General features: G+C 58.4%; 60 protein-coding genes and 1 pseudogene (2 of these 61 only partly in view). 24 read left to right on the top strand and 37 right to left on the bottom strand.

The window, feature by feature from the left end; all coding sequences use genetic code 11:
• A protein-coding gene (locus BLU28_RS03690; protein ID WP_035206615.1) for a TRAP transporter substrate-binding protein crosses the window boundary here: on the bottom strand, window positions 1-457 show its beginning. It extends 647 nt beyond the left edge of the window; only the first 457 of its 1104 coding nucleotides appear in the window; the start codon lies at window positions 455-457; its stop codon lies off the left edge, out of view.
• A gap of 185 nt (window positions 458-642) precedes the next feature.
• Window positions 643-1116, bottom strand: a complete 474-nt coding sequence (locus tag BLU28_RS03685) for a group III truncated hemoglobin (protein ID WP_037089611.1) — start codon at window positions 1114-1116, stop codon at window positions 643-645.
• Window positions 1117-1257: 141 nt separating this feature from the next.
• On the opposite strand from BLU28_RS03685, the gene mbfA reads away from it, so the two are divergent.
• Window positions 1258-2241, top strand: coding sequence for an iron exporter MbfA (gene mbfA / locus BLU28_RS03680; protein WP_077986555.1), 984 nt, complete (start codon window positions 1258-1260; stop codon window positions 2239-2241).
• Between the two features lie 57 nt (window positions 2242-2298).
• Here the strand turns inward: mbfA and BLU28_RS03675 are convergent, their stop codons facing one another.
• On the bottom strand, window positions 2299-2913 hold the full coding sequence (locus BLU28_RS03675) for a transglutaminase-like cysteine peptidase (protein ID WP_004439350.1): 615 nt from the start codon (window positions 2911-2913) through the stop codon (window positions 2299-2301).
• Between the two features lie 118 nt (window positions 2914-3031).
• Window positions 3032-3820 carry an alpha/beta hydrolase gene (locus tag BLU28_RS03670; RefSeq protein WP_077986556.1) on the bottom strand — a complete coding sequence of 263 codons (789 nt, stop codon included), beginning with the start codon at window positions 3818-3820 and terminating at the stop codon, window positions 3032-3034.
• Window positions 3821-4007: 187 nt separating this feature from the next.
• Between BLU28_RS03670 and infC the strand changes: the two genes are divergently transcribed.
• The 6 genes from infC to pheT all read left to right on the top strand — a co-directional run bounded on the left by infC (window position 4008) and on the right by pheT (window position 9941).
• Window positions 4008-4544 (top strand): translation initiation factor IF-3, encoded by a 537-nt coding sequence (gene infC, locus BLU28_RS03665; RefSeq protein WP_004439353.1) that lies wholly within the window; start codon window positions 4008-4010, stop codon window positions 4542-4544.
• A gap of 184 nt (window positions 4545-4728) precedes the next feature.
• On the top strand, window positions 4729-4932 hold the full coding sequence (gene rpmI, locus BLU28_RS03660; RefSeq protein WP_003493355.1) for a 50S ribosomal protein L35: 204 nt from the start codon (window positions 4729-4731) through the stop codon (window positions 4930-4932).
• Window positions 4933-4972: 40 nt separating this feature from the next.
• Window positions 4973-5377, top strand: a complete 405-nt coding sequence (gene rplT, locus BLU28_RS03655) for a 50S ribosomal protein L20 (protein WP_035206623.1) — start codon at window positions 4973-4975, stop codon at window positions 5375-5377.
• Window positions 5378-5539: 162 nt separating this feature from the next.
• Entirely contained in the window at window positions 5540-6418 is an 879-nt protein-coding gene (locus BLU28_RS03650) for a lipopolysaccharide kinase InaA family protein (RefSeq protein ID WP_035206809.1), read from the top strand.
• Window positions 6411-7493 (top strand): phenylalanine--tRNA ligase subunit alpha, encoded by a 1083-nt coding sequence (gene pheS, locus BLU28_RS03645; protein ID WP_004439367.1) that lies wholly within the window; start codon window positions 6411-6413, stop codon window positions 7491-7493. Before BLU28_RS03650 ends, pheS begins: the two co-directional genes overlap by 8 nt.
• Window positions 7494-7517: 24 nt before the next feature.
• Entirely contained in the window at window positions 7518-9941 is a 2424-nt protein-coding gene (gene pheT, locus BLU28_RS03640; protein ID WP_004439370.1) for a phenylalanine--tRNA ligase subunit beta, read from the top strand.
• A 53-nt stretch (window positions 9942-9994) separates the two neighbouring features.
• Here the strand turns inward: pheT and BLU28_RS03635 are convergent, their stop codons facing one another.
• The gene (locus BLU28_RS03635; protein ID WP_045533043.1) at window positions 9995-10996 is read right to left on the bottom strand and encodes an aldo/keto reductase; all 1002 of its coding nucleotides are present in this window, start codon (window positions 10994-10996) and stop codon (window positions 9995-9997) included.
• Between the two features lie 116 nt (window positions 10997-11112).
• On the opposite strand from BLU28_RS03635, the gene BLU28_RS03630 reads away from it, so the two are divergent.
• Entirely contained in the window at window positions 11113-12003 is an 891-nt protein-coding gene (locus BLU28_RS03630) for a LysR family transcriptional regulator (RefSeq protein WP_004439376.1), read from the top strand.
• Here the strand turns inward: BLU28_RS03630 and BLU28_RS03625 are convergent, their stop codons facing one another.
• The 4 genes from BLU28_RS03625 to BLU28_RS03610 form a co-directional block, all read right to left on the bottom strand.
• A complete protein-coding gene (locus tag BLU28_RS03625; protein WP_004439379.1) occupies window positions 12004-12447 on the bottom strand; it encodes a GNAT family N-acetyltransferase in 444 nt (147 codons plus the stop codon).
• Window positions 12448-13398, bottom strand: a complete 951-nt coding sequence (locus BLU28_RS03620; RefSeq protein WP_077986557.1) for an aldo/keto reductase — start codon at window positions 13396-13398, stop codon at window positions 12448-12450. It lies immediately after the preceding gene.
• 107 nt (window positions 13399-13505) lie between these two features.
• On the bottom strand, window positions 13506-14489 hold the full coding sequence (locus tag BLU28_RS03615; RefSeq protein WP_006699725.1) for a GlxA family transcriptional regulator: 984 nt from the start codon (window positions 14487-14489) through the stop codon (window positions 13506-13508).
• Window positions 14489-15049, bottom strand: coding sequence for an isochorismatase family protein (locus BLU28_RS03610; RefSeq protein WP_045533036.1), 561 nt, complete (start codon window positions 15047-15049; stop codon window positions 14489-14491). Before BLU28_RS03610 ends, BLU28_RS03615 begins: the two co-directional genes overlap by 1 nt.
• A 178-nt stretch (window positions 15050-15227) precedes the next feature.
• Between BLU28_RS03610 and BLU28_RS03605 the strand changes: the two genes are divergently transcribed.
• Window positions 15228-16211, top strand: a complete 984-nt coding sequence (locus tag BLU28_RS03605) for a Gfo/Idh/MocA family protein (protein WP_077986558.1) — start codon at window positions 15228-15230, stop codon at window positions 16209-16211.
• On the opposite strand, the gene BLU28_RS03600 is transcribed toward BLU28_RS03605, so the two are convergent.
• Window positions 16208-16552, bottom strand: coding sequence for a hypothetical protein (locus tag BLU28_RS03600; RefSeq protein ID WP_077986559.1), 345 nt, complete (start codon window positions 16550-16552; stop codon window positions 16208-16210). The genes BLU28_RS03605 and BLU28_RS03600 overlap by 4 nt on opposite strands.
• 13 nt (window positions 16553-16565) lie before the next feature.
• Entirely contained in the window at window positions 16566-16808 is a 243-nt protein-coding gene (locus tag BLU28_RS03595; RefSeq protein ID WP_004439396.1) for a hypothetical protein, read from the bottom strand.
• Between the two features lie 188 nt (window positions 16809-16996).
• Here BLU28_RS03595 and xseA point away from each other — a divergent pair, with 188 nt between their 5' ends.
• On the top strand, window positions 16997-18595 hold the full coding sequence (gene xseA / locus BLU28_RS03590; RefSeq protein WP_077986560.1) for an exodeoxyribonuclease VII large subunit: 1599 nt from the start codon (window positions 16997-16999) through the stop codon (window positions 18593-18595).
• Here xseA and BLU28_RS03585 read toward each other — a convergent pair whose 3' ends face one another.
• From BLU28_RS03585 to BLU28_RS03575, 3 genes are all read right to left on the bottom strand, one after another.
• Window positions 18596-19798 carry a mandelate racemase/muconate lactonizing enzyme family protein gene (locus BLU28_RS03585; RefSeq protein WP_077986561.1) on the bottom strand — a complete coding sequence of 401 codons (1203 nt, stop codon included), beginning with the start codon at window positions 19796-19798 and terminating at the stop codon, window positions 18596-18598. It lies immediately after the preceding gene.
• Window positions 19799-19852: 54 nt separating this feature from the next.
• On the bottom strand, window positions 19853-20560 hold the full coding sequence (locus BLU28_RS03580) for a FadR/GntR family transcriptional regulator (protein WP_004439405.1): 708 nt from the start codon (window positions 20558-20560) through the stop codon (window positions 19853-19855).
• 104 nt (window positions 20561-20664) lie between these two features.
• Complete coding sequence (locus BLU28_RS03575) at window positions 20665-21165, bottom strand: MarR family winged helix-turn-helix transcriptional regulator (protein WP_077986816.1); 501 nt, start codon at window positions 21163-21165, stop codon at window positions 20665-20667.
• An 81-nt stretch (window positions 21166-21246) separates the two neighbouring features.
• On the opposite strand from BLU28_RS03575, the gene pecM reads away from it, so the two are divergent.
• Complete coding sequence (gene pecM, locus BLU28_RS03570; protein WP_060942485.1) at window positions 21247-22110, top strand: 4-hydroxybenzaldehyde efflux transporter PecM; 864 nt, start codon at window positions 21247-21249, stop codon at window positions 22108-22110.
• Window positions 22111-22116: 6 nt separating this feature from the next.
• Here the strand turns inward: pecM and BLU28_RS03565 are convergent, their stop codons facing one another.
• From BLU28_RS03565 to BLU28_RS03555, 3 genes are all read right to left on the bottom strand, one after another.
• Complete coding sequence (locus BLU28_RS03565) at window positions 22117-23355, bottom strand: aminopeptidase (protein WP_077986562.1); 1239 nt, start codon at window positions 23353-23355, stop codon at window positions 22117-22119.
• 87 nt (window positions 23356-23442) lie between these two features.
• Window positions 23443-23919: a Cys-tRNA(Pro) deacylase gene (ybaK, locus tag BLU28_RS03560; RefSeq protein ID WP_077986563.1), complete on the bottom strand. Its 477-nt coding sequence runs from the start codon at window positions 23917-23919 to the stop codon at window positions 23443-23445.
• A 12-nt stretch (window positions 23920-23931) separates the two neighbouring features.
• Entirely contained in the window at window positions 23932-24279 is a 348-nt protein-coding gene (locus tag BLU28_RS03555; protein ID WP_077986564.1) for an ArsC family reductase, read from the bottom strand.
• Window positions 24280-24513: 234 nt separating this feature from the next.
• Here BLU28_RS03555 and BLU28_RS26250 point away from each other — a divergent pair, with 234 nt between their 5' ends.
• Window positions 24514-24681, top strand: coding sequence for a hypothetical protein (locus tag BLU28_RS26250; protein ID WP_003503889.1), 168 nt, complete (start codon window positions 24514-24516; stop codon window positions 24679-24681).
• Window positions 24682-24849: 168 nt separating this feature from the next.
• Here the strand turns inward: BLU28_RS26250 and BLU28_RS03545 are convergent, their stop codons facing one another.
• Entirely contained in the window at window positions 24850-25566 is a 717-nt protein-coding gene (locus BLU28_RS03545; protein ID WP_077986565.1) for a 2'-5' RNA ligase family protein, read from the bottom strand.
• Window positions 25567-25982: 416 nt separating this feature from the next.
• On the opposite strand from BLU28_RS03545, the gene BLU28_RS03540 reads away from it, so the two are divergent.
• Both BLU28_RS03540 and BLU28_RS03535 read left to right on the top strand, forming a co-directional pair.
• Complete coding sequence (locus BLU28_RS03540) at window positions 25983-26561, top strand: TetR/AcrR family transcriptional regulator (RefSeq protein ID WP_077986566.1); 579 nt, start codon at window positions 25983-25985, stop codon at window positions 26559-26561.
• Window positions 26562-26700: 139 nt separating this feature from the next.
• Window positions 26701-27189 carry a hypothetical protein gene (locus BLU28_RS03535; RefSeq protein ID WP_006699713.1) on the top strand — a complete coding sequence of 163 codons (489 nt, stop codon included), beginning with the start codon at window positions 26701-26703 and terminating at the stop codon, window positions 27187-27189.
• A gap of 70 nt (window positions 27190-27259) precedes the next feature.
• On the opposite strand, the gene guaA is transcribed toward BLU28_RS03535, so the two are convergent.
• The 13 genes from guaA to BLU28_RS03470 all read right to left on the bottom strand — a co-directional run bounded on the left by guaA (window position 27260) and on the right by BLU28_RS03470 (window position 40822).
• Window positions 27260-28837 carry a glutamine-hydrolyzing GMP synthase gene (gene guaA, locus BLU28_RS03530; RefSeq protein WP_006699712.1) on the bottom strand — a complete coding sequence of 526 codons (1578 nt, stop codon included), beginning with the start codon at window positions 28835-28837 and terminating at the stop codon, window positions 27260-27262.
• A gap of 82 nt (window positions 28838-28919) precedes the next feature.
• Complete coding sequence (locus BLU28_RS03525; protein ID WP_077986567.1) at window positions 28920-29558, bottom strand: 5'-methylthioadenosine/S-adenosylhomocysteine nucleosidase; 639 nt, start codon at window positions 29556-29558, stop codon at window positions 28920-28922.
• Window positions 29555-30004 (bottom strand): PaaI family thioesterase, encoded by a 450-nt coding sequence (locus tag BLU28_RS03520; protein WP_003520131.1) that lies wholly within the window; start codon window positions 30002-30004, stop codon window positions 29555-29557. The genes BLU28_RS03525 and BLU28_RS03520 overlap by 4 nt, the downstream gene beginning before the upstream one ends.
• 133 nt (window positions 30005-30137) lie before the next feature.
• Window positions 30138-30590, bottom strand: coding sequence for a TspO/MBR family protein (locus BLU28_RS03515; RefSeq protein WP_006699711.1), 453 nt, complete (start codon window positions 30588-30590; stop codon window positions 30138-30140).
• 51 nt (window positions 30591-30641) lie between these two features.
• On the bottom strand, window positions 30642-31736 hold the full coding sequence (locus BLU28_RS03510; RefSeq protein ID WP_077986817.1) for a DUF1513 domain-containing protein: 1095 nt from the start codon (window positions 31734-31736) through the stop codon (window positions 30642-30644).
• Window positions 31737-31740: 4 nt separating this feature from the next.
• On the bottom strand, window positions 31741-32862 hold the full coding sequence (locus BLU28_RS03505) for an imelysin family protein (RefSeq protein WP_077986568.1): 1122 nt from the start codon (window positions 32860-32862) through the stop codon (window positions 31741-31743).
• Window positions 32862-34379, bottom strand: coding sequence for a di-heme oxidoreductase family protein (locus tag BLU28_RS03500; RefSeq protein WP_376779240.1), 1518 nt, complete (start codon window positions 34377-34379; stop codon window positions 32862-32864). Before BLU28_RS03500 ends, BLU28_RS03505 begins: the two co-directional genes overlap by 1 nt.
• A gap of 67 nt (window positions 34380-34446) precedes the next feature.
• Window positions 34447-35724, bottom strand: a complete 1278-nt coding sequence (locus BLU28_RS03495; protein WP_077986570.1) for an imelysin family protein — start codon at window positions 35722-35724, stop codon at window positions 34447-34449.
• 154 nt (window positions 35725-35878) lie between these two features.
• A complete protein-coding gene (locus BLU28_RS03490) occupies window positions 35879-37168 on the bottom strand; it encodes an RsmB/NOP family class I SAM-dependent RNA methyltransferase (RefSeq protein WP_077986571.1) in 1290 nt (429 codons plus the stop codon).
• 61 nt (window positions 37169-37229) lie between these two features.
• The gene (locus BLU28_RS03485) at window positions 37230-37595 is read right to left on the bottom strand and encodes a septal ring lytic transglycosylase RlpA family protein (protein WP_004439454.1); all 366 of its coding nucleotides are present in this window, start codon (window positions 37593-37595) and stop codon (window positions 37230-37232) included.
• Window positions 37596-38023: 428 nt separating this feature from the next.
• Complete coding sequence (locus BLU28_RS03480; protein WP_077986572.1) at window positions 38024-38896, bottom strand: SDR family oxidoreductase; 873 nt, start codon at window positions 38894-38896, stop codon at window positions 38024-38026.
• A gap of 3 nt (window positions 38897-38899) precedes the next feature.
• Entirely contained in the window at window positions 38900-40051 is a 1152-nt protein-coding gene (gene queG, locus BLU28_RS03475) for a tRNA epoxyqueuosine(34) reductase QueG (protein ID WP_035206811.1), read from the bottom strand.
• A 78-nt stretch (window positions 40052-40129) separates the two neighbouring features.
• The gene (locus tag BLU28_RS03470) at window positions 40130-40822 is read right to left on the bottom strand and encodes a glutathione S-transferase family protein (RefSeq protein ID WP_006699702.1); all 693 of its coding nucleotides are present in this window, start codon (window positions 40820-40822) and stop codon (window positions 40130-40132) included.
• A gap of 158 nt (window positions 40823-40980) precedes the next feature.
• On the opposite strand from BLU28_RS03470, the gene BLU28_RS03465 reads away from it, so the two are divergent.
• The gene (locus tag BLU28_RS03465; protein WP_077986573.1) at window positions 40981-41787 is read left to right on the top strand and encodes an undecaprenyl-diphosphate phosphatase; all 807 of its coding nucleotides are present in this window, start codon (window positions 40981-40983) and stop codon (window positions 41785-41787) included.
• Window positions 41788-42367: 580 nt separating this feature from the next.
• Here BLU28_RS03465 and BLU28_RS03450 read toward each other — a convergent pair.
• From BLU28_RS03450 to dnaN, 6 genes and pseudogenes are all read right to left on the bottom strand, one after another.
• Window positions 42368-43348 (bottom strand): complex I NDUFA9 subunit family protein, encoded by a 981-nt coding sequence (locus BLU28_RS03450; RefSeq protein WP_035206671.1) that lies wholly within the window; start codon window positions 43346-43348, stop codon window positions 42368-42370.
• Window positions 43349-43468: 120 nt separating this feature from the next.
• The gene (locus BLU28_RS03445) at window positions 43469-43756 is read right to left on the bottom strand and encodes a DUF1330 domain-containing protein (RefSeq protein WP_004439466.1); all 288 of its coding nucleotides are present in this window, start codon (window positions 43754-43756) and stop codon (window positions 43469-43471) included.
• A 20-nt stretch (window positions 43757-43776) separates the two neighbouring features.
• A complete protein-coding gene (gene pyrF, locus BLU28_RS03440; protein WP_004439469.1) occupies window positions 43777-44484 on the bottom strand; it encodes an orotidine-5'-phosphate decarboxylase in 708 nt (235 codons plus the stop codon).
• 4 nt (window positions 44485-44488) lie between these two features.
• Window positions 44489-45084, bottom strand: a pseudogene (locus BLU28_RS03435) (histidine phosphatase family protein).
• A gap of 94 nt (window positions 45085-45178) precedes the next feature.
• A complete protein-coding gene (gene pmtA, locus BLU28_RS03430) occupies window positions 45179-45772 on the bottom strand; it encodes a phospholipid N-methyltransferase PmtA (protein ID WP_006699699.1) in 594 nt (197 codons plus the stop codon).
• Window positions 45773-45965: 193 nt separating this feature from the next.
• Entirely contained in the window at window positions 45966-47084 is a 1119-nt protein-coding gene (gene dnaN / locus BLU28_RS03425; RefSeq protein WP_006699698.1) for a DNA polymerase III subunit beta, read from the bottom strand.
• Window positions 47085-47349: 265 nt separating this feature from the next.
• Here dnaN and rsmI point away from each other — a divergent pair, with 265 nt between their 5' ends.
• The 9 genes from rsmI to gshB form a co-directional block, all read left to right on the top strand.
• The gene (gene rsmI, locus BLU28_RS03420; RefSeq protein ID WP_077986575.1) at window positions 47350-48291 is read left to right on the top strand and encodes a 16S rRNA (cytidine(1402)-2'-O)-methyltransferase; all 942 of its coding nucleotides are present in this window, start codon (window positions 47350-47352) and stop codon (window positions 48289-48291) included.
• Window positions 48281-48649 carry a YraN family protein gene (locus BLU28_RS03415; RefSeq protein WP_004439484.1) on the top strand — a complete coding sequence of 123 codons (369 nt, stop codon included), beginning with the start codon at window positions 48281-48283 and terminating at the stop codon, window positions 48647-48649. The genes rsmI and BLU28_RS03415 overlap by 11 nt, the downstream gene beginning before the upstream one ends.
• 10 nt (window positions 48650-48659) lie before the next feature.
• Window positions 48660-49220: a sugar O-acetyltransferase gene (locus tag BLU28_RS03410; RefSeq protein WP_072493861.1), complete on the top strand. Its 561-nt coding sequence runs from the start codon at window positions 48660-48662 to the stop codon at window positions 49218-49220.
• Window positions 49221-49327: 107 nt separating this feature from the next.
• Window positions 49328-50626: an extracellular solute-binding protein gene (locus BLU28_RS03405; protein ID WP_022555483.1), complete on the top strand. Its 1299-nt coding sequence runs from the start codon at window positions 49328-49330 to the stop codon at window positions 50624-50626.
• An 82-nt stretch (window positions 50627-50708) separates the two neighbouring features.
• A complete protein-coding gene (locus BLU28_RS03400; protein WP_175477657.1) occupies window positions 50709-51677 on the top strand; it encodes an ABC transporter permease in 969 nt (322 codons plus the stop codon).
• An 11-nt stretch (window positions 51678-51688) separates the two neighbouring features.
• Window positions 51689-52531, top strand: coding sequence for a sn-glycerol-3-phosphate ABC transporter permease UgpE (gene ugpE / locus BLU28_RS03395; RefSeq protein ID WP_077986577.1), 843 nt, complete (start codon window positions 51689-51691; stop codon window positions 52529-52531).
• 10 nt (window positions 52532-52541) lie between these two features.
• Complete coding sequence (locus tag BLU28_RS03390) at window positions 52542-53642, top strand: sn-glycerol-3-phosphate import ATP-binding protein UgpC (protein ID WP_060942488.1); 1101 nt, start codon at window positions 52542-52544, stop codon at window positions 53640-53642.
• 110 nt (window positions 53643-53752) lie between these two features.
• The gene (locus tag BLU28_RS03385) at window positions 53753-54265 is read left to right on the top strand and encodes a cupin domain-containing protein (RefSeq protein ID WP_004439501.1); all 513 of its coding nucleotides are present in this window, start codon (window positions 53753-53755) and stop codon (window positions 54263-54265) included.
• A 237-nt stretch (window positions 54266-54502) separates the two neighbouring features.
• A protein-coding gene (gene gshB / locus BLU28_RS03380) for a glutathione synthase (protein WP_022555488.1) crosses the window boundary here: on the top strand, window positions 54503-55229 show its 5' portion. It continues 233 nt past the right edge of the window; 727 of the gene's 960 nt are visible here — the first part of the coding sequence; the start codon lies at window positions 54503-54505; the stop codon falls past the right edge of the window.

Here is a 55229-nt window from a genome sequence, read left to right as displayed (position 1 = left end):
CGAGCAGGATCGAGTAGATATTGTGCTGGGCAAGGAACTCATTGAGCAGCTCGTTGCCGCCGGCCTGGTTGAACCACGCATTCGTCTGGCGCGCATTGAGGCCGAAGGGAACCGAGGTCCCGAGCGCGAAAGTCGGGTCCTTGCCAACGTAATAATAGGCGCATGTATGCGCCATTTCGACGGTTCCGGCCGTCACCGCGTCCGCAGCCTGCAGGGCCGGCACGATCTCTCCGCCCGCGAAATGCTGAATGACGAAATTGCCGCCGGAAGCTTCCTTGACGTGATCGGCGACGATCTGGCCCGCGCCGAACAGAATGTCGAGGCCCTTGGTGAAGGACGACGTCATGCGCCAGGTAATCTTGGGATTTTCTTGTGCGATGGCCGGAGCGGCCAGCGCCGTTGCGGTAACACCGGCGCCCACGGCGCCAGCCTTGCGGATAAATGATCTGCGATCCATGTCGATAAGCCCTGCTATGCCTCATATTACAGGCGAACCGCACGGTACGCCTCCCGCCGGCTACTAAACATTTATCCTTGCGGCCATCAAGAGGGAATGTTCGAAACCTGCGCGCTCCTGCGCGGCACTTCGTCATCGTTCCAACTCTGCAATCAGGTGCCGTACCCAGGCCCCGCGCCTTGCGGTTAAGACGACGATCGCGTCAACGCGGGATCATCGAGCGCCGGATTGTAAAAGAGCGAGAGCGTCAGGCTTCTGGCGATGCGTTCAGCGGTTTCCATAAACCAGTCGTGCGCCTCTCTGCCCGGTGCAATGTCATCGAGTGTGGCGGAAAACAGCGCAAGCCATTGGGGGAAAAGCTCGGCGGTCATGCCTTTTACGCCAAGATGGGCTTGGACCGGCTTGCCGCCATAGCCGCCATTCTTGAACGCGACGGCCGCCCAGAACTGCTTCATCCTGGCCATATGTTCCGCCCAGCGGCCTGCAAGCCGCGCATCGAAAACGGGCCCGAGCGCGGGGTGCTTCAGCACGCGACCGTAAAATGTTTCCACCAGCAGATCGATGAAACGGGCATCGACACCGATAGCCGCCATCGCTTTTTCTGCCCTGTCCTGAATTTCTGCGCTGTGAGCGGCTCTTGCCGCGGCTGGGTTCTGCATCATCGATCCTTTCCCGACGAATTTACGCCGCTGGGCTGCCATCGGCAATGCGGCGCTTTGACTGGTTAGAATTATTCTAAGATGGCTTGATCGCGGGGTGCAGCGGATGTATTTAGAATTATTCTAAACAAGGTTTCAGCCATGTTCCACAGTCTTTTCTCGCTTTCCAAACGTCCCTTTTCCTCCCTCAGCGAACAGGAAATCCTGGCGCTCGCCATCTCGTCGGAAGAAGATGACTCCCGCATCTACCGCTCCTATGCCGATCACCTGCGCGCGCAATATCCTCAATCGGCGAAGGTTTTTGACGACATGGCCGAGGTCGAGCAGCAGCATCGAAACGTGTTGATCGACATGCATCGCCGCCGCTTCGGAGAAATCATTCCGTTGATACGGCGCGAACATGTGCGTGGTTTCTACGAACGCACACCGGACTGGCTGGTGAAGAATCTCTCACTGGAAAAAATTCGCGCCCAGGCGGAATTGATGGAAGCGCAGGCAATCCGTTTTTATGACGAAGCCGTCAAGCGCACCACGGATGCTTCGACGCGCAAGTTGCTCGGTGATCTGGCGGAGGCAGAGCGCGGCCACGAGGATATCGCCCATATGCTCGAGGAAAAACATCTCGATGAAAACGGCAGAACGGAAGAAGAGGAGACCGCCAGGCGTCAATTCCTCCTGACCTATGTGCAGCCGGGTCTCGCCGGCCTTATGGACGGTTCCGTGTCGACGCTGGCGCCAATCTTTGCAGCGGCCTTTGCCACACAGGATACCTGGCAGACCTTCCTCATCGGTCTTTCCGCCTCCGTCGGCGCGGGCATCTCCATGGGGTTTACGGAAGCCGCTCATGATGACGGCAAGCTTTCCGGTCGAGGCTCGCCACTGAAGCGCGGCCTGGCATCGGGCATCATGACGGCCATTGGCGGCCTCGGCCACGCGCTGCCCTATCTCATCCCGCATTTCTGGACAGCCACGGCTATTGCCGCGATCGTTGTTTTCGTGGAACTCTGGGCTATCGCCTTCATTCAGAACCGCTTCATGGAAACGCCATTCCTGCGCGCCGTCTTTCAGGTGGTCCTCGGTGGCTCATTGGTGCTGGCGGCCGGCATTATCATCGGCAATGGCTAAAGGCAAAAGCCCGCGGCGCGTGCCGCGGGCTTTTCGATATAATCGATTTCATGCAGATCAGCGCAACGCGCCGACCAGAACGTCCCGACCATCCTCGATGGAAACCCAGCGGCCCGTATTAAAGGACGCCTGCCGCTTCAGATAGGTGTAGTTTGTGTCGGTCCAGAGCTTCACGTCGTCGGTGAGATTATCGAGAATATAGTCGCCATCCGTGGTGCGAAGGGTAAGCACCGCATGACCTTCACCATCAGGCTTGCGAACGACTGTTATCAGCAGGTCGGCCACGGAAAATCCGCGCTCGATCAGCTTCTTGCGCTTCAGCAGTACGAAATCTTCGCAATCACCGGCGGTTGTCGGGTATTCCCAGACCTCGTCCTTGCCATAGATTTCCTGGTCGGTCATCGCCACGATGGTCGTGTTGACGGAGGTGTTGACCTCGCGAATGACGCCCCAGCCATAGTCGGTGACGCGTGGCGGCGGCGTCGCCTTGCTGCGAATGTTGCACTCATCGGCATATTTTTGACAGAACTCGTAATGGCCGATCGGCTGGGAGGTGATCCCGCCCGTCACCATGGAAGGGCTTCCCTTGGTTTCCGCCATGGCGGAGGCAGCAGTCATTAGCCCGGCGGCAACTGCAGACAGCAGCGCACGCGCCAGCGGTGCGTTCATCATGAAACCCGTCCCTTAATTCTTAATGAAAAGTTAAGAGGGTTGGGGGGCAGGAGTCAATCTTTAGCAATCAATGGCGCGCAAGACTCGTTGAATATGGTTAAGAGCGTTGCGGAAATGCCTATGTTGCAAGGGCTCTAACCGCCGTGAGCATCCTTTCAATGTCCTGTGGCCGGGAGAGCCGGTGGTCGCCGTCGCGGATCAACGTCAGAACCACGTCGTCGGCTGGCAGGTGTTCCAGAAGTTTCAGCGCGTGTTGATAGGGCACGTCGGGATCGCGCATGCCCTGCAGGATGTGAACGGGGCAACCGGTGGTGATGATGCCCTGCAACACGCGGTTCTGCCGGCCGTCTTCCATGAGCGTGCGGGTGAAGATGTTGGGCTCGGGACTGTATTCCGAGTGCTCCTCGAAATAGCCCCTCTCCAGCAGCGATGTCTTTTCTGCCTCCGTCAGGCTGGGCTCTATCAGTTCCGCCGTGAAATCAGGCGCAGGCGCGATGAGGATCAGGCCTGCGACGGATGGGGCGCCACCTGTCTTGCGTAGTTCCTCAACCATGCGCAAGGCGATCCATCCGCCCATCGAAGAGCCGACGAGAATGACGCTCGACGGCGCCTTAGCACGCACTACGGCGAGTGCCTCTTCCAGCCATCGGGAGATCGTGCCTTTTTTGAAATCTCCGCCGGACGCGCCGTGGCCGGAATAGTCGAACCGAAGGCAGGCAAGGCCGTTTTCCGCTGCAAAGCGATCCAGTTCGACCGCCTTTGTTCCGGTCATGTCTGAACGATAGCCGCCGAGCCACACCAGCATGGGTGCGCTTTTGCCGGAAATCGCCGGACGATGGAGAATGGCAATCTCGCGGCTGTCGTTATCGGGACCTACGCGCAGGAATTCGGCGGCTTGTTCGCTCATGTATATGCAATTCTCCTGATTTTAGTGCAACAACGGCGGCGTATTTGCAAAAACCGTGACAACAGGTGATCTTTTCGGGCAGATATGCTATTGACTTCGCCACGGCAATAACGACATTTCCGCCGCTTGTACCAAACAAGCTGTTTTTTGCCGACGTGATCCAGAAACAGATCAGGAGAATACGACCATTCGCAGACCTTTCAAAGCCGATGCCCCCGTCAAGGAGGGGCCGCGCTCCAACCGGGAAATTCGGGTTCCCAGAGTTCAGCTTATTGATGAAGAGGGCCAGAACCTCGGTAGCATGCCGACGGATCAGGCATTGAAACTGGCGGAGGAGGCCGGTCTCGATCTCGTTGAGATTTCGCCGAACGCTGAACCGCCGGTGTGCAAGATCCTCGATCTCGGCAAACTGAAATACGCGACCCAGAAAAAGGCCGCTGAAGCGCGCAAGAAACAGAAGATCGTCGAAGTCAAAGAAATCAAGATGCGCCCTAACATCGACACGCATGATTATGACGTGAAGATGAAGGCGATGGGCCGTTTCTTTGAAGATGGCGACAAGGTGAAGGTGACGCTGAAGTTCCGTGGCCGTGAAATGGCTCACCAGGAACTGGGCATGAAGCTTCTTCTTCAGGTGAAGGAAGACACTCAGGCGATTGCCAAGGTGGAGGCCGAGCCGAAGCTTGAAGGCCGTCAGATGATGATGGTTCTCGCGCCGAAATAACTTATACCGCCACAGAACTGGCGTAATGAGCCGCACGGGGAAGTTCGCTTTCCCCGTTGCGCTTTTAACCGACTGCGGTTATAAGCGCGCGTCCGAACGGTCCGGCAGGGCATGCCGAGGCCGTTCCTGAATAGCTTGAAATAGGCCTCGTCTGCCTGTTTCGATACAAAAACGGAGTAGCAAAATGCCCAAGATGAAGACGAAGTCCGCTGCAAAGAAGCGGTTCAAGATCACTGCAACCGGCAAGGTTGTTGCAGCCGCCGCCGGTAAGCGCCACGGCATGATCAAGCGTACCAACAAGTTCATTCGCGACGCGCGTGGAACCATGGTTCTCGCCGAAGCTGACGGCAAGAAGGTCGTCAAGAACTACCTGCCGAACGGTCTCTGAGACTTTTCCGCATTTTTGGACACTTTAAGGAGATCATGACATGGCACGCGTAAAACGTGGCGTAACTTCCCGCGCCAAGCACACCAAGACACTCAAGGCAGCCAAGGGTTTCTACGGCCGCCGCAAGAACACCATCCGCGCAGCAAAGGCTGCCGTGGATCGTTCCAAGCAGTACGCTTACCGCGACCGCAAGGTCAACAAGCGTAACTTCCGCGCTCTTTGGATCCAGCGTATCAACGCTGCTGTCCGCGAATTCGGCCTCACCTATGGCCGCTTCATCGACGGCCTGAACAAGGCTGGCATCGAAGTGGACCGCAAGGTTCTGTCCGACATGGCTATCCATGAGCCGGCAGCATTCGGCGCGCTCATCGAAGCAGCGAAGAAGGCGCTTGAGTACCTCAAGGATGCTGGTACGGCCAACGAGTTTGAAACCGCTGTAAAGTAATTACGGCGCGGACAATCTGTTGTTCATTTGAACCCGCGTCGGGCAACCGGCGCGGGTTTTTTCTTTTCAGATGCCATACATTTCTATCGGCGTTTTTTAATTTAGAAATTTAGAAGACTTGGAGTATTCACGCCGTTTGAAGCGAAACCTTTGGTGGACGAAATGCAGGTCAATAAAAGTGAGGTTGTGGAAGCGGAAGGTTTCCGCGTTCATCTCGACGACGATGACATCGCAACCGTGATGCGTGTCCTCCTGAAAAGTGACCGTCGCATTCAGAAGGTTGAACTCTCGCAGCTGACGGTGTGGATCAAACGGCAGGGCACGGAGCGTGTGACGTGGTGGATGAAAATTCAGAAGCTGCTGTCAAAACTCCTGCCCTACGCTTTTCTTCGCCCTTCCGAACCGCTTGATGGCGCGGGCCTCATGCAGCGGGAACTCGAAACCTTGCAGCAGTTCCAGCAGCGCGGCTTCCCGGTTCCGCCGCTGATCTACTCATCCCGCACGGCCGTGGTGCTGGGAGATGTAGGCCCGACGCTCATGGAGCGCATGGATGCCCTGAAGGCCTCCGATCCGATCGAGCATGACGCCCTGCTTGTTAAATCCGCAGAAGCACTTGGCGAGCTGCATGCCGCAGGCCTCTGCCACGGCCGCCCGCATGTACGAGACTTCTTCTTGAAGGATGGCCGTATCGGTTTCATGGATTTCGAGGAGCGCCCTCAGGATGTCATGCCGCTGGAAACGGCGCAGGCTCGTGATATCTGGCTGCTGTTTCTGCAGGTGGCCACGCGCGCCAATGATGCCCCCAAAACCCGCGACGCCGCCTTTTCGCGCTGGCTCGAAAATGCTCCGCCCCGCGCACTGGAAGAATTAACCCGCTTGACCCGCATTCTCGGGCGTTTTTTACCGCTTGCCCGGTTGATCGGGCGCGTGCGGATGGGTAGTGATCTGCGACGCTTTATCATGGCGACCGACTATCTGATGAATGCTGTGAACACCGACGCCGCTGTTAAAAAATCCGGCAAGGCAGGAAAAGATGACTGAACTTGATACCTTGAAATCGCAATTGATGTCGGAGATCGCCGCCGCTGCCGATGAACCGGCCATCGAAGCCGTGCGCGTCTCCGCGCTTGGCAAGAAGGGCTCGGTTTCGGAGCTTCTGAAGACGCTTGGCAGCATGAGCCCGGAGGAGCGCCAGACCCGCGGCGCCGCTATTAATCAGCTCAAGACCGAAATTACCGACCTCATCGGCGAGCGCAAGAACGCGCTGAAAGACGCCGCCATCGCCGCGCGTCTCAAGGCCGAAACGGTGGACGTCAGCCTGCCCGTCCGCCAGTCTCCGGCAGAGCGCGGTCGCATTCATCCCATCAGTCAGATCGTCGACGAAATCACTGCCATCTTCGCGGATATGGGTTTCTCCATCGCCGAAGGTCCTGACATCGAGACTGACTATTACAATTTCACGGCACTGAACTTCCCGGAAGGCCACCCGGCCCGCGAGATGCACGATACCTTCTTCTTCCAGCCGGACGAAAAAGGCGAGCGTAAGGTGCTGCGCACCCACACCTCACCGGTGCAGATCCGCACCATGGAGAGCCAGAAGCCGCCGATCCGCATCGTCATCCCCGGCAAGACCTATCGCCAGGATTCCGATGCCACCCATTCGCCGATGTTCCATCAGGTCGAAGGTCTTGTCATCGACAAGAAGGCGCATGTCGGCAATCTGCGCTGGATTCTTGAGGAGTTCTGCAAGGCCTTCTTCGAGGTCGACAGCGTCGTCATGCGCTTCCGCCCGTCCTTCTTCCCCTTCACGGAGCCAAGCTTCGAGGTGGATATCCAGTGCGACCGTTCCGGCCCCATCGTCAAGTTCGGCGAGGGCAAGGACTGGATGGAAATTCTCGGCTGCGGCATGGTGCACCCAAACGTGCTGCGCGCCGGCGGGCTGGATCCGGATGAATATCAGGGCTTTGCCTGGGGCATGGGTCTCGACCGCATCGCCATGCTTAAATACGGCATGCCCGATCTGCGCGATTTCTTCAACGCCGATGTCCGCTGGATGAACCACTACGGGTTCCGCCCGCTCGACATGCCGACGCTGTTCGGCGGTCTGAGCGTTTAATCCGGTTAGCCAAGGAGCAAAGACATGAAATTCACTCTTTCCTGGCTGAAAGAGCATCTCGATACCGATGCGACGCTGGACGAGATTTGCGAGCGGTTGACGGCGATTGGCCTTGAGGTCGAGGATGTTGACGACAAGGCGGCCTACAAGCCCTTCGTCATTGCCAAGGTGGTTTCCGCTGAAAAGCACCCGGAGGCCGACCGCCTGAAAGTGCTGATGGTCGATGCCGGTGACGGCAAGCCGGTGCAGATCGTCTGCGGTGCACCGAATGCGCGCGCTGGCCTCGTCGGTGCGCTCGCACGTCCCGGCACCTATGTCCCGGGCATCGATGTCACGCTCGCCATCGGGAAGATTCGCGGTGTGGAAAGCCATGGCATGATGTGCTCCGAAAAGGAGCTCAACATTTCCGACGATCACGACGGCATCATTGACCTGCCGGCGGATGCGCCCGTCGGTACTTCCTTCGCATCATATGCCGGCCTCGATGATCCTGTCATCGAGATCAATCTCACGCCCAATCGTCCGGACTGCACCTCGATCTACGGCATTGCGCGTGATCTCGCGGCCTCCGGTCTCGGCAAGCTGAAGACAAAGCCTGCACCCTCCTTCAAGGTGGAAGGCGCAACGCCCGTCGATGTGAAGCTGGAACTGGACGATCCCGCCCTCTGCCCTGGCTTCTCGCTACGCATCGTGCGCGGTGTGAAGAACGGCCCCAGCCCGAAATGGATGCGGCAGCGTCTTCTGGCGATCGGCCTGCGTCCGATCAATGCGCTTGTTGATATCACCAACTACATGACCTTCGATCAGGGCCGGCCGATGCACGTCTTCGACGCCGCCAAGGTCAAGGGTGATCTGACCGTTCGCCGCGCAAAGGAGGGTGAGACGATCCTCGCGCTCGATCAGCGTGAATATAAGCTCGGCCCGAACAATGTCGTCATCGCCGATGAAAAGGGCCTCGAGTCTATCGGCGGCGTGATGGGTGGCGAACATTCCGGCTGCGACGAAAACACCGTCGACGTGCTGATCGAATCCGCCCTCTGGGACCCGATCAACATTGCCAAGACCGGCCGTTCGCTCGGCATCATCACCGATGCGCGCTACCGTTTCGAGCGCGGTGTCGATCCGGAATACATGGTTCCGGGCCTGGAGCGGACCACCGAACTGGTTCTGGAGCTCTGCGGCGGCGTTGCCGGCGAAGCCAGGGTCGTTGGTTACAAGGGATATCAGCCCAAGGTCGTGGATTTCCCGCTTGCGGAAGTGAAGCGGCTGACGGGGCTCGAAGTCTCGGCTGAAGAGAGCCTGGCCATCCTCAAGGGCCTGGGTTTTGGGGTCGAGGGAACGGGCGAGCGCGTATCCGTCACTGTGCCGTCCTGGCGCCCGGATGTCGACGGCAAGGCTGATCTGGTTGAAGAGGTCATGCGCATTCATGGCGTTGACAATATCAAACCCGAGCCGCTGGAAAGCTTCGGTGCCGTCAACGGTCGCATCCTGACCACGCTGCAGGTCCGCACGCGCACCGCGCGCCGTGCGCTGGCAAGCCGCGGCATGCTGGAGGCCGTCACTTGGTCCTTCATCCCGGAAGCGCAGGCGAAGCTATTCGGCGGCGGCTCGCCGGCGCTGAAGCTCGCCAACCCGATTGCGGCCGATATGTCAGATATGCGGCCCTCGCTGCTGCCGGGCCTGCTGACCGCCGCACAGCGCAATGCCGACAAGGGCTATGGTGACGTCGCAATCTTCGAGGTCTCCGGCACCTATGAAGGCGACACGCCTGATACGCAGCGCCGTGTTGCTGGCGGTGTTCGCCGTGGCACGGCCTCGCTCGCTGGCAGCGGCCGCATGTGGTCCAATGCGTCCAAGGGCGGCGGCAAGCCCGTGGATGTCTACGACGCAAAGGCGGATGCACTGACGGTGCTGGAAGCCTGCGGCCTCCCCATGGCCAATGTCCAGATCGAGGCCGGCGGGCCTGCCTGGTATCATCCCGGCCGCTCCGGCACCATCAAGATGGGCCCGAAGGTCGTGCTTGGTTACTTCGGTGAATTCCATCCGAAAACACTGTCCGAGCTGGATGTGTCGGGTGTCTATTGCGGTTTCGAGATTTATCTCGACGCCATGCAGGAGCCGAAGAAGAAAGCCACCCGCACCAAGCCTGCGCTCGAACTCTCCCCCTTCCAGGCGGTCAAGCGCGACTTCGCCTTCGTGGTTGACAAGGCCGTAGAGGCGGGGGCGATCATCAAGGCGGCAACGAGCGCTGATCGCAAACTGATCACAGGCGTCAATGTCTTCGATATTTTCGAAGGCGCATCGCTCGGAGAAAACCGCAAGTCGGTCGCCATCGAAGTGCAGATTCAACCGGTCGACAAAACTCTGACCGATGAGGATTTCGAAGCCTTGACGGCCAAGATCGTCGGCAATGTCGAGAAATCGACAGGCGGCGTTCTGCGCGCCTGACGTCGGATAACAGATTGAAAAAAGCCGCGGCAACCACCGCGGCTTTTTGTTTTTTAACGATTGGCCATCTGTGACATGCGTTCGGGATAACGTTCGCCCGCAACCTTGGACGGAGCCAGCAACGCGCCAAGGCTTTCGACTTCTTCCGGCGTCAGGGACACATCAGCGGCCGCGACGTTTTTCTCCAGATTGGCAATCTTCGTGGTGCCCGGGATCGGTACGATGAAATCCCCCTGCGCCAACACCCAGGCCAATGCCAGTTGCCCGGCAGTCACACCCTTTTCGGCAGCCATGTCTTCCAGAAGTCTGACCAGCGCCAGGTTCGCGTCGAAGTTTTCACCCTGGAAACGCGGCAGGCCACGCCGGAAATCATCGGCCGCAAGTCCGTCCAGCGATTTCAGCGCTCCGGTCAGCGCACCGCGCCCAAGCGGGCTGAACGGTACGAAACCGATGCCAAGCTCACGGCAGGTATCCAGCACGCCATTTTCTTCCGGGTCGCGGGTCCACAGCGAGTACTCGCTCTGAATGGCGGCAATCGGGTGGGTGGCGTGGGCTTTTCGAAGCGTTTCGGCACTGGCTTCGGAAAGGCCGAGATGTTTTACCTTGCCCTGCTTCACCAGTTCCGCCATCGCCCCCACAGTTTCTTCGATTGGCACATCGGGGTCGACACGGTGCTGGTAAAAGAGGTCGATGGCGTCAACGTCGAGGCGCTTGAGGGAGGCTTCGGCGACGGCACGAACATTTTCCGGTCGACCGTCCGTTCCCACCATCATCTGGCCCGCGGGTTTGCTGCCATCAATCTTGAAGCCGAACTTGGTGGCAATCACCACCTTGTCACGATAAGGCTTCAGGCCCTTGCCGAGGAGAATTTCGTTCGTGTAGGGCCCATAAACTTCCGCCGTATCGAAAAATGTAACGCCGAGGTCAACAGCGCGATGCAGCGTCGCGATCGCACTGCTTTCATCGCCCGTCGGGCTATAGGCATGGGTCATTCCCATGCAACCGAGGCCGAGCGCCGATACGGTCAGATTGTCTCCAAGGGTTCTGCTTTTCATCTGTTCGTCCTTCCATAAGGAACCGCCCGTCATCAGGGCGTGATGGGAACATAGCGAATGAGAGCAGGAAAAATAATCGCTGCAAATCCGCGTGGGTTGTTCTATAATTTAGAACAATGAACCGTGTGCAACTCTCCCAACTGGCCGTTCTCTCCGCCGTTGCCGAAGGCCGGAGCTTTCGCAAGGCGGCTGCCGAACTCGGCATTGCCCCTTCCGCCGTCAGCCATGCGGTCTCGTCGCTGGAGGCGAGCCTGGGCCTGCGGCTACTTCACCGTACCACCCGCAGCGTTTCTCCGACAGAGGAAGGAAAGCGGCTTCTCGAAACCTTGGGTCCGGCGCTTGCCGATATCGACGCCGTCATCGATACCCTTGCCGAACAGGGCGGTCGACCCGCAGGTCCTTTGCGCATCACTCTCCCCAGACTTGCCGCTGAAGATCTTATTGTGCCCCGGCTGGGGGAATTCCTGCGGCTCTATCCCGAAATCTCCCTCGAAATTTCGACCGATGATCGCTTTGAAGATATTGTCGCAAAAGGTTTCGATGCCGGGCTTCGTCTCGGGGAACATCTCGATGCAGATATGATCGCCGTGAAAGCGAGCGGGGCCTGGCGTGGCGCGATTGTCGGCGCACCGTCCTATTTTGCGGAAAATCCGCCTCCCCGTGATCCGAGGGACCTCATCCGGCATCGCTGCATCCGCCGGCGTTTTGCGAGTGGATTGATCTATCGCTGGGAGCTGGAGAAAAATGGCAAAGCGCTTGTGGTCGACGTTCAGGGGCCGCTGATCCTGTCGGACCAAAGTCTCATTCGCCGGGCGGCGATAGACGGTGCAGGGCTTGCCTTCGTTTTTGAACAGCGTGTCGAAGACGATATAAGGGAGGGCAGGCTGATCCGCGTTCTCGAGGATTGGTGCGCGCCGTTTGATGGATTTTACATCTATTACCCCTCGCGCCGGCAGATGCGTCCGGCGCTGAGGGCCTTCGTGGATTTCTTCCGCTTCCGGGGGTGATCAGAAGGTGATGCGATAGCGGATATGGCCGTCGTTTTTCACGTAGCTGTCGTAGAGCTTCTGGGCGCGGTGATTGTCCTCGCCGGTGTTCCAGTAAAGCCTGGACCAGCCCTTTTCCTTGCAGATAGCGATAAGGTCGTCCATCAGCGCCCGGCCCGTCCCCTTACCGCGGATTTCGCCATCGACAAAAAGGTCTTCCAGATAGCAGTCAGGCGTTTTCACCCAAGTGGAATCATGGAAGTGGTGAATGGCGAAACCGGCCATGCGGTCGCCAAGCATTGCCACCCGCATCGAAACGCGGGAGGCGGGGTCGAGAATGCGCTCCCATGTATGGTCGGTTACCTCGTCGGCAAGATCGACATCGTAAAAGGCGAGATAGTCGTTCCACAGGCGCAGCCATTCCGCCCGGTCAGCCGGCTGCGCATCGCGAATTACAAGCTCCATTTATGCACCCGCCTTGTCGAGAAGCGTCATCATCTCATCCGTCAGGTTCAACTCGACGGCGCGTTTGAAGCTTTCGAGCTGGGACAGGCTGGTGGCGCTGGCGATGGGCGCGGTTATCGCCTTCTTTCTCAACAGCCAGGCCAGCGCAATATCTGCAAGCTTGGCCCCCGTTTCGACTGCCACCGCATCCATGGCCCCCAGAACGGCAAGGCCACGGGCATTGACATATTCGCCCACGCGATAGCTGCGGGCGACGCCCTCTGTATCGGCCTTGGCACGATATTTCCCGGTCAGAAAGCCGGCCGCTAGGCTGTAATAATTGATGACGCCAATCTCTTCCTTCTGGCAAAGCTCGGCAAGCGGGCCTTCGAAATCCTTGCGGTTATAGAGATTGTATTCCGGCTGCAGCACGTCGTAACGCGGAAGATTATTTTTTTCTGCCGTGTCCAGCGCATCCTGAAGCTGGCTCGCGGAATAGTTGGAGCAGCCTATGGCGCGAATTTTTCCCTGTTCCTTCAGTTTTGCGAAGGCGGCAAGTGTTTCTTCCAGCGGCACGTCGGCATCCGGCTTATGCGCGAGGTAAAGGTCGATATAATCAGTCTGAAGCCGCTTCAGCGAAGCTTCGACGGCTTCGGCGATCCACTTGGCACTGAGACCGGTCTTCTGGCCGCGATTGTCGAAACCTACCTTGGTGACGATCACCGCGTCCTCGCGCCTGACGCCGGATTGTTTCAGCCACTTGCCGATGATGGCCTCGGATTCACCGCCCACATGCCCATCCACCCAAGCGGAATAGACATCCGCCGTGTCGATGGCGTTGAACCCCGCATCAAAAAAGGCGTCAAGCAGGGCAAAGGACGTCTTTTCATCCGCTGTCCAGCCAAACACGTTGCCGCCGAAGACGATGGGGGCGATGGAGAGGCCGGTGCGGCCGAGGCTTCGTTTTTCCACGGGGAATGCTCCTGTTGCTGTCTTATCGCAAGGTTAGCAACTGCCCGCCGGCATAACCATTCAATTCCTTTGATGGCAATCATCAGGCTGCGGGAGGTCCGAGATTATCAGGCGTGAAAGCCGCGATAGTGGCTGGGCGGATACCGGTTATGCTGCTGCCAGACCCGCCGCAAATGCCGGGCGGAGGCAAAACCCGCCCGTTCGGCAATGGCCTCCATATCAAGGCGGCTGTTTGCGAGAATATCACGGGCGAGGTTGACCCGCATCAGGTTGACATAATCGATGACGCTGATGCCGGCATGCTCGCGAAACAGACGTGAGAGATGCCTTTCGCTGAGCGCGGCGATATCCGCTAGCCGCTCCAGCGACCAGTCCTGCGCCGGTTCGGCCATCACGCGGTCCTGCACCCGGTGAATGGCGGGATGGATGTGGTTGCGGCCTGTGAGCCAGGGGGAGATTTGCGGATCGTTACCGCTACGCCTGAGATAAACCACCATGGTTTTGGCGATGCGTGCCGCAACCGCAGGCGATGTCAGCCGGGAGACCACATGCAGCATCAGGTCGATGCCGGTGGAAATACCGGCGCTGGAGAAACGGTTGCCGTCCTCCACGAAAAGGCGGTTTTCGGCCACCTGTGACAATGGCGCAATGCGGCGTAGCCCCTCTATACAGTCGGCATGGGTCGTGCAGTTGCGGCCGTCGAAAAGGCCCGCTTCGCCCGCCAGAAGCGCGCCGGAGCAAATGGAAATCACCGTGGTGTCGGGACGCACCGCACGGCGCAGCCATGTCGCCAGCGCCTGCCGCTCACGCTGCGTTCCCGGATCACTGTCGAAGCGTGATGTGCTCCCGGAGATCAGTAGAAGAGCATTTTCCGGCAACGTCGCCGGCAAGCTCTCAAGCCGGGCAAGCGCAAGACCAATGGAAGTTTGTTGTTCGTCGCTCGCAGCAATGTACCGGCAGTCAAAATGAATGTCGCGCTGTTCCCCGTTGGCATAACGGATCACCTCAAGCGGGCCGGCTATATCGAGCAACAGCGCATGTGGCGGCACAAGCGTATAAAAGGGAACGACGCGGGTGCCGCCCTCATCCATCAGGCGGCCTCTTTGATGGTTGCAAGCACGTCGCTGACAGTTGCGATGCGCGCGAAGCGGCCAGCCAGCACCAGTTCGGTTCGCTTGCGGATATCTTCCGCACTGAAAACGGTGCCGGAAGCATGTGTCATCGGGAAAGTCAGCGTCGCTTCGCTGACGTAGTCGACTTTGTAACCAAGATCGGAAGCGTGCCGGGTCGTGGTTTCGCAGCATTGCTCGGTACGGATGCCGGAGACGATCAATCGGTTGATGCCCTTCTCAGTCAGCCAGATTTCAAGACCGGTGCCGGCAAAGGCCGAATGGCGGTTCTTGTGAAAGGTGACATCTGGGGTAATTCTTACGCCCTCAAGTGCACGGATGTAACCGCTGTCTTTTGAGAAGGCCTTGTCACCATCGACATGGAAGATCTGCACAACGGGAATACCAGCAGCTTTGGCGCCATCGATAAGCGCCTGCTGCTTCTCAAGATAAAGCGTGAGGCCGCTTTCATCAAAGTAGGGGGCGTGACGAAAGGATTCCTGAACGTCGATGACAAGCAGCGCGGTGTTGGAAGAGGACATTTCACGGTTCTCCGTTGGGTTCATGTCTAGCATCATTTCTCTTTTAATGTGCGTATAAAAGCAGCCAGACCGACAATGACCGGACAGATCCGGCCATTCTTTATCAGTCGCGCTGCCGCGGCTTGCCAGAGTGTGTGGCGGTGCTAAGTTTCCAGGAATGACAGAACGGGAGAACGGAATGTTGCGCTTCGGAATAATCTCAACGGCGAAAATCGCTCAGGACCACGTTATTCCGGCAATACAGGATGCACAGAACTGTGTGGTCAGCGCCATCGCCAGCCGCGATCCTGCCAAAGCGCGCGCGGTGGCCGATCGCTTTTCAGTGCCCTACGCTTTCGGCTCTTATGAAGAAATGCTGGCTTCTGATGTCATCGATGCGGTTTATATTCCGCTTCCCACCTCGCAGCATGTGGAATGGACCGTCAGGGCGGCTGATGCCGGCAAGCATGTTCTTTGCGAAAAGCCGATTTCATTAAAGGCCGAGGAGATAGACGCCCTTATCGCCGCGCGCGACCGTAACGGCGTTATCGTATCCGAGGCCTTCATGGTGGCCTACGCTCCGGTCTGGGCGAAAGTGAAAGAACTGCTGGCTTCGGGCGCAATTGGTTCGCTGAAACATGTGCAGGGCGCTTTCACCTACTTCAACCGCGATCCCGGTAATATGCGTAATATTCCCGAACTGGGCGGCGGCGCCCTGCCGGATATCGGCGTCTACCCGACGATCGTGACGCGTTTTGCCACCGGTGCGGAACCGAAACGTGTGCAAGCGACCGTCGAACGCGACAGTGAATTCGGCACGGATATCTACGCTAGCGTCAGGGCCGATTTCGGCGGTTTTGAACTGAGCTTCTATCTGGCGACACAACTCGCCTCCCGCCAGCTCATGGTCTTCCATGGCACGGACGGTTACATCGAGGTAAAGTCGCCCTTCAACGCCAATAGGTGGGGTGCGGAAGAGATCGAGTTAACCAATCAGACCCATAACGTCTCGCAAATCTTCCGGTTTCAGGACAGCCGTCAGTACAAGCTGGAAGCGGAGGCCTTTGCCCGTGCGGCGAAAGGTGAGGGCGACGTCGTCACGTTGGAAAGCTCAAGGAAGAACCAGCTTTTCATCGACGCCATCTACCGGGCGGCGGAAAAGGACGGCTGGGAAACGGTTTAGTCTCGCTCTTGCCGTTGCCTTTGAAGCCGCCAATAGCCGTAAAGCGCCAGCAACAGTGCCGCGAATGCTGAAAAGACAAGTGGCACGAGCGGTTGCACCAGGGGGTTGCGCCATTGCAGCAGCGCAAAAAGCCCGACGCTGACAATACGTGAGGTAAAAGTTACGGCGTTCATCAAGAAACCGTTCGGCCTCAGCCGCCAGCTTGTTGCGAGCCCCGTTGCCGCGCCGGGCACGCGGGCGACGAGCGCATCAACGCCGAGATAGAACATAAGCAGGCAGGAAACGATAATGTCGGCGGCCAGCCCGCAAATCTCGGTAAGGGCAAAGCGCGGAAGCCTCAAGGCCGGGGGGCTTTTAGAGGGTTGGCTGAGTGGAACGCGGGCGCTGCAGCACGAGAAGGCTGATAACGACGCCGACGACACCGAAATTGTAACCGGCGAGTGCCAGAAGCAGCGACATCAGCGGTACGGCCGTGGGCGAAAGTGCGATCGCCACGCCATAGGCACCGATAATCATCATGCAAATGAAAACGATGCTGAAAACCGAACGTAACGCAACTGCGGTTACGCCAAGCAATGTGGCGGTAAGAAAAATCATGATGCCGCCTCCTCTTTGGTTGCCGGGCCTGGGACAGACGTAACGCCGTCTTCCCTAACGAACCCTTGTTTTCTCCTCCATTCCCCATTTTCCTAACTCTGTAGTTGAGGATATGGTTTCATCGCGGTTAAAAAAGCGCTGGCCGGCGCTGGCATTTCCGAATCGACGGCTTTTGGTTACAAACAGGCATGAGCGATATCTTCTCCCACGCCGCATTGAGCAATCTTGCCGAATTCTCGGTCTCCGAACTGTCGGGCTCCATCAAACGCACGGTGGAGACGGCGTTCGAACAGGTGCGGGTGCGGGGCGAAATTTCTGGTTATCGTGGGCCGCATTCGTCAGGACACGCCTATTTCTCACTGAAGGATGATCGCGCCCGCATCGATGCGGTGATCTGGAAGGGCACCTTCTCGCGGCTGAAATTCCGCCCGGAAGAGGGCATGGAAGTCATCGCCACCGGCAAGATCACCACCTTTCCCGGTTCCTCGAAATACCAGATCGTCATCGAAAACCTTGAGCCTGCCGGCGCCGGCGCGCTGATGGCGCTTTTGGAAGATCGCCGCCGGCGGCTGGCGGCGGAAGGGCTGTTCGATCCGGCTCGCAAGCGCCGCCTGCCTTTCATGCCGCGCGTCATTGGAGTTGTGACCTCGCCAACGGGCGCGGTCATCCGCGATATTCTCCACCGCATTTCGGATCGTTTCCCGGTCCATGTCGTCGTCTGGCCGGTCAAAGTGCAGGGCGAAGGCTCGGGTGAGGAGGTGGCGAACGCCATTCGCGGCTTCAACGCGCTTCAGCCCGGCGGCGAGATTGCCCGCCCCGATGTAATGATCGTTGCGCGCGGCGGCGGCAGCCTCGAAGACCTCTGGAGCTTCAATGACGAAATCGTCGTGCGCGCCGCTGCCGAGAGCGAAATCCCGCTGATTTCCGCCGTCGGACACGAGACCGATACGACATTGATCGATTATGCCGCCGACGTGCGCGCCCCGACGCCGACGGGAGCCGCCGAAATGGCGGTGCCGGTGCGGACGGAACTCGAAGCGCAGCTTTCGGGCCTTGCTGCCCGTCTTTCGGGCTCGGTATCACGACAGATGGACAATCGCCGTCAAGGTGTGCGGGCGCTGGTGCGCGCGCTGCCTTCGCTCGATCAGCTTCTTGCTTTGCCGCGCCGCCGGTTCGACGAGGCCGCGAGCGGTCTCGGTCGCGGATTGGAAATAACAGCTCTCAACAAGCGCCGTGCCTTCGAACGTTCTGCCTCGGGTCTCAGGCCGGAAACCCTGTTGAACGGTCTCAAACACCACAGGCAGCGGATTACTGAACGTATGCACCGGGCCGAGACCCTGGTGGAACGCCGCCTGTTGCAGGGCAAGGGCCGCGTTGATGCTTTCGATTCCGCGTTGCGTTCGCTCCCTGCCCGACTTCTCGGCCAGCTGGAGCGGCAGAAGGAACGCGTCGTCACCGCGTCTCGTCGCGCCGATACCGCCGTGTTGCATCGCATGGCGCAGAACCGTTCCGGTCTCGCCGCCCATGATCGTATCCTGCAATCGCTGTCCTATAAGAACGTGCTGAATCGCGGTTATGCGGTGATCCGCGATGATGAGAACCGGCCGCTGACTCGTGCTGCGGCTATCGCGTCAGGCGCTGTTGTCTCTATGGAATTCGCCGACGGTCGCGTCTCCGCCATCACAACGGGAGAGGGGACGCCGTCCCCGGATGCGCCCGTCGCGTTGAAAAAGAAGACGGTCAAACCGGCTTCTTCGGACCCTGGCAATCAAGGCAGCCTGTTCTGATCAGATTGATGCCGCATCTGAAAAACGGCGGCTGACGGTGAAGGTTTTTTCGATATCGGGATGCAGCTCCATGCCAAGGCCAGCGCCTGGCGGCACGGTGATCATGCCGTTCTTCACTTCCGGCAATGCGGTCACGAGATCGCGATACCAGGTCTTGTAGAAGGCACGCACGCTTTCCTGCACCAGCGCATTCGGCGCATTGAGCGACAGATGTGTGGAGGCGCAGAGCACCACCGGCCCGGTGCAATCATGCGGGGCGACCGGCAGATGCCAGGCTTCCGCCATCGAGGCAATCTTACGCGCTTCGGAAATCCCGCCGCACCAGCTGATATCAAGCATCACCACACCGGCAGCACCTGTCTCGAGCAGGTCGCGGAAGGCCCAGCGGGAGCCAAGCGTTTCGGACGCGGAAATCGGTGCGGGCGAAACGTCGGCATACCGCGTCAGGCTGGAAAGGCTGTCCATCTTGATCGGGTCTTCATGCCAGAAGGTCTGGTATGGCGTGAGCGCCTTGGCGATCTGCATGGCGGGCAGAAGCTGCCACATGGAGTGAAACTCCACCATGATATCCATCTTGTCGCCCACCGCTTTGCGGATTTTTTCAAACGGCTCAAGCGCAGTCTTCAGGTCCGGCATCGAGATATATTGCCCGCGCGTCTTCTCCGCCGCTGCATCGAAAGGCCAGATCTTCATGGCCGTGATGCCGTCTTCCAGCAGCGAATGGGCAAGCTCGTCCGCGCGATGCAGGAAGCCGTTCAGATCGTCATAATCCTTGCCACCGGAGAGGCCGTAATTGGCCGTCTGCTGGCCGGTGGCTTTCTTGATATATTCCGTGCCCGCGCAGGTATTGTAGGTACGGATTTCCTTGCGGCTGAAACCACCGAGCAGCTGGGCTATCGGCTGGTTGGTGGCCTTGCCGAAAATATCCCAAAGCGCAATATCGAATGCCGAATTGCCGCGCACTTCCGCACCGGATGAGCGGAAGCCGAGATAACCGACGAGATCCTGCGCCAGAAGGTCGATCTGCAGCGGATCGCGGCCGATGACCCTGGGTGCAATATATTCATGCACATAGGTCTCCACCGTCTCGGCGCCATAAAAGGTTTCGCCAAGCCCGGTAATGCCTTCATCCGTATGGACCAGAACCCAGAGCAGGTTTGCCCGTTCCGCCACGCGGACGGTCTCGAGTTTGGTGATTTTCATGAAGTGTCTCCTCCAGAGGCAGTCAGTTTCCGTCTGGGACGGCGTTGAAAAAAATCAGGCGATGCCGGCCGCCAGAAGCGCGTGAACGCTTTCATCGAAATGACGCGCCATCAGCGTTGAAGCGGTTTGCGGGTCACCGGCGGCAATGGCCTGTCCGATGGCGATGTGAAGTTCGCCTGCAGCATGTCGCTGTGCATCGGATGTGCGGCTTTTCCAGCCGATCGGCCACGTCTGGCGCGTTACATTCTGAAAGGCGCCGAGAATGAGTTCAAAAACCGGGTTCTTGGAGGCTCTTGCAACAGCAAGGTGAAAAGCCAGATCATGTTCCATGACCTTGTCATTGTCGCCAAAGTCCCGCTCCATGTTGTTGGCATGGTCGAGAATGGTGAGCGCTTCCGCATCCGTTCTTCTGAGCGCCGCGAGCGTCACGGTTCTGACCTCGATCGTGCGGCGCACATCGTAGATCTGCTGAATGTTGATCTGCTCAGTGTGAATGCCATGTTCGAACATCAGCGACATCGCACCATGATCCAGCGTCGCCACCGTAGCGCGTTTGCCGGCGCTGACATCGATCAGCCGCATGGCCGATAGGGACCGGAAGGCCTCACGGACGACGGTGCGGGAAACGCCGAGCTGCTGCGAGAGCGAAAGTTCGCTCGGGAGCTTGGCGCCGGGCGCAAGTTCGTTTTCGCGGATATGACGGGTGATCGCGCCGATCGTGCTGCTGACGAGGCCGGATTCATGCGAAATGGCACTTAACATTTTTCCTCCAACCTGTAGTACAGGTTTACGGAAAATTGCTTACAGGATTTTTGGGCGCGAAACAAGCGGCATCACGGAGCATTATGTTTGCCAGGCGGAAATGCCTATGCTTCGAAATCCCGCAAGAACCGTTTCAACAGCTGGTTCAGCGTCGTGCGCTCTTCCTCGCTCAGACTGGCGACCAGGCGCTGCTGGTTTTCGACATGTGCACCGACCGCTTCCTCGACAATGGAAAATCCCGGTTCTGTTAACGATATCAAGACGCTGCGCCGGTCATCGGGATTATGTATGCGCTTCACAAACCCAGCTTTTTCGAGCTGGTCGATGCGGTTGGTCATGGTGCCGGAGCTTACCATTGTCATCGCCAGCAGATCGCCGGGGGAAAGCCGGTAGGGTGATCCGGAACGCCGTAATGTTGCGAGAACATCGAAAGCGGAGGAGGAAAGACCGTGCTTCAGCAGCACGGTCTCCACCTCTCGCGCTAGATGGGTGGTGAGACGGTTCAGGCGCCCCAGCAGAGCCATGGGTTCGACATCGAGATCGGGCCGCTCCCTGCGCCATTGCGCCAGAATGTGATCGACGCGGTCAAGTGGTTCTTTGCTCATCATCAAGGCATAACAATTAGTATCTTGACGTCAAGATAAAATCACTTAGGGTGCATTTGTCTTGATATAGAGATTCTTGAAATGAAGAAAAATACAGCCTATGCCGCCGATGTGCTGACGACTTCTCTTGCTCCCGCTATTTGGGGCACGACCTATTTCGTCACCACCGAGCTTTTGCCTCATGGATACCCTCTGCATGTCGCCATGCTGCGCGCATTGCCGGCTGGCGTGTTGCTGCTGCTTTTCGTGAGAAAACTGCCAAACGGTATCTGGTGGCCGCGCAGCCTCATTCTGGGGGCACTGAATTTCTCGTTCTTCTGGGCGATGCTTTTCGTTTCGGCCTATCGGCTGCCCGGCGGCGTGGCGGCAACGGTGGGCGCGGTCCAGCCCCTGATCGTGATTGGCCTTTCTCGGCTGTTTCTCGCGACACCGGTCCGGCCGCTGGCTATCGCGGCCGGTTTTCTGGGTATTGTCGGTGTGGCGCTTCTGGTTCTGGCGCCGGGGGCTGCGATGGATGGTATCGGCGTGGCGGCAGGCCTTGCCGGTGCCGTGTCCATGGCTTTTGGAACAGTGCTGACCCGCAAATGGCGTCCGCCGGTGTCGAACCTGACGTTTACCGCCTGGCAATTGACAGCCGGTGGTATCCTGCTGCTGCCGGTCGCGTATTTTTTTGAACCCACACTGCCGACGCCGACGGCCGCCAATATTCTCGGCATGGCCTATCTGGGTCTTATCGGCGCTGCCTTGACCTATTTTCTGTGGTTCCGCGGACTTGCCCGCATCGAACCTTCCGCCGCCGCATCGCTTGGTTTTCTAAGCCCGGTCGTTGCAACCCTGCTCGGCTGGCTGGCGCTCGGCCAAAGCCTCACGCCAGCGCAGATCGCAGGTTTCGTTGCGGTGCTCTTCAGCATCTGGCTCAGTCAGCGCAGCCAGTTGCCGAGATAGGTGTCGTCAGGCCCATTCGCCCTTGCGCATGACAGGAACCGTGGAGCCATCCGGCCTCACGCCATCGATAGCCACCTTGTCGGAACCGATCATCCAGTCGATGTGGATCAGGCTGGAATTGCCGCCCTGCGCCTTGATCTGATCCTGCGACAGCGACGCGCCGTCGAGAAAGCACTTCGAATAGCACTGACCGAGCGCGATGTGGCACGAGGCATTTTCATCGAACAGCGTGTTGTAAAACAGGATGCCGCTTGCCGAAATCGGCGAGGAATGCGGCACCAGCGCCACTTCACCGAGACGCCGCGCGCCTTCGTCAGTGTCGAGTACCTTGTTCAATACAGCTTCGCCCTTCGAAGCCTTGGCTTCGACGATACGTCCACCCTCGAACTTCACCTGGATATCGTCGATCAGCGTTCCCTGATGCGACAGGGGCTTGGTGCTGGAGACGTAACCGTCGACCCGCAACGCGTGCGGTGTCGTGAACACTTCTTCGGTCGGGATATTGGGGTTGCAGGTGACCCCATTCTTGGCGGTGGAGGCGCCGCCATGCCATTCGTGGCCGTCCGCCAGGCCGATCTTCACATCCGTGCCGGGGCCGGTGAAATGCAGTGAAGCGAAACGTTCGCCATTCAGCCACGCCGAGCGCTTGGCAAGGTTGGCATTGTGCTCAGCCCATGCGGCGACCGGATCAGCCAGATCCACCCGCGAGGCAGCGAAGATGGCCTCGGCTAGCCTGCGGACGGCTTCGTCTTCCGTCACGTCGGGAAACACCTGCTTTGCCCAGGAGGGGTTCGGATAGGAGATGATGTTCCAGTTGATGTCGAAGTTGGAAATCTTCTCCAGCGCCGGCTTATAGGCGGTGGAGTTTGCTTTATTGGCGCGGGCAACCTTGGCGGGGTCCTGTTCGGCCAGCAGCATGGGGTTATCGCCGGCAATTGCCAGCCGCGCCGCGCCGTTCGAATAGGCCTTTGCCATGCCATCATAAAGCCAGCCGGAAGCCCGGTCGAAATTGGCGTCGCTCGCATGGCGATAGCGGGCAAGCGTGGTTTCTTCGTCGGAGTAAAAGGTGGTAACCAGTCCGCCGCCCGCCATATAGGCATGTTTTGTCAGCAATCGCACCAGCGGCAGCGCTGCCAGCGGCGCGGTAATCACCAGATCCTGATCCTTCTGCAATTGCAGACCGACCTTGATGGCGACTTCGGCCAGTTTTTCGAGTTTGACGGGATCGATGGGGGAAACAGTCATGATCTGCCTTCGTCTATTTCAATCGGAGGCGCCGACCATAGCCCATTCCTCCTGAAAGCCAAACGCTTTCAGGCGCGCCCCTGCGCCTCAATCGGCGACCAGCGGTGCGGCAATGGCGTTCAGTGCCGTTTGGGCATCTCGGGGAGAAAGCCTCACCTGCAAGCCGCGCTGCCCACCATTCATGTAGACATAATCATGCGTCATCGCTTCGGCCTCGATGGCCGTAGGCACCTGTTTCTTCTGCCCGAAAGGGCTGATGCCGCCGACATGGTAACCGGTGGCACGCTCGGCATCGGCAGGTTTCATCATGCTGGCGGATTTGCCTCCGAAAGCGGCCGCAAGCCTCTTCATGCTGACCTCACGATCCGAAGGGACGACGACACAGACCGGCTTGCCGTCCAGCTCCGCCATCAGCGTTTTCAGCACCAGATGCGGTGGCTCGCCGATCGCCTCGGCCGCCTGCAGGCCAATGCGGTCTGCATTCGGGTCGTAATCATAGGTAACGGTGGTGAAGGCGACGCCCGCCTTGTTCAGCATCTGGGTGGCGCGGGTTGTTTTGGACATGGCAGATTGCAGTCACGCAAAAAGAGTCTGGTAGGTTTCAGGCTTGAAACCGACGGTTATCTTGCCCTTCGCCTCCAGCACCGGACGCTTGATCATGGAGGGCTGCTCCAGCATCAGTGCAATGGCCTTCTCGCGGCTCAGGCCAGCCTTCTGGCCGTCATCGAGTTTTTTGAAGGTCGTACCGGCGCGGTTGAGAACCATTTCCCAGCCCGCGACATCGCACCATGTCTCCAGATGGGCGCGGTCAATGCCCGAGGCCTTGTAGTCATGGAAAGAATAGTCGACGCCATGGGTTTCCAGCCAGCTTCTGGCCTTCTTCATCGTGTCGCAGTTCTTGATGCCGTAAATGATGATCGTCATGCTGCCAGCCTCTTTGTGTTCAAGCTTTCCGGCATAACAAAATATCCGCCTTATTCAACCCGCCGGCTGAGGCGCCCTGCGTCCTTTTGAAGACGCCAGGCCTGAGCCATGCGAAATCGCAATGGCTGATATCCGAACGAGCGCGAGCAAAGCTGCATGGCTTCCCTGCTGCATCATGAGTTGTAGAACGGTGCGGAAATGCCCATTATCTGGGCATCAAAGATGGAGAGAAAAATGCGTCAGGTTGCAAAGACATCGCGTAACTTCTTCGGTGAAACTTTCGCCGTTCTCGGTGCAGCGCTCTCGGTTTCGGCCGCTGTTCGCGCGCATCGCAAGCCCGCCCGTGCCGATCTCGAAGCCCTCGGCATCGATGGCAAGGCTTTCGACAAGGTTCAGCTCTAAGCTGGTTATCGTTCCCGGCGAGGCGGCACCGCCTCGCTCGCGCCGGATACCGGAACACCCGGTTCTCGGCGGGCGCTACAAACTGCGCTTTTGCTGGCGCATCCTCTGCGTCTACAGCAGTGGGGCAGCTAATGCTAGGCATGTATGCCGTGCTTTTTCACGCAAGCGTTATCGCGCCGCCATCTTGTGCGCCGACCGCTTCTGCGGCCTGAATATTTTTTCCGGCAGATATAATTGACTTTCCGGCTGCTCATAGCGGTCCGCTTTCGCCGAAAGCGGGAAGCGCCCGAGAGATTCGTGCCGCGTCTCTCCATTATGGCTGAAGATGAGTTCGAAGCTGCCCGCCAGCCAGCTATATGGTTTTTCAACAGGCATGATGTCGATTTTCCCGCAGCCATAGACCACGGTGAGATGCGGCGTGAACGACGATGCGGCGACAAAGGGCAGATTGGCCCGCCAAAGCGCGCGCTGCACCATCTTCGCCAATGCTCTGAGCTCCAGCATCTCGCGGCGGCTGCTTAGCGCCAGACAGCTGCGATTGCCGAAAAGCGAGCTGCCATCGAACGTAATCGGAACGGGACGCGCCCTTATTTCCGCCAGTGCCGCCTTCAGCCGGTTTGCGAAACCGCGAGGCACGGTGTCGAAACACCCGACGCAAAGGAGGGTGATATGCAGAAGCTCGGCTGGATGGGCCGCCCGCTTCGTCCGCCCGGCGGCATGGCACGATGCATCGGTGAAAATTCTCTCCGCCAAGGCCACGGGCGGCTTCAGCACGATTAAGACCTTGTTGCCAAATCGCGGATTGACCCGTCGCTGCTTCTCCAGATCGAAGCCTTCGAGGAAAAGCTGCCCTGACCCTCCATTATCCGTCAACTCGAAACTCACGACGATGCTCCACGGCCTTTGCTCAAGGCCGCAATATTATCATCGCCGAGGAAAATTGGAAGAACAAAAAGCGAACAAAACTTCACCATGTGCCGGGCAATATCCGATACGGCCTTTCGCGAACGCAATCCGTATAACCCGGCAACTCGGTCTGGGACAGACGATCTCAGCTGGTCCGCAGGACCAGCAATCCGCTAGCGAAGGCGGCGGGAAGCAGGGCCAACCGAGAAGCCAATGCGAGTGGCATGTCGATGGGGGCCAGGCAGTGACGGGGCAATGGCGGAGGGCATGCCTTTATTTCATGGTTCTCCGCCTGTGGTCGTCGGGGTCGATCCTCATTCGGATCCCATCGCCGGGGCTTATTCACCGCAAAGAACGCGTTTGACATTCTACCTACTAGTTGGTAGGTGAGAGACATGAAAAGCTCTAATACCAAAGCCGATGACATTCTCCAGTGCGCCCGGACCCTGATTGTAAGAGGGGGCTATAATAGTTTTAGCTACGCCGATATTTCCCATGTAGTCGGCATTCGTAACGCGAGTATTCATCACCATTTTCCCAGCAAGGCGGACTTGGTCGCGAAACTGGTGTCGCAGTACAGGCACGAGGCCGAAGCCGGTATCGCCGCGCTGGAGCAGCACATTCCAGATCCGCTGGAGCAGCTTCGCGCCTATATCGGCTATTGGGAGCGCTGCATCGCCGATGCAACCCACCCCTTCTGCGTCTGTGCGCTGCTTGCCGGCGAAATACCGATTCTTCCCGAAGCGGTCGTTTTCGAGGTGCGTGCGCATTTTCGGAGTCTCTCGGACTGGCTTACAGCCGTGCTGGAGCGCGGCGCTTCCCAGGGGCGCCTTGCACTAACCGGCACAGCGCGGGTCAATGCTGAGATGTTCATGGCCACCGTGCACGGCGCAATGCTCTCAGCGCGCGCACATGGCGATGCCGCAAGCTTTGGCGCCATAACCCGCCCGATGCTGGAGCGCATCACCGCTTGAACTGCATCTTGCGAGGGGCGTCGACGCATGACCCAAACGGGACCGACCGATCAACTAATGACGCTGCTCTGGCAGACATGCCGGCGACAATCTGCGTTCCGGACCACCCCATCTTTCAGGAAGAGAAAGGCAATTTCGCATGTTCGGTATTTCTTCGCTTGGCTGGATCCACACGCTCGGCAGCCTGCCGGCCATTCCAGCGGCCATTTTCATGTTTACCCGTTACGGTCGCATCGTCCCCCGATCCACGCCCGGGGCAATCTACTTTGTGTCCATGCTGATTGGCGCTGCAACTGTCTTTCTTGTGGCGCATCAGCCAATCAGCTACGTCGTTGGCGTTCTGACCATCCTGTTCTTGCTTGCAGGCTACGGTATCGAACGCGTTCTGGGTTCAACGCGTATCGCCAGATATATTGAAACCATCTGTCTCAGCATTACCGCGTTTCTGTTGATGGTCCCGACGGTGAGTGAAATTCTGCGCCGTGTTCCCGACGGTCATCCGATAGTGACAGACCTGAAATCGCCGCTGCTTCTCGGCGCCCAGGCAGGATTGCTGGCGATCCTCGTGGTCGGCCTGACTGCCCAGATGATCTATCTCATCCGACAAAACAAAAACGCCGCGAACTAGTCGCGGCGTCGTCTTTCTTCCTTAGATACGGTGGCGTTGCGGCAGCAACCTCACCGTATCGAGTATGGTCCTATTCCCACTCGATCGTGCCGGGCGGCTTGCTCGTGACATCGTAGACGACACGGTTGATGCCGCGCACTTCGTTGATGATGCGGGTTGCCGCACGGCCGAGGAAGTTCATGTCGTAGGGATAGAAATCCGCAGTCATGCCGTCCACTGAGGTCACCGCGCGCAGCGCACAGACGAAGTCATAGGTTCGGTAGTCGCCCATGACGCCAACAGTCTGGACCGGCAGCAGCACGGCGAAAGCCTGCCAGATGGTGTCGTAAAGACCGGCCTTGCGGATCTCGTCGAGATAGATCGCATCCGCTTTACGCAGGATATCGAGCTTTTCACGGGTAATCGCACCGGGGCATCGGATCGCAAGACCCGGACCGGGGAAGGGATGGCGGCCGATGAAGCTTTCCGGCAGGCCGAGTTCGCGGCCAAGAGCGCGCACTTCATCCTTGAAGAGTTCACGCAGCGGCTCGACGAGCTGCATGTTCATGCGCTCGGGAAGACCGCCGACATTGTGGTGGCTCTTGATGGTCACCGAAGGGCCGCCGGAGAAGGAGACACTTTCGATGACGTCGGGGTAGAGCGTGCCCTGCGCGAGGAAGTTCGGAGCACCCTTGCCATCGGCGGCAATCTTGGCCGCTTCGGCCTCGAAAACCTCGATGAACAGACGGCCGATGGTCTTGCGCTTCACTTCCGGATCGGAAACGCCGGAGAGTTCGCCGAGGAACAGGTCGGATGCGTCCACATGAACAAGCGGAATATTGTAGTGGTCGCGGAACATGCCGACGACCTGTTCGCTTTCCCCAAGCCGCATCAGCCCATGATCGACGTAAACGCAGGTCAGCTGGTCGCCGATAGCCTCATGAATGAGAATAGCTGCAACCGAAGAATCGACGCCGCCTGAAAGTGCACAGAGTACCCGGCCGGTGCCGACCTGCTCGCGGATCTTGCGGATCATCTCGGCGCGATAGGCCGCCATCGTCCAGTCGGATTTCAGGCCAACGATCTTGTGCACGAAGTTTGACAGCAGCTTGCCGCCATCGGGCGTATGCACCACTTCCGGATGGAACATGGTGGAGTAATAGTGGCGCGTCTCGTCCGCTGCGATGGCGAACGGTGCGTTTTCGGAGGTTGCGATGACCTCGAAACCTTCCGGCAGCTTCGTCACGCGGTCGCCATGGCTCATCCACACCGGGTAGCTTTTGCCCTGCTCCCAGAAGCCGTCGAACAGCGGGCTAGCCTTCTTGATGTCGATATCGGCGCGGCCGAATTCCGCCGCATGGCCGCCCTCGACAACGCCGCCGAGCTGTGTGCACAGTGTCTGCTGGCCATAGCAGATGCCGAGGATCGGTACCTTGCTGTCGAACACTGCCTGCGGCGCGCGCGGGCTTCCTTCCGCCGTGACAGATGCGGGGCCGCCGGAGAAGATCACGCCCTTGGGCTGAAGTTTCTCAAACGCCTCTGCGGCATTCTGGAACGGGTGGATTTCGCAATAGACCCCGGCTTCGCGGATGCGGCGCGCAATCAGCTGCGTCACCTGGCTGCCGAAATCGATGATGAGAATGCTGTCGGGATGGGCTATCTGGGTCATGGCGAGCCTTTAAAGAAAATGGCGGCTTTAGGCAACCCGGAAGCGGGTGGCAAACGATAGAAAATCGCGAAAATCGCAAGGTTCAGAGGGCTATCGCGCCGTCTTCGATAGCGCGACAGAGCCGGTCAACGGCATTCGCCAGTTTTTCATCGATGATGTGCAGATACTCGGTCCAGTCATTCACGTGTTTCACATCGGCCTTGCCGTCGGAAATACCGCGCAGGCCAATCAGCGGTAAACCGAAACGCTGGCATGCTCTTAAAACTGCATATGTCTCCATTTCCACCATATCGGCGTCGATCAGCCCATAGGCCTCGCCGGAAACGACGTTGGCGCCGGTGGAAAGCCGCGCCCCGGCAACGTCGGGTATCCGCAATGGCAAGGCCACCTCCGCCGGCAGGTCGAGAAACGGTGTGCAACCCTTCGCAAAACCGAAGGGAGAGGCATCCATGTCACGATAAGAAACCGACACTGCCTGGTAGATTGCGGTCTGTTCGAGCGTGCGGGAACCGGCGGAGCCGAGCGAAACGACGAGGTCGGGCAGATGGTCAGCCGCATCGAGACCAGCAAGAACGGCCGTCACCGAAATGGCCGCTTCAACCGGGCCGACGCCGGTCATCAGGGGCGTAATGCGCGCCTGAAGGTGGGGGCCGTATTCGGCAGAAGCCGCCATGACGAAAAGAATGGATTTATCGGCGACGTGCGAAAGCCGGTAGCTCATCCGGTAATATCCTCGCGTCCTTTCACCACCATCATCGTGCCCGTCATTGAGGCTATCAGCTTTGCCGGCCCATCGGACAGGGCATAGGCGCGGCCATCGGCGACGATAAGATTATTGCCGGGCTTGATGATCTCGCCGCGAAACAGAAACCGCTCGCCGCGTCCCGGCGACATGAGGTTCACCTTGAACTCGATGGTCAGCAGCGAGGCTTCCGGCTCAATGATCGTATAGGCGGCATAGGTGCAGGCGGTATCCAGACCGGCGGCGATGACACCCGCATGCAGTATGCCGTGCTGCTGCGTCAGCTTTTCATGAAAAGGGAGTTCGATTTCCACCAGCCGGTGTTCGATACGGCTGATTTCGGCGTTAATCGCCTGAACCACGCCCTGCCGCGCAAAGCTTCTTTCTATCCGCTGACGAAAATCGCCGGGATCAGTGATCTCCATGGCCTGCCTGCCTGCTTCTGCCTCATCGCAAACTGACATGGCGCGGGGCGGCAGGCAAGACAAGGGCGATGCGGCAAATTAGAGAAATTAGGAAAAATCCAGCGCGCTTTTCCTTTGGAAATGCGCAAGCACTTTAGTTAAGCATGCCGATGCTTGCGTTGAGCACCGTCGCAAAGGCGACCCATACGGCATAGGGTACGAAAAGCCACATTGATATGCGGTCACGACGATAGGAAAGCGCTATAAAGGCGACGATGCTGATCAGCATCGGGATGATGACAATCAATGCGCCAGCCGGACTTTGCATGCCGAAAAAGATCGGCGACCACAGAAAGTTCAGTACCATCTGGGTGAACCAGAGCCGCATGCGCGTTCCCATCGGCTTGCGAATCCATGTCCGCGCGCCAGCAACGCCGATCAGCACGTAAAGCGCGGTCCAGACAGGCCCGAAAATCCAGTTGGGCGGATTGAAGAAAGGCTTCTGCAGCGATTGATACCATTCGCCGGGCACATTGTTGACGCCGATCAACGCCCCTACGGCAACAACGACAACCACAAAGACAATATAGATCGCAAGATTTCTCATGATCGGTCCAATGCGCCGGCTGGGCTTTTGTTCCCCTGTTTTTTCAATATTTTAGCTGGATAGCCGCACGATGTGCTGGTCCCATGCCACATCGCTGCGCCGGGTTCCGAAAAACCCCTGATAGGACGAAACCGCGATGCCTCTTAAGGCGGGCGCAACACCTGCCGCGTCCCGCACTGTCGTCTCGGAAACCACACGCCCGGTTTTTGCATCCAGCGTCACGGCGGCGTTGCCGTTGGGCGAGGTCAGGCCAACCAGCTGATCGCGTCGGTTGACGGCGATCGCACCCACATAATTGGCAAGGCGGACCGTTGTTTCTTCCGGCAGATCCACAAAGGTTACTTCCTCACCCCTAGAGAAATGGCCGACAAGTGGCGGAAGATCGTTGCGCGGTCCTTCATACTGGCAGGCGAACCAGATGCGCCCGTCATCCCCGATATCGACATGACGTGTGGATAGCTGCCGCAGTCCGTTCGGCATCGCGTGTTTCTGAATCAAATGGCCGGTTGCGGCGTCCAGCAGCACGAGAGCAGGTTGCATCCTGTCGACGTTGAGCTTGGTGCGGCCGAAATCCGGATGGGTTTCGATACCACCATTTGCGATGATGATCGTTCGCCCGTCGTCGCTCACCGTCATGTCGTGCGTGCCGACGCCATGCGCGTCATATTCGCCGATGCGTATGAAGCCGTTTCTGGCGTCATAGAGCCCGATAACGCCACGATTGCCGTCGAAGTCGTTTTCGCTGGCATAGAGGATCGACCCATCTGGCGAAAACTGTCCATGACCGTAGAAATGGCGGTTTTCCGGCGTGTGCATCACGATCGGTTCGCGATGCCCCCCGGGGTCGAAGGCCATAAAGAATGTCCCCGGCCGGCGGGCAAAGGCCACGGTCATGCCGGTCGCGCGGCTCGTCGCCATTCCATGGGCGCGGGCAGGAAGCGTGACGCGGTCGATGATCTCGCCGCCCTCGCTCACCGTCGCAATGCCGTAGGACCCGTCACGGGCGCGGAAGGCAGACGCAAAGACCGCGTCTGTCCGCTCAAGCGCATAAAGTGGACGGGGAGCCAAGGCGGTCAGGAAGGAAACTCCCGCCGCTTTGATGAAGCTGCGCCGATCTATCAGTGTCCGCCTGGTGCCGGAGATCATCGGCTCAATCCCCATCGGCGAAAGAAAAGCCGGAACTGAGGCCAATCGCGCTGCCATATTGATCGTTTAACCGGTAGATAAGGTCTTTGCCGTTCAGCAGAAGATAATCCACCTTCGCTCGCTGATCGTTCTGATCCAGCGCCTTTTGCACATCTGCATCGATTGTCCCGGCCACGCGGATCATCGATTTGGCAATGAAGTCGATGGAATTCACGATGGAGCGTTGGTCGGGGGGGACGAGTTCGGCCATATCGGCGGTATGCAGCAGTGTCTGAATGGCCTTGATGTTTGTGGAGATGCTTCTCCATGTCAGGCCAGACCGCCAGTAAATGGCGGTGCGGGCAAACGTCGCCTTGTCCGGCCCCTTGTAAAAGGTCTCGATCCGCTGGTCGCGGATCGCCTCGGCGCCGTGCACCAGAATGCCGAGCAGGGCAACCAGCGCCTCTCGTTCGTCGCGGAAGACGGGGTTATCAGGCCTTGGCTGCGTCCAGTTTTTCTGTGCGCCATCGGCCGCGTTCCAGCTATCGGAAAGCTCTGCAGCGACATCGGCGATATTGCCGGCAATGGCGACTCCGAAACGGCAGCGGAAATCGCCCTTCTTATCAAGAAGTTCGTCCGCGCCGGTGCCGTAGAGAATGAATTCGAGAGCGCCAAGCCCCTGTGCGGCAACGCTCTTGCCACTCAGGCCTTCAGCGGTGGTAACGCTTTCATCCTTGTCGGAAAGGTAACGCTGAACCTGTTTCAGTCCGAGCCCCTTCTTATCGGGATAATAAAGGACGCGCTCGAAACGGTTCTGTTCGATGACAGGGCCGACACGCACGATCTCTATGGTCGACCAGCTTGAGACGGTATCGGCAAAGGCGTCCTTCGCCGTCTTCTCCGTCGTAGCAGAAGGCGCCGCGCAGAAAGCCTTCATGCTGTCCTCCAGCGTCTCTGCCGAGCGTCGGAAGTGGTCGTAGCCGGGTCTGATGAAGCCGTTCACTGCCTTTTCCATGACGCCGCGTACCTGTGCGGGGTCGAGCGGTGGCGGCGGCATCAGTTCCACATCCTGGGCCATGGCCGGCTGTGTGGTCAAAAGCATCAGTACGGATATGAGGCCGGAGATTTTTCGCATGGCTTTTTTCATTAAAGAGACTCCAGAAAGGCCAGCAAAGCCTGCCGGTCGGATTTTTTCAAGACGGCAAAGGCGTCGCGCGCTTTCTGCCCTTCGCCGCCATGCCATAATATCGCTTCCGTCAGGCTGCGTGCGCGCCCGTCATGTAGGTAAAAACCATTGCCATTCACGCGTTCTGTCAGACCTATGCCCCAGAGAGGCTGGGTCCGCCAGTGTCGTCCGCTTGCTTCGCCCACCTGTTGGCCATCGGCAAGCTCCTCTCCCATGTCATGCAGCAGAAAATCGGAATAGGGCCAGATAAGCTGAAATGCATGCATCGGATCGGCGGCATCGCGTCGGGTGACGAATTTGGGGGTGTGGCAGGCCGTGCAGCCTGATGCGTAAAAGAGTTGCTTGCCCCGCAGCACCATCGGCTCACCGACATCACGCCGTTGCGGCACGGCGAGGTTTTCAGTGTAGAAGGTCACGAGATCGAGAACCTGATCCGGCGCCTCCACTGGCCCGAGCCGCGGTTGCACGCCCGTTGGCATGGCGAGACATTTTTTCTGCCTGTCGGTACAGTCGCCATAGGCATTCGACGCATCCGGTGTGGAGATGCCGATATCGTGGGAGAAAGCGCTTGCGCTCTGGTCGCGTACGCTCGCGTTCTGAGCTTTCCAACCAAACCTCCCGAGTTTCGTTTCGCCGGTGCGATGATCCTTGACCCAAGCGGGACGTCCTTGAATGCCGTCCCCATTCTTGTCGTCCGGATCGGCGTTGGCCAGAATATCGGTGTCGCTGATAGCTTCTATCAAGCCAAGCCCAAGGGTCGGCATGGCAATGCGTGCTGACAGCGAAGTATCGGCGCTGAGCGGGCCATATTTCAACTCTGCCACGGCATAATCAGGCTGGCGCAACGTCACCATCTCACCATCCGCCAGGGACACTCGCTTTTCCGTATAGGTGATGACAGCCTTGCCCTCGGCCTCAAGGCCGGGAATGGCAAGATTCTGAAGCTGCCGTCCATAAGTGTCGTCAGGAAAGTTCAACACTTCATGGCGCGCGATCGCCGTCCGTTCCGCCTCGTCTCGAGCCGGCCTTGCCAGCCGTAGAAACAGAGAGACGGCGTCTTCGCCGGCAAGAGGCGGACGGCCCCTGCCATCCTTCACATGGCACGTCTGGCAGGATCGGGCGTTGAAGAGCGGCCCCAAACCGTCTGAAGCCTGCGTGGAAGAAGGAGAAGAGACCCACAATTTCTGAAACAGCGCGTTGCCAAGCTTAAAATCCTGCCTCCGCTTCGGGGGCATGGTGGCTGACGGATGGGAAAACGCGTTGCTGTCAGTTCTGTTGGTATTGGTCGACGCCCCGCCAGACATGGCTTCGAAAGGCTCCGGGCCGGTAAAATCGATTGCCGGAGCGGTTACGGCAAGAACGCGGTTTCTGTCATTTTCCGTCAGATCGTCACGCAAGGATGCGGCAAGCGTCGCCGTCGCCAAAAGACAGGCTGCCCCGGCGAATAAGAACGGCCTACGGATCGGCGACAGAGACATTTCCATGAAAGTCAGACGCGTGTGGGGAGGAACGGGCCGCAGTCTCCCTGCGGCCCGTTCTTGCCGATTATTTGAAAACGGCGTTCGGATTATCGAGGCTGTCGGATCCTTCGAGGTCAATCTTGCCGAGATCGAGTGCAGCAATGACGCGTTCGACCGACTTCGTCTGGTCGAGGAGGCCATCGATGGCGGCCTGAACCACGGCGTTGCCTTCCTTGTTGCCCTCGCCAATCATCTGATCGTAGGCCTCAACCGTCTGAGCGCGCTTTTCCATCGCGTGCATGGCATTCAGCGTCTTGTCCAGCTTCGCCAGCATCTCGTCGTTCAACGCCTTGTCTTTGGCGCCGACCAGTTCCGAGAGCGACGCGCCAGTCATTTTCGTTCCGTCCACACGGGTATAGTCGCCGGTATAGGCCGAGGCGATGCCGATCGCGTCGTTGAGATGCGAATTATAGGTATTGTCCGAGAAGCAATCATGTTCCTCTTCCGGATCGTGCAGCAAAAGGCCGAGTTTCATGCGTTCGCCGGCCAATTCACCATAGGAGAGCGAGCCCATGCCGGTGAGAATGGCGGTGAGGCCTGCCTTCGGATCGCCTTCCAGCGTTTTGGTAGCTTCGCCTTCCGGCGCCCAGGCGTCGACCATCTCCTGCAGATCCTTGATCAGCAGGGTGGAGGCGGATTTAAGGTAATCGGCGCGGCGGTCGCAATTGCCGTTCGTGCATTTCGCCTTGTCATAATCGGTGTAAGGGCGGTTGCCTGCGCCCGGCCCGGTGCCGTTCAGATCCTGGCCCCAGAGCAGGAATTCGATGGCGTGGTAACCGGTCGTCACATTGGCTTCGACATCGCCCGCCTCGTGCAGGCTTTCGATGAGTTCCGGGGTGATCTTGGAGGCGTCGACCTCTTCACCACTGATCTTGATCTTCGGGTTGGCGATGATATTCGCAACATAAAGCTCGTTTTCGTCGCTTTCCGTGCCATAGGAACCATCGACGTAGTCGATCAGGCCTTCGTCCAGCGGCCAGGCGTTCACCTTGCCTTCCCAATCGTCAACGATCGGGTTGCCGAAACGATAGACTTCCGACTGTTGATAGGGAACACGTGCCTTGATCCAGGCTTCCCGCGCGGCCTTTAGCGATTCTTCGCTCGGTGTGGCGATCAATGCGTCGACGGCCTTATCCAGCGCCTTCGCTGTGATCAGCGAATCCTCGTATTTCGCATGTGCGACATCAGCATAGTGCTTGACAACAGCGGCCGCGTCGGTGGCAGCCTTTGCAGGAACCGCGGTGAAAGCCGCCGATGCGGCAAGAAGCGCGAAAGAAGCGCTGAGAATGGTTTTGCGGATCATGATCCCTCTCCTTGAGCAGGCATGAAATAACTTCACGCTGCGGCAAGCGAGTTCTGACCCAATCACAAACTTGTGTCAAACATTCTAGTTTAGAATGCTTTGAAACAAGCCCGTGCTGTATTTCCCAGGTAAAATCCCTGGATGCAAAATGCTTTTATGCTCTGCGTTTCATCAGGCAGAAGAAGAAACCGTCCGTATCTGTGGTTGCAGGCGTGAGCGTCACTGTCTTGCCGTCGGAAGAATGCGGTTTGTTGGCATTGCTGCCGAAAGTCGTTTGCCACCGCTCCAACGCCGAACCAATGGCAAAATCTGGATTTTGCTCGCAGAAACGATGGACCTGCTGTTCGTTTTCTTCGGGAAGCACCGAACAGGTTACATAGAGCAGCTCTCCGCCCGGGCGCACGAATCCCTTGGCCTGCGAAAGTGCCTCGCCCTGCTGTTGCACGCGCTCTTCCAGATTGCGCGCGGTCAGCCGCCATTTGGTGTCGGGGCGCCGCCGCCATGTTCCGGTTCCGGTGCAGGGGGCATCGACGAGAACGCGGTCGAATTTTTCCTGAAACGGCGTGAGGCCCGATGCGCGGTCATGAACCTGCACATTACGCGTGCCGGCCCGCTTCAGCCGTTCGATGATCGGCGCAAGGCGCTTGCGGTCGGCGTCGAAGGCGTGGACCTGACCCTTGTTGTTCATGCTGGCAGCCATGGCCAGCGTCTTGCCGCCGCCGCCTGCGCAATAATCGAGGATCTGATCACCCTCATGCGCGCCGGCGAGATCGGCGACGATCTGCGACCCCTCGTCCTGCACTTCGAACCAGCCCTTCTGAAAGGAGAGTTCGGCGGTGACGTTCGGCAGGCGGGATGGGCCTTCGCCTGCGGGAATGCGAACACCCTGACGGGCGATGTGCGTGGCCTCCGCGCCGCTTTCCTCAAGAACCTTCAAAACCTTTTCACGGGTCGCCTTCAAGGTGTTGGCACGCAGATCGAGAGTAGGGCGCTCATTGAGCGCCTGAGCCTCAGTCAGCCAGCGCTCCCCGAATGCGGTCTCGAAGGAAGATTGCACCCAATCGGGAATGTCGCCCTGAACATGGGCCGGCGCCTCGGCAAGGGAACGGGAGAGAAATGCCTGCTGTCTTTCTGCGTCCGGTGCGGCAGGCGCGAATTTGTCACCATCGAATTCCGCTGCCAGTTCCGTGAAGCTCTTGCCCCATTGACGCAACAGAACAGCGTAGCCGAGTGAGGTGGCGCTGTCGTCATCCATCAGCCAGGCGTGCGACAGTTTCATGCGCAACGCATCATAGACAATGTTGCCGATCGCGGCCCTGTCGCCCGACCCGGCGAAACGATGGGCAAGGCCCCAGTCCTTCAGAGCATCGGCGACGGGACGCCTGCGTCCCTCAATATCCGCCAATATTTCGATTGCTCCGGCCAAACGCCCGCCTAATCGCATTGTCTACCTCGTTTTCCTGACAAGTCCGGTTGGTAGACGCGAATGGCGGCGAGGGCAAGGCTCAATCGGCTTTGACTACCTCGTAGCAGACCTTGGCAGTGCCGGAGTTGATCATGCCGATGTTTTTGGCCGCAGCCTTGGAAAGATCGAGAACGCGACCCTTGATAAATGGCCCGCGGTCATTGATGCGAACGACAACGGCCTTGCCGTTGCGCGCGTTGGTAACCTTGACCTTGGTGCCGAACCGCAGGGAGCGGTGGGCGGCGGTCAGATTGGCGGCGTTCATACGCTCGCCAGAAGCAGTCTTGGAGGTCAACGCATACCACGATGCGCCTCCACAACCATTTGCCGCATTCGCCTGAAGAGGCGCGATGATGGAACAGGCGGCGATAGTTGCAGCGGTGAAAGTTATACGACGGATATTCAAAACAGTGCTTCCCTGAAAATCGGCCCCGCGCCGATTGATTGTGCCCTTGCTAAACGGCCATGAACTGGCCTGAACGCCTTTTGATGCGAGATTGTAGGGCGAGGGAAAAATGGCGAAAAAAAGCTGATCTCAAATCACGAACTGTTACAGGCTGTAACATTCGTGATCATCGGCCGGTAGCTGCCATTGCCGCGCCCGTTTGAAGAAGCGGAAAAAATAACGCAGAATCAATGCTCAATGGGAATGCTGTTGCAAGTCACGGCTTCGTGAATCGACTTCACGAAATGTGAGTGAAATATTTTTCTAACGACTACGATTTTAGTGATTTCGGCTTGGTTAATAAAATCCTAATTGGCTGAAATAAGACGAAAACCATCCGCAAAAGCGGGATTGGAAGGATTTTTCATCGCTTTTGGAGATGGCATTTTTCAGCCTCGCCAGAGGCCATTTTCCCATAATTGTCGAAGCGAGAGCCTGTACTCCGGGAAGCGAAAATCGAAGCCCAGATCGCGAATTCTGGCGTTGGAAACGCGCTTGTTCTCGCCATAAAAAGAGCGCGCCATCGGTGTTAGATCGGCAGTTTCAAAGGCCTGTTCGGGTGGTGGTTCCACTCCCATCAGCGCTGCCGCGAAGCTTACCACATCCTGCGGGGGGCAGGGTTCATCATCGGTCACGTTGAAGATGCCGCCTTCGTGTTTCTGTGCCAGGAAGGCAACCGCCGCGCCGATATCCTCCACGCGGATGCGATTGAATACCTGGTCCTTCTTCACCAGCCGCCGCGCCGTTCCCTTCTCGAAATTCATGAAGGCATTGCGCCCCGGGCCATAAATTCCGGATAGACGCAGGATGGAAAGCGGCGCGTCGGCGTCGCGGGCCGCTTCAGTCCATGCGGCCTCAGCCGCTACCCGCTCCACAGAACGTGGGGAAACGGGGCGGCAGGGTGTTGTCTCGTCCACCCAAGCGCCGCCGTGGTCACCATAAACACCCACGGTAGAAAGATAAGCGATCCATGCCAGATTGGGCAGGAGCTTTTTCAAGTCGCCGCCCAGAAGCGGAAGCAGAGGATCGCCATCCTTGCCCGGCGCGACGGATTGTATGAGATGCGTGACATTGCCCATCGCAGCGACGAGCTCATCATTGAGCTGGACGCCGTCAAAGAGCAAGGGCGTCATGTGTGCGCTGGCGAGGCCAGAGAATTTGTCCTGACTGCGCGTGGTGCCGGAGATCCCTGCTGCTTGGGATTTCAGCGCGTTGGCAATGGCTTTCCCCGAATAACCCGCGCCAAAAATCATCACATGCATGGTTCACGCCTCTGCCAATTGCCATTCCATTTCCGCCTCCGGATCAGTCTCCGGTGCGCGCGTGGCAGAGTATGTACGGAATTCCTGTCTGTCCATAAGCCGCGATAAAGCCCATGCGGCCATGCCGCGTACCTCCGGCGAAGGGTCCATTTCGGCAAGAGCCTTGCATCGTTCCACGAACTGCCGGTTTCCGGAGTTGCCGGCCGCAATCAGCACATTGCGGATAAATCGGCTACGGCCGATGCGTTTGACGGGAGAGCCACTGAAAAAGCTGCGGAAGGCAGCATCATCCAATGTCAGGAGGAAATCGATGGACGGTTCTTTCAGATCCTCGCGCGCCTGCAATTTCATTTCCGAGGCGCTGGCCGCGAACTTGTTCCATGGGCAGGCGGCGAGGCAATCGTCACAGCCGTAGATGCGATTGCCCATCATCGGCCGGAACTCATGCGGAATTGGCCCCTTGTGTTCGATGGTGAGATAGGAGATGCAGCGACGGGCGTCGAGTTGATAGGGGGCGGGAAAGGCCGCCGTTGGACAGGCATCAAGACAGGCCCGGCAGGAGCCGCAATGATCCTTCTCGGCCTCATCGAGACAGAGATCAGCGGTGGTGAACATGCTGCCGAGGAACAGCCAGGAACCATGGCTGCGGCTGACGAGGTTCGTGTGTTTGCCCTGCCAGCCGAGACCGGCGGAGGCGGCGAGCGGTTTTTCCATCACCGGGGCGGTGTCGACGAAGACCTTCACATCCTCGCCGGCGCGTGCGGCAAAGCGCGTGGCGATTTCCTTCAGCCGCCCCTTGATGACGTCGTGGTAATCGCGATTGCGGGCATAGACCGAAATGGCTGCCTTGTCCGGTTTCGAGAGCAGATTGCGTGGGTCTTCGTCGGGACCATAATTGAGGCCGAACATGACGATGGAGCGTACATCGCTCCACAGCGTTTTCGGCTCCGCCCGCCGGGCCTCGGTTTCTTCCATCCACGCCATCGTGCCGTGATAACCTTTGCCGAGAAATTCTCTCAGCCGTTCCGGTGCGAGCGGAATGCTGTCCGGCGCTGTGACGCGACATAGATCGAAGCCAAGCGAAAGGGCTTCCTGACGAATGAAATCCGTCAGTTTGCGCGCGCGTATCCGCTGCTTCTCGTCGGCAACGTCGATGGTAGTCTCTCCTGCGGGGTGTTGCGCGTCATATATAGGCGCAGTCCCGGGCCGCAGCAAATAACCGAAAGGCTGAACTTAAAAGTCCAGATCGGCATAATGGGAGGAGGGGGCGAGGCGCGGAATACGCTCGCTCAGGAACGGCCGGAAGGACGGACGGGATTTCACCCGCTGGTACCATTCCTTGGCGATGGGCGCCTCGAGCCAGTTGATCTCGCCGAGATAATCCAGAACCGAAACCGCGGCTGCGGCGGCAAGATCGGCATAGCTCAGCCTATCACCCGCCAGCCATGTGCGCGAACCGGCCAGCCATTCCAGATACTTTATGTGCTGGCGGATATTGTTGCGGGCTGTGCGCAGCAATTTGGAATCCGGCGGGCCGCCGCCTTGCGCGGTCGTCATCTGCAATTTGTAAACACGCTCCCGCACCAGCGGCCGGGTCACGTCATTTTCCATCTTCTGCAGAAACCATTCCGTCAGGCGGCGAATTTCCGCCCGCTGAAACGGGTCTTCCGCCAGAAGACGCCTGTCACGCTTCAAAACCCCATGGGTTTCATCGAGAAATTCCGCAAGAACGTAAGGCCCGCTGAGGGAGCGCATATTGTCGTCGAGATAGACCGGCAGGGTGCCGGCCGGATTGAGCGCCAGAAACTCCCGCCGTCTTTCCCACGGTTGCTCCTCCACGAGATCGGTCTGGAACCCGTATTCCGCAAGGATCAGACGAACGAACCGGGATGCGGTCGACATCGGAGAGTGATAGAGAGTTGGCATCGGTACTCAATTTTTACGATTGGTTGTCATGATCGGCATCTGCCGGAAAACTTTTTCAGTTTCGCTTCATCAAGACGCTATAAGAGCTTGGCTACTTTAAAACAAGTTTAACGCAATTGCCTTCCATTGCCACTTCCCCCTGAAAAGAAGGATTCCCCATGGGTGACCAATCGATCATCAGCGCGCTTCTGCTGGGTATCATCGAGGGTCTGACGGAGTTCATTCCCGTTTCCTCAACGGCGCATGTGCTGCTGGCCGGGCACTTCCTCGGCTTCAAATCACCTGGCAACACCTTTGCGGTTCTCATCCAGCTCGGTGCGATCCTTGCGATACTTCTTATTTATTTCCAAAAGCTTGTATCGATAGCGCTCGCTCTGCCGACAAGCGCGAAAGCGCGCCGCTTCGTGCTGGCTGTCGCTCTCGCCTTCCTGCCGGCGGCCATCATCGGCGCCTTGGCGCATGACTTCATCAAGACCGTGCTGTTTGAAACGCCCATGCTCATCTGCGTGGTGCTGATCATCGGCGGGGTCATTTTGCTTGCCGTCGACCGAATGCCGCTGAACCCGAAATATACCGACATCATGGATTATCCGCCGTCGCTTGCATTCAAGATCGGCCTCTTCCAGTGCCTCGCGATGATTCCCGGCACATCGCGTTCCGGTGCCACGATCGTCGGCTCGTTGCTGATGGGCACGGACAAGCGCTCCGCCGCCGAATTTTCGTTCTTCCTGGCGATGCCGACCATGCTCGGCGCGTTTACGCTCGATCTTTACAAGAACCGCGATGCCCTGAGTTTCGATGACGGCGCTCTGATCGCCGTCGGCTTCATCGCCGCTTTCGTCTCGGGTCTTTTTGTCGTTCGCTCGCTTCTGGATTTCGTCTCGCGACGGGGCTTCGCGCCCTTCGCCTGGTGGCGCATCGCCATCGGGTTTCTGGGACTTATCGCGCTTCTGGTCCTGGGCTGAGGCTTTGATTTATATGGTCTGAAAAAGAAAAAGCGCCCCGGAAAACCGGCGGCGCTTTTTTTTTTAAACTTCTAAAGGCTGGTCAGTTGGTGCTGATCGAAGCCGTCGCGCAGGGGTCCACGCCATAAGCCGGAGCACAACCGCTCTTGCCCGCTGCAACCGTGCCCGGTGCCATGAATGAACCCGCCAGAACCACCAAAGCCGCACACGCAAAAAAGAGTGCGATAGATCTGCCCATTTTATGATTGCCTTTCAGACGTTCGTTCGCGCGGATCGTGCCGCCGTGTGTGAATTGAGGGTTCGGGATATGTTTGGAATGTGGCGAATATCAATAAAGCAGCTTGTTGAATACCGGGTTAATGCGAAGTCTTTTCCACAGTTGCGCTTGTGCCACGCTTGCCTGCGGAGACCTTTCCGCCGTTAACCTTTTCCAGCGGCTCGCCAGCCCCGATATTGATGTCGTCTCCTTCCCGTTATCGAAGGAGAAATGCACCGAAAGCGGTTTGGTTGCGATGAAGAATGCACAAAAAAAGCGGGAACAAGTCCCGCCTTTCAAGTAGGTGCCGCATGGCGGCAGAACTCAGGCCGCCTTGCCCGCATTCGAGAACTGGCCGTGCGGGCGATATTGCACCATGTAGGACGGCAGAACAGACGCAACACGAACGGGCGTAATGCCGATGCCTTCCAGCGTCAGGCCGTTCTTTTCCGCCTCGGCGGAAACGACGTTGTCCTTTTTCAGCATGGTCACCTGATCGGATGTCAGCGGTGGCGTGATAAGCGGCACCATCGAAGCAACCTTGCCGATCATCGAGGCAACGCCGAAAGGCAGATTGACGAACGGACGTTCGCGATAGGTGGCGGCAAGAACGGCCTCAAGACAGTCGCGGAACGTCATCACATCCTGGCCGCCGAGCTCATAGATGGCGCCGGGTTTCAGCTTGCCGTCAACGCTACGGGCGACGGCCTCCGCGACATCCTCGACATAAACCGGCTGGAACCTGGTTTTTCCGCCACCGATCAACGGCAGGAAGGGCATGCCGCGGGCCATCTTCGCGAACTTGTTGAAGAAATCATCTTCCGGTCCGAAGATGATCGAAGGACGCAGGATAACGGCGGCGGGCAGAACGGAATGGATAGCAGCTTCGGCGCGGCCCTTGGTGCGGCCGTAACCCGTGGACGAACCGGCTTCCGCGCCGATGGCGGAAATATGCGTCAGCGTGGCGCCGGCATCGCGGGCGGCCTCGGCGATGGCTTTCGCGCCGAATTCCTGCACGGCGTCAAAGGTGTTGCGGCCACTTTCGGTCAGGATGCCGACGCAATTGACCACATGATCCGCATCTTCCACGGCTTTGACGATGGAATCGCGGTAACGCAGGTTGGCCTGCGCAAAGGAAATCTGGCCGACATTGCCAAGCGGCTGCAAAAAGCCGGCGAGATCGGGTCGGCGCACGGCGACACGAATGCGATAACCGCGCTTGGCGAGCAGTCTCACCACATGCCGCCCGACAAAACCCGAACCGCCGAATACGGTGACGAGGGGTGGAAGGTTGGCCAAGGTCATGGGAGGCTCCTCAGAAGCTGTCGATAAAGCGTTTTTCAGTCTCTTAGCCCAAAGCCGCGCGCACGGGAAGAGATGTTCTCGCCGGGAAGAGGCGGGTTTGGGACATAGGGTTGACGACGGTCAAATTCCCTCGACGATCACCATTTCCGCATCCGCGACTTCCTGGCGGATTTTGGCGGCTGCCTGATATTCGGGGGAATTATAGCAATCGATGGCGTGTTGCACCGAAGGAAACTCGATGACGACGTTGCGCGCCCGTGCCTTGCCCTCAAGCTCGGTCAAAGCACCGCCACGAGCGAGGAAATTCGCACCGAACCGCTCGAAGGCGGGTTTTGCCGTTGAGACGTAGTCCTTGTAACGCTCGCTGTCGCGAACATCGACGCGGGCGATCCAATATCCCTTTGCCATTTCATCTCCTCCTGTCGTCATTATTGATTGGCTGGAAAGCTGGCGCGCAGCATGTCATCGAGAATGGCGCGGGCCGCCGCTTTGGGATCTTCCGCCCTGACGATCGGTCGGGCGACGACCAGGTGGCTCGAACCAGCCTTGATGGCGTCGTAAGGCGTCATCACCCGTTTCTGATCGCCGAGATCGGCGCCCGCGGGGCGAATGCCAGGGGTAACGACGGCAAGATCGGGGCCGAGGATTTCGCGCACGGCGGTCGATTCTTCCGCCGAGCAGACGATGCCGCCCATGCCCGCCTCGCGCGCCTGTTCCGCGCGGCGCAGCACCAGCGAACGGGCATCCGCGGCGTAACCGGCTTCGGCCAGATCGCTGTCATCCATCGACGTCAGCACCGTGACACCGAGCAGGCAGAGGCCGGAACCTTCCGCTGCCTTGACGGCAGCACGCATGGCTTTAGGATATGCATGAAGCGTCAGCATCGACATGCCCATCCGGGCGATGTTTTCGACACCGGAGGCGACGGTGTTGTCGATATCGAGCAGCTTCATGTCGAGGAAGACCTTCTTGCCGCTTTGGACAAGGTCGCGCGCGAATTCCAGACCGCCGGCGAAGACGAGCTGATAACCGATCTTGTAGAAAAGAACCTCGTCGCCGATTTTTGAAACGATGTCTTCGGCCTGCTGCACAGTCGGAACATCGAGCCCGACGATGAGTTTTTCGCGCGCGGTCATTGTCTTATCCCTGCCATGTTTCCATTGCCGTCCAGTCGCATGCGGGGGAGGCGGCTGCAAGTGAAAAGTCGGCGATGGAGAAGCGAAAGAGATTGCCGCCGCCGGGTGGCTGGTCCTCGCTGCGGCTGATGCGGCGGCCTTCTATATGGCATTTCAGAAGTGTGCCCACACCGCCATGGCCGACAAAGGCGTTAGGCCGCTGTGTATCGTGCCGGTCAAGAATAGCTCTGACGGCATTGACAATCCGCGCCTGCGCATCGATTGCCCGCTCCCAGCCGCGAAAACTTTCCTGCGGGTGAGCGAAGAACCAGTCCGCCGCCTTCTCGAATTCCGGTGGCGTCAGGAAACCGATGGAGGACCGGTCGTTTCATGCATCTCCTCGACGATTTCTATCTCCGCTCCGGATGTCTCGGCAAGGATACGGGCGGTTTCAATCGCCTTCGTCTCGGCGCTGCAAACGATATGGCGCAATGCCAGCGCCCAAGGCAGGCGGCCTGCCTCTCGCGCCCGCTCGGCACCTCTTTCCGAAAGCCCCCATTGAGGAACGGGAACAGCCGGATCTATTCTGACCTGGGGGTGGGTAATGTAGAGAGCATGCACGGCAATCGGTCCCCAAAAGGCCATGGAAAGGGCATCGACACCCTAACCATGCGCTACGACCGGGAAATGACGGATTTTCTCGATCTGCCGGACGTCAGGCCCGAGTATAGGTCCACAGTTGCGCCGGCGGAATATTGCGCACGATGAAATCGAAATGACGAATGTGGTAAAGATGCGGCTGTGCGACGATCGGCGAGATCGGGCCATAGGATATCTGCACCACGGGGCGGCCATGCGGCACGCGCTTCAGCAATTCGTCGAGAAGCTTGATGCGGGCGGCCATCGGAAAATTCAGCATGGGCACGGCTGAAATGACACTGTCGAACATCTGATGCCCGTGTTCGCCGAGCGTTGCATCAAGATCGAAGGCATCCCCATTGACGAAGTTGACGCCGGGGTAGCTTTTGAGCAGCTGATTATAGAAATCGGTCGAATATTCGATGGCGGTCAAATTCTCCGGCTTGATGCCGCGCGCCAGGATGGCCTTGGTGATGACACCCGTGCCTGGGCCGAGTTCAAGAACCGGGAGGCCGGAATGGGGATTGATGACACTCGCCATCTTTTTCGCTGTGATGGCCGATGTCGGTACGATGGCGCCGACTTTTTTCGGCTGGCTGACCATGCCCTTGAAAAAGCGGATTTCTTCCTCGAATTTCTGTTCAAGGCGTTGCTTCAGGTTAAGTGCCATAATTCCCCTCAGATGCATTTGGTCATTGTCAAAAAACAGTTACGCAATGTTGATCCCATTTGGCGCAAAAACAAGGCAAAATGTCGTAACTGGGAAAATTCGCCTCTGGGTCCAAGGCGGCGATAATCGAATCAAAAACGCCGGCGGAGCGATCCACCGGCGTTTTGGCTAAAATGGAAAGAAATCAGCGTACTCACACGCGCATCGGCATCAAAACATACAGGGCATCGTCGCCGGCGGTGTCACGAACCAGCGTTGGCGACCCTGCATCTGCCAGAAGGAAAATCGCGTCGTCACCGGAAAGCTGTGAGGTGATGTCGAGCAGATATTTCGCGTTGAAGCCGATTTCCATCGAATCATTGTCATAGCCGACGGCGACTTCTTCCGTCGCGCTGCCCGAATCGGGATTGTTGACGGTAAGAGTGAGCTGTCCATTGGTGAGGGCGAGTTTCACGGCGCGGCCACGTTCGGACGAAATGGTCGAAACGCGATCGACAGCCTGGGCGAAAGACTGGCAGTCGACCCGCATTTCCTTGTCGTTGCCGGTGGGGATCACGCGCTGGTAATCCGGGAAAGTCCCATCGATCAGCTTCGAGGTCAGAACGACCGAGCCGATGGTCAGGCGGATTTTCGCATCCGAGACTTCGACGGTGACTTCAAGCTCGGGGTTGTCCATCAGCTTCTGCAATTCACCGACAGTCTTGCGCGGAATGATGATGCCAGGCATGCCTTCGGAACCGGACGGCGCATCCACATCGGCGCGTGCCAGACGGTGGCCATCGGTGGCAACGGCGCGCAGCTTCAGCTCGCCATTGCTTTCGATGGTGTGGAAGAAAATGCCGTTCAGGTAATAACGTGTCTCTTCAGTCGAAATCGCGAATTGCGTGCGGTCGATCAACATCTTCAGATCGGTCGCCTTCAGCTTGAAGGTGTGGCTGAAGGTGCCGGCGGTCAGGTCAGGGAAATCCGCCTCGGGTAGGCATTGCAGCGAGAACTTCGAGCGGCCGGACGCAACGGTCATGGAGGAACCGTCCGGATTGGTCGCCAAAAGCACCTCGGAACCATCCGGCAGCTTGCGCACGATTTCATAAAGCAGGTGTGCCGGCACGGTGGTGGCGCCCGCCTGCTCCACCATGGCCGGGGTCGCTTCGGTGATTTCGAGATCGAGGTCGGTCGCCTTCATGTCAAGATTGGCGCCGGAGGCGCGCAGCAGAACGTTCGACAGGATCGGGATCGTGTTGCGACGCTCGACGACCCGGTGGACGTGGTTCAGCGATTTCAGAAGGTTCGACCGCTCAAGAGTAATACGCATGGACACTACCGCTTTCAACCGTTGCGAACCGGCCACCGCCGGATCGGCAAGAAGAGTCTTCACCGGCAAATGCCGGATAATGTGGACGGGCAAAATGGCAGAGTTATTGCGGAGAATGCAAGAGCCGAGTTCGTCTGCCGCGGGTCATTTTGCTGCTATACAGCATGATCCACAGGCTGGCGCCGCCCGTTGCCCTTGTTCGCCGGTTTTCAATTGCCCATAAAGAGGAATAACTGGAGCGACCGGCCGGAAATGATCGGCAAGAATGATTGGAAGCCGTGTGACGGAAGAAACATCGAAGATTGACGCCAGGCAGGCGGTGAAGGAATTCAGGATCGGGGCGGCCACAATTCCCGCGCGTCCGCTGGAGTGCGCGCTTTATCTCGTCGCCACCCCCATCGGCAATCTGGGCGACATCACCATTCGCGCGCTGGAGACGCTGGCTTCTGCTGATGTTCTCGCCTGCGAGGATACCCGCGTCACGCGCATCCTGCTCGAGCGTTACGGTATCCGTACCCGTCCGTTTGCGTATCACGAGCACAATTCGAACGAAGTGGGGCCAAAGCTTATCGCGGCGCTGGAAGCAGGAAAATCCGTGGCGCTGGTGTCGGATGCGGGAACGCCGCTTGTTTCCGATCCCGGTTACCGGCTTGGCCAGCTTGCAGTCGAGGCCGGGCATCGCGTCGTGCCGGTGCCGGGCGCCTCGGCGCCGTTAGCCGCGCTGGTCGGTTCGGGCATGCCAAGTGACGCCTTCCTGTTTGCAGGTTTCCTGCCGGTAAAGGACCGCGGCAAGCGCGACCGCTTTGCCGAACTGGCGAAAATCCCCGCGACCCTCATTTTTTTTGAATCACCGCATCGCATCAGCGCTTCCATCAAGGTCGCATCGGAAGTGCTTGGCCGTGAGCGCCGTGCCGTGGTCTGCCGCGAGCTGACCAAGACGTTCGAGGAATTCCGCCGCGGCACGCTCGGTGAGCTTGCGGATTACTATGACGGTGACCGTGTGGTGAAGGGCGAGATCGTGCTTCTGGTGGAGCCGCCTTCCTATGACGAGATTCCCGATATCGAGGATGTCGAGAAGCTGCTGAAGGATCTGGTCGCCACCATGCCCGCTGCAAGGGCTGCAGGCGAAGCGGCGAAGCTGACGGGCCTGCCGCGCAAGGAGCTTTATCAAAGGCTGCTGGACATGAAGGAAGCGGATGGCCGCTAACTGGCGAAACGATAAAAGGCGAAAAGCCGAGCGGCGTGGTCATGCTGCGGAATATTGGGCGGCACTTTTTCTGCTGCTGAAGGGATATCGCATTCTCGCCATTCGTTATCGCACCCGGCTGGGGGAGATCGACCTTGTCGCCCGCAAGGCGGACGTCGTCGCGTTTGTGGAGGTCAAGGCCCGGCCGTCCGGCATCAGCGCGATCGATGCCGTCGGCTTTCATTCGCAGCAACGCATCCGGGCGGCTGCGGACCTGTGGCTGGCCCGCCACGGCGATGCCGGGCGGCTTTCACTGCGCTTCGATATCGTCGCCATTCTGCCGCGAGGTCTGCCGCAGCATTTTATCGATGCCTTTTGAAGGGGAGACGATGTCCACCGAGCGTGAAAAAATGGCCGCGGGCGAATGGTACAGCTGCATGGATGGCGAGCTGGATATATTGCGCCGGCGCGCACGAGGGGCCGTCCACCAGCACAATACGATGCCGCCGGATGAGCGCGGGGCAATTGCACCGCTGCTGCGCGCGCTGTTTAATTCTGTCGGGGAAGGCGCGTTTCTCGAAGCGCCGTTTCATTGCGCTTACGGCTTTAATATCGCGCTGGGAAAGAATGTATATCTCAACGCGGGCTGCACCATTCTCGATTCCGCTAAGGTAACGATAGGCGACGGCGCGATGCTGGGGCCTGCGGTGCAGATTTACTGTGCGGAACACCATCTCGACCCGGTGCCGCGTGCCCAAGGCATTGAAATCGCAAAACCCGTGGCCATCGGTCGCGACGTCTGGATCGGAGGCGGAGCGATTCTGCTTGCGGGCGTGACAGTGGGTGACGGTGCGATTGTCGGTGCCGGTTCGGTCGTCACACGCGACGTCGCTGCTGGCGTGACGGTGGTCGGGAACCCGGCGCGGCCCCTGAAACGCATATCCGACTGAGATTTTCATCCGCCGCTGTAATAAATCTGACATGGAACTGTCAAAGAGGCGTCATTGAACCTCTCTATTCGCATCCTCACCCCAATAAATGGTGGAGAGGATTTGATATGTTCAAGAAGATTTCCATGGCCGCTGTGGCTGTCAGCATCTCCGCGACCTCTTCCATGGCTGCGACCAACATCACCTGGTGGCATGGCATGGGCGGCCGTAACGGCGAAGTCATCAACGAAGTCGCCCAGAAATTCAACGAAGCCCAGAAAGAATGCGCGCTGACGCCGGTTTCCAAGGGCTCCTATGAAGAAGCTCTCGCCAGCGGCATCGCAGCTTTCCGTTCGGGCGAACAGCCGAACATTCTTCAGGTTTTCGATGCAGGTGCTGCCACCATCATCAACGCCAAGGGCGCGGTCATTCCTGCCGAAGACCTGATCACCAAGGCCGGTTACAAGTTCGATCGCGACGCCTTTATCAACGGCGTGCGCTACTTCTACGCTGCCGCTGACGGCAAGTTCGTCGGCATGCCGTTCAATTCCTCCGCTCCCATCATGTACATCAACGACGAGGCCCTGAAGAAGGCCGGCGTCGAAGCTCCGAAGACCTGGGAAGACTTTGAAAAGGTCGCGCCGAAGCTGAAGGAAGCCGGCTATATTCCGCTCGTCCAGTCGCAGCTGACCTGGCAGTTCACGGAGAACTTCTTCTCGCGTAACAACATCCAGTTCGCCACGAACAACAATGGTTACGACAGCGTCACCGACACCAAGCTCAAGGTCACCGACCCGAACCTCGTCATGATGTTCGAGAAGCTGAAGGACTGGAAGGACAAGGGCCTGTTTGCCTATTATGGCGCCGGCTGGAACGACAACCAGAAGCCCTTCGAAGAAGGTAAGGTAGCACTCTGGATCGGTTCGTCGGGTTCCTTCGGCGGCCTTCAGAAGACGGCCACAATGCCATTCTCGGCAACTTTCCTCCCTTACTGGGGCTCCATCAAGGGCGCGGGCACCAACTCCTTCATCGGCGGCGCTGCCCTCTTTGCAATGTCGGGCAAGTCCGAAGCCGAAAACAAATGCGTGGCCGACTTCTTCCAGTTCCTGACCTCGCCGGAAATCCAGGTCTTCTATCACAAGGCAACCGGTTACGTCGCCATCACCAAGGCCGCTTATGAAAAGGCCAAGGCTGAAGGCTACTACAAGGAAAAGCCGGTCGCCGAAGTCGGCATCCAGCAGCTGTCACTGCAGGGTGGCGACTGGTCCAAGGGTTATCGCCTCGGCTTCTACCCGCAGATCCGCGCCGTGATGGAACGCGAATATAACCGCATCTTCTCCGGCGAAGTCACGCCGAAGGCTGCTTTCGAAATCATCGAGAAGGAAGGCAACGACCTTCTGGCCCGCTTCGCCAAGACGGCCGGCTGATCGATCTCTTCGAAACCGTTGATCTTGTCGAGCCTCCTTTCTGACGGAAGGGAGGCTCACTTCTGGATAAGGAGGCGCAAGCGTGGCCTATACATCGTCTCAACCGCGCCGGTTTTTCTCCGGTCGGTCCGCAAAGGCTGGAAAACCCGCCAAGCCCGCAGAAGCCGGCATGAAGCGCGTGCAGTTCTCTTCGTCCTTTGTGCCCTATCTGTTTCTGGCACCGCAGCTTGCGGTGATTTTCATTTTCTTCTATTGGCCATCCGTTCAGGCCATCCATTCGTCTTTCTATATCGAAGACCCGTTCGGGTTCGGCGCTTCCTTCGTTGGAATCGCCAATTATTCGGATGCGATCTTCAGCCCCGAATATCTCAGCATCGCGAAATTCACGGTAGTCTTCACCGTGCTCGTCACCTTCTTTTCGCTGGCGCTCGGCCTGCTGCTCGCCGTCAAGGCGGATGCGGTCATTCGCGGCAGTTCGACATACAAGACGCTGCTGATTTCCGTTTACGCTATTGCGCCGCCAGTCGCCGGCCTTATCGGCATGATGTTTTTCGACCAGCATATCGGCCCCTTCGTGAAGATGGCCGCGTTTCTCGGTTGGGACATGAAGGTCGGCCTCAATTATTTCGATACGGCCTTTGCCATGATCGTTGTCGCGGTCTGGAAGCAGATTCCTTACAACTTCATCTTCTTCCTCTCCGGTCTCCAGGGCGTTCCGGTCTCCGTGCGGGAAGCCGCCTCCATCGATTGCCGTTCGGGCTTCCGCCGGTTCTGGACCGTCATCATGCCGCTCCTGGCGCCCACGGCCTTCTTTCTGCTGATCATCAACATCACCTATGCGCTCTTCGACACCTTCGGCGTCATTGACGTGATGGTGAAGGATAAGGCCGCCAACAATCCGATCACGCTGGTCTACAAGGTGTTCCTCGACGGTTTCCGCGGCAATGACATCGGCGGTTCCTCGGCCCAGTCCGTCATCCTCATGCTGGTCGTTTTCGTCCTCACCATCATCCAGTTCCGCTTCATCGAGAAGCGCATCCATTACAATTGAGGGAAAAGACGATGTACAAGACAAAACCCCTCGATCATCTGGTGCTGATCATTGGCGCATTGTTTCTGATCCTGCCTGTTGTCGTGGCCTTCATGACGTCCACCCACACGGCGGCTGAAATTCACCGCAGCGGCCTTGCGATCATTCCCGGCGACAATTTCATCGAGACCTATGAGAAGGTGCTTACCCAGAAGGGTGGTTTCACCGGACAGGTTACAGGCCTGAACATGGTGTTGAATTCGCTGATCCTCGGCATCGGCTTTGCCGTCGGCAAAATCGTCCTGTCAATGACGGCGGCCTATGCGATCGTCTATTTCCGCTTCCGTTTTGCGACGCTCGCCTTCTGGATCATTTTCACCACGCTGCTTCTGCCGCTCGAAGTGCGCATCATGCCGTCCTACGAGGTAATGAGCAAACTCGGACTGTTGAACTCCTATACCGGTCTGATCGTGCCGCTTCTCGCTTCGGCGACGGGCACCTTCTATTTCCGGCAGTTCTTCAAATCCGTGCCTGAGGAGCTGCTGGAGGCTGCCCGTATCGATGGTGCGGGGCCAGTGAAGTTTTTCATCGACGTTCTCATTCCGCTGTCGCGCACCATGATGGCGGCGATCTTCATCATCATGTTCGTCTATGGCTGGAATCAGTATCTCTGGCCCATGCTGATGACGACGGATGAGAGTTTCTTCACCCTGATGCGTGGCATCAAGTCGATCCTGCAGGTCTGGGTCGGTTCGCAAATCCCCGATTACAACGAAGCTTTCGCGCTCGCCATGCTGGCCATGCTGCCACCCGTGCTGATCGTCGTGATTTTCCAGCGCTGGTTCATCAAGGGCCTGACCGAAAGCGATAAATAAGGAGACCGAAATGGCCGCGATAGAAATCAGTCAGGTCTGCAAGGATTATCATGGCGGCGTGCGCGCCGTGCATCATGTCGATATCGACATCAAGGACGGCGAGTTCATCGTCCTCGTCGGTCCCTCCGGCTGCGGTAAGTCCACGCTTTTGCGTATGGTCGCCGGGCTTGAGGATATTTCAGAAGGCACGGTGAAGATCGGCGACCGGGTGGTTAACCAGACCGATCCGGCTGACCGCGATATCGCCATGGTCTTCCAGAACTACGCGCTTTACCCGCATATGTCGGTACGCGAGAACCTGGAGTACGGGCTGAAGAACCGCAGGACACCCAAGGCGGAAATTGACGCCCGTGTGGCTGAAGCGGCGCGTATGCTGCAACTCGAACCCTATCTGGATCGCAAGCCACGCGCCCTTTCCGGTGGTCAGCGGCAGCGCGTCGCCATGGGGCGCGCGATCGTTCGCAAGCCTGCTGCCTTCCTGTTCGACGAACCCCTGTCCAATCTCGATGCCAAGTTGCGTGTTTCCATGCGCGGCGAAATCAAGCGGCTGCAAAAACGTCTCGGCACGACATCGATCTACGTTACCCATGACCAGTTGGAAGCCATGACGCTGGCCGACCGCCTCGTCGTGCTGAATGGCGGCCGTATCGAGCAGATCGGTGCGCCGCTGGATGTCTATCACACGCCTGCCTCAACCTTCGTCGCGAGTTTCATTGGTTCTCCGGCCATGAATCTTCTCAGCGCCGAATTGCACGGCGATAGCCTTGCCATCGGGCCGTCGCTGTTTGCGCTCAATGGCTTTGCCCCCACGTCCGGCCCGGTGACTGTTGGAATGCGGGCGGAAGATTTTCGTCTCGCTGCTGCTGACGCCCAGAGTTTCGCACTTCGCGTGGATTATATTGAGGAGCTGGGTTCGCAACGTCTTATACACGGCATGATCGGCGATCAGAGCCTGACCGTGGCCTTTCCGCCTGACGTCGAGGTTCCGTCCGCGCTTTCGGTGACGATTGCTCCGGAAAAACTGCACTTCTTCTCCAGCGAAACTGGCAAGCGTATCGCCAGCAGAGCGGAACAGACGATGGCGCAGGACGCTCAACTGGCGACGGCCTGAGTTCGTCACCTGAAATCGGCGCGATGGCTAAAATTGCGCCGATTGTCAAAACTGGTTTGTTACGATCCCGATGATAGAAGGCCTCCAATATTTCACGGGGGTTTTCTCATATGTCGTTCAAAATGATGTTCGCGGCGGCCGCAACCATGGCTATCCGTACGGTGCCGATATTGCCGGCCTATCTACGTCGGAAAAAAGACGATGCCGTGGTCAGCGCATCCTGCACCGATCTGCGGCTTCAGCCGGCGCCTATCAATCCTGAATGGATCATTGCCGGCAACCCGCAGGCACGTGCTGCGGATCATTCCCGAAGCGGCGACCGTGCCTCAAGCACTGCCATGTGGGATTGCACTGCAGGCGAATTCCGCTGGTTCTTCGGCTGGGATGAGACCGTCTATATTCTGGAAGGCGAGGTGCATGTGACGGCCGAGGACGGCTCGGTCAGCATCCTGCGGGTCGGTGACGTCGCTTATTTCAGGGCCGGAACATGGGCCACCTGGCGTGTTGATCATTATGTGCGCAAGGTTGCCTTCATGCGTCGTCCGTTCCCCACGGCGCTGGCATTTGCCTATCGCGTCAAGAACAAGCTGTTCGCCGGTCGCTCCTACAAGCTGGCAGCCTGAGCCGTCGCCCATGCCGTTGGCGGGCGCGGGTGTGCCTTCGCCGCAGGAATTATGAAGGTTCAATAAAACTCACAGAAACCACGGCTCGCAGCAGTTGCGTTTGAATGGTCGCTGCCCTACATCTTTCAAGTTTTCTGAAGCATTTCCGGGTCTCTTCCGGTCCTGCCGGAACGCTTGAAAGATGAGACACGGCATGGCGGATCGCAGGCGTCCGTATGCTGCGAGAGGAACATGCGCATGGCGAAGATCAAGAACGTCGCGATCCAGATGGATCATGTCTCAGGCATCAACATCGGCGGTGATTCCACCTTCGCCATGAGCCTTGAAGCGCAGGCGCGCGGATATCGGCTGTTCCATTACACGCCCGACCGCCTTTCCATGCGCGATGGCAAGATTTACGCGACCGTCGAGCAGATGGAGCTGCGCGACATCAAGGGTGACCATTTCTCGCTTTCCGAACCGGAGCGCGTCGATCTGTCCACGATGGATGTCATCCATCTGCGTCAGGATCCACCGTTCGACATGGCCTATATTACCTCCACCCATCTGCTGGAGCGCATTCATCCGAGGACCCTGGTGGTCAATGATCCCGCCTGGGTGCGCAATTCGCCGGAGAAGATCTTCGTCACCGAATTCGCGGATCTCATGCCGAAGACGCTGATCACGAAGGATGTCGCGGAAATCGCGCGCTTCCGCAACGAAATGGGCGATATCATTCTCAAGCCGCTTTATGGCAATGGCGGTGCGGGCGTCTTTCATTCAGCGCGGGACGACCGCAATTTCTCCTCGCTGCTGGAAATGTTCGGTCAGATGTTTCGCGAACCTTACATTGCTCAGGAATATCTGCCCGATGTCCGCAAGGGCGATAAACGCATCCTGCTGGTGGATGGAGAGCCGGTGGGTGCGATCAACCGCGTTCCAGCGGAAAACGACGCCCGTTCCAACATGCACGCTGGCGGCCGGC

The sequence above is a fragment of the Agrobacterium pusense genome (assembly GCF_900102105.1).
Classification (GTDB): Bacteria; Pseudomonadota; Alphaproteobacteria; order Rhizobiales; family Rhizobiaceae; genus Agrobacterium; species Agrobacterium pusense.
This window is presented reverse-complemented; position numbering and strand designations above follow the sequence as displayed.

What these genes read in the sequence shown, in the direction of transcription:
- BLU28_RS03685 (WP_037089611.1), bottom strand. Translation starts at nt 1,116, where the DNA reads ATGCAGAACCCAGCCGCGGCAAGAGCCGCTCACAGCGCAGAAATTCAG.
- mbfA (WP_077986555.1), top strand. Translation starts at nt 1,258, where the DNA reads ATGTTCCACAGTCTTTTCTCGCTTTCCAAACGTCCCTTTTCCTCCCTC.
- BLU28_RS03675 (WP_004439350.1), bottom strand. Translation starts at nt 2,913, where the DNA reads ATGATGAACGCACCGCTGGCGCGTGCGCTGCTGTCTGCAGTTGCCGCC.
- BLU28_RS03670 (WP_077986556.1), bottom strand. Translation starts at nt 3,820, where the DNA reads ATGAGCGAACAAGCCGCCGAATTCCTGCGCGTAGGTCCCGATAACGAC.
- rpmI (WP_003493355.1), top strand. Translation starts at nt 4,729, where the DNA reads ATGCCCAAGATGAAGACGAAGTCCGCTGCAAAGAAGCGGTTCAAGATC.
- rplT (WP_035206623.1), top strand. Translation starts at nt 4,973, where the DNA reads ATGGCACGCGTAAAACGTGGCGTAACTTCCCGCGCCAAGCACACCAAG.
- BLU28_RS03650 (WP_035206809.1), top strand. Translation starts at nt 5,540, where the DNA reads ATGCAGGTCAATAAAAGTGAGGTTGTGGAAGCGGAAGGTTTCCGCGTT.
- pheS (WP_004439367.1), top strand. Translation starts at nt 6,411, where the DNA reads ATGACTGAACTTGATACCTTGAAATCGCAATTGATGTCGGAGATCGCC.
- pheT (WP_004439370.1), top strand. Translation starts at nt 7,518, where the DNA reads ATGAAATTCACTCTTTCCTGGCTGAAAGAGCATCTCGATACCGATGCG.
- BLU28_RS03635 (WP_045533043.1), bottom strand. Translation starts at nt 10,996, where the DNA reads ATGAAAAGCAGAACCCTTGGAGACAATCTGACCGTATCGGCGCTCGGC.
- BLU28_RS03630 (WP_004439376.1), top strand. Translation starts at nt 11,113, where the DNA reads ATGAACCGTGTGCAACTCTCCCAACTGGCCGTTCTCTCCGCCGTTGCC.
- BLU28_RS03625 (WP_004439379.1), bottom strand. Translation starts at nt 12,447, where the DNA reads ATGGAGCTTGTAATTCGCGATGCGCAGCCGGCTGACCGGGCGGAATGG.
- BLU28_RS03615 (WP_006699725.1), bottom strand. Translation starts at nt 14,489, where the DNA reads ATGGATGAGGGCGGCACCCGCGTCGTTCCCTTTTATACGCTTGTGCCG.
- BLU28_RS03610 (WP_045533036.1), bottom strand. Translation starts at nt 15,049, where the DNA reads ATGTCCTCTTCCAACACCGCGCTGCTTGTCATCGACGTTCAGGAATCC.
- BLU28_RS03605 (WP_077986558.1), top strand. Translation starts at nt 15,228, where the DNA reads ATGTTGCGCTTCGGAATAATCTCAACGGCGAAAATCGCTCAGGACCAC.
- BLU28_RS03595 (WP_004439396.1), bottom strand. Translation starts at nt 16,808, where the DNA reads ATGATTTTTCTTACCGCCACATTGCTTGGCGTAACCGCAGTTGCGTTA.
- xseA (WP_077986560.1), top strand. Translation starts at nt 16,997, where the DNA reads ATGAGCGATATCTTCTCCCACGCCGCATTGAGCAATCTTGCCGAATTC.
- BLU28_RS03585 (WP_077986561.1), bottom strand. Translation starts at nt 19,798, where the DNA reads ATGAAAATCACCAAACTCGAGACCGTCCGCGTGGCGGAACGGGCAAAC.
- BLU28_RS03580 (WP_004439405.1), bottom strand. Translation starts at nt 20,560, where the DNA reads ATGTTAAGTGCCATTTCGCATGAATCCGGCCTCGTCAGCAGCACGATC.
- BLU28_RS03575 (WP_077986816.1), bottom strand. Translation starts at nt 21,165, where the DNA reads ATGAGCAAAGAACCACTTGACCGCGTCGATCACATTCTGGCGCAATGG.
- pecM (WP_060942485.1), top strand. Translation starts at nt 21,247, where the DNA reads ATGAAGAAAAATACAGCCTATGCCGCCGATGTGCTGACGACTTCTCTT.
- BLU28_RS03565 (WP_077986562.1), bottom strand. Translation starts at nt 23,355, where the DNA reads ATGACTGTTTCCCCCATCGATCCCGTCAAACTCGAAAAACTGGCCGAA.
- ybaK (WP_077986563.1), bottom strand. Translation starts at nt 23,919, where the DNA reads ATGTCCAAAACAACCCGCGCCACCCAGATGCTGAACAAGGCGGGCGTC.
- BLU28_RS03555 (WP_077986564.1), bottom strand. Translation starts at nt 24,279, where the DNA reads ATGACGATCATCATTTACGGCATCAAGAACTGCGACACGATGAAGAAG.
- BLU28_RS26250 (WP_003503889.1), top strand. Translation starts at nt 24,514, where the DNA reads ATGCGTCAGGTTGCAAAGACATCGCGTAACTTCTTCGGTGAAACTTTC.
- BLU28_RS03540 (WP_077986566.1), top strand. Translation starts at nt 25,983, where the DNA reads ATGAAAAGCTCTAATACCAAAGCCGATGACATTCTCCAGTGCGCCCGG.
- BLU28_RS03535 (WP_006699713.1), top strand. Translation starts at nt 26,701, where the DNA reads ATGTTCGGTATTTCTTCGCTTGGCTGGATCCACACGCTCGGCAGCCTG.
- guaA (WP_006699712.1), bottom strand. Translation starts at nt 28,837, where the DNA reads ATGACCCAGATAGCCCATCCCGACAGCATTCTCATCATCGATTTCGGC.
- BLU28_RS03525 (WP_077986567.1), bottom strand. Translation starts at nt 29,558, where the DNA reads ATGAGCTACCGGCTTTCGCACGTCGCCGATAAATCCATTCTTTTCGTC.
- BLU28_RS03520 (WP_003520131.1), bottom strand. Translation starts at nt 30,004, where the DNA reads ATGGAGATCACTGATCCCGGCGATTTTCGTCAGCGGATAGAAAGAAGC.
- BLU28_RS03515 (WP_006699711.1), bottom strand. Translation starts at nt 30,590, where the DNA reads ATGAGAAATCTTGCGATCTATATTGTCTTTGTGGTTGTCGTTGTTGCC.
- BLU28_RS03510 (WP_077986817.1), bottom strand. Translation starts at nt 31,736, where the DNA reads ATGATCTCCGGCACCAGGCGGACACTGATAGATCGGCGCAGCTTCATC.
- BLU28_RS03505 (WP_077986568.1), bottom strand. Translation starts at nt 32,862, where the DNA reads ATGAAAAAAGCCATGCGAAAAATCTCCGGCCTCATATCCGTACTGATG.
- BLU28_RS03500 (WP_376779240.1), bottom strand. Translation starts at nt 34,379, where the DNA reads ATGTCTCTGTCGCCGATCCGTAGGCCGTTCTTATTCGCCGGGGCAGCC.
- BLU28_RS03495 (WP_077986570.1), bottom strand. Translation starts at nt 35,724, where the DNA reads ATGATCCGCAAAACCATTCTCAGCGCTTCTTTCGCGCTTCTTGCCGCA.
- BLU28_RS03490 (WP_077986571.1), bottom strand. Translation starts at nt 37,168, where the DNA reads ATGCGATTAGGCGGGCGTTTGGCCGGAGCAATCGAAATATTGGCGGAT.
- BLU28_RS03480 (WP_077986572.1), bottom strand. Translation starts at nt 38,896, where the DNA reads ATGCATGTGATGATTTTTGGCGCGGGTTATTCGGGGAAAGCCATTGCC.
- BLU28_RS03470 (WP_006699702.1), bottom strand. Translation starts at nt 40,822, where the DNA reads ATGCCAACTCTCTATCACTCTCCGATGTCGACCGCATCCCGGTTCGTT.
- BLU28_RS03465 (WP_077986573.1), top strand. Translation starts at nt 40,981, where the DNA reads ATGGGTGACCAATCGATCATCAGCGCGCTTCTGCTGGGTATCATCGAG.
- BLU28_RS03450 (WP_035206671.1), bottom strand. Translation starts at nt 43,348, where the DNA reads ATGACCTTGGCCAACCTTCCACCCCTCGTCACCGTATTCGGCGGTTCG.
- BLU28_RS03445 (WP_004439466.1), bottom strand. Translation starts at nt 43,756, where the DNA reads ATGGCAAAGGGATATTGGATCGCCCGCGTCGATGTTCGCGACAGCGAG.
- pyrF (WP_004439469.1), bottom strand. Translation starts at nt 44,484, where the DNA reads ATGACCGCGCGCGAAAAACTCATCGTCGGGCTCGATGTTCCGACTGTG.
- pmtA (WP_006699699.1), bottom strand. Translation starts at nt 45,772, where the DNA reads ATGGCACTTAACCTGAAGCAACGCCTTGAACAGAAATTCGAGGAAGAA.
- dnaN (WP_006699698.1), bottom strand. Translation starts at nt 47,084, where the DNA reads ATGCGTATTACTCTTGAGCGGTCGAACCTTCTGAAATCGCTGAACCAC.
- rsmI (WP_077986575.1), top strand. Translation starts at nt 47,350, where the DNA reads ATGATTGGAAGCCGTGTGACGGAAGAAACATCGAAGATTGACGCCAGG.
- BLU28_RS03415 (WP_004439484.1), top strand. Translation starts at nt 48,281, where the DNA reads ATGGCCGCTAACTGGCGAAACGATAAAAGGCGAAAAGCCGAGCGGCGT.
- BLU28_RS03410 (WP_072493861.1), top strand. Translation starts at nt 48,660, where the DNA reads ATGTCCACCGAGCGTGAAAAAATGGCCGCGGGCGAATGGTACAGCTGC.
- BLU28_RS03405 (WP_022555483.1), top strand. Translation starts at nt 49,328, where the DNA reads ATGTTCAAGAAGATTTCCATGGCCGCTGTGGCTGTCAGCATCTCCGCG.
- ugpE (WP_077986577.1), top strand. Translation starts at nt 51,689, where the DNA reads ATGTACAAGACAAAACCCCTCGATCATCTGGTGCTGATCATTGGCGCA.
- BLU28_RS03390 (WP_060942488.1), top strand. Translation starts at nt 52,542, where the DNA reads ATGGCCGCGATAGAAATCAGTCAGGTCTGCAAGGATTATCATGGCGGC.
- BLU28_RS03385 (WP_004439501.1), top strand. Translation starts at nt 53,753, where the DNA reads ATGTCGTTCAAAATGATGTTCGCGGCGGCCGCAACCATGGCTATCCGT.